The sequence below is a fragment of the Amycolatopsis sp. VC5-11 genome, assembly GCF_037034185.1.
Taxonomy (GTDB): domain Bacteria; phylum Actinomycetota; class Actinomycetes; order Mycobacteriales; family Pseudonocardiaceae; genus Amycolatopsis; species Amycolatopsis nivea.
Map to the genome: position 1 here is coordinate 1 of NZ_JBAGKF010000005.1, position 56,511 is coordinate 56,511.

Sequence of the window (56,511 nt, forward strand, 5' to 3'; positions counted from 1 at the left end):
CGGGCGGTGCTGTGCTGGCACAGTTGCGCTTCTGGTTTGTCGCGGCGGGCGGTGCTGTGCTGGTTCGGTGGGGCTTCCGGTTCGTCGCGGCCACGGTGCTCGGCGCTTCGGGTTTGTCGCAGCGGCGGTGTCCTGTTGGCCCGGCTGGGCTTCGGGTTTGCCGCGGAGGCACCGCTCCGCCAGCTCAGCTCCGGCCCCAATCCGTCGCAAGGCCGCTGCTCCGCCAGCTCAGCCCCAGTCCGTCGCAGCGGCCCTGCCCGTCCAGCTCAGATCCGCTCCAAAATCGTCGCCGTAGCCATCGCCCCGCCCGCGCACATCGACACCAGCGCCGTCGTCGCGTCGCGGCGTTCCAGTTCGTGCAGGGCGGTCGTCAGCAGTCGCGCGCCGGTGCTGCCGACCGGGTGTCCCAGTGCGATCGCTCCGCCGTTGACGTTCACCCGCGTCTCGTCCGGATTGTGCATGCGCTGCCACGAAAGCACGACCGACGCGAAGGCCTCGTTCACCTCGAACAGGTCCACGTCGCCGATCTTCATCCCGGCCGCTTCGAGGACCCGCGTCGTCGCTTGCACCGGGCCGTCGAGGTGGTAGTACGGTTCCGCGCCGACCAATGCTTGCCGCCGGATCCGGGCGCGTGGGCGCAGGCCCAGCGAGCGCGCCAGCGACGCGTCCATGATCAGCACCGCGGCGGCGCCGTCGGAGATTTGGGACGACGAGCCCGCCGTGTGGATTCCGTCCGGCACCACGGGCTTCAACCGCGCCAGACCCTCCATTGTGGTCTCTCGCAGGCCCTGATCCCGGTCCACCACACCGGCTTCCGTCGTGACCGGCACGATTTCCCGCGAGAAATGCCCGGCCGACCACGCGGCGGCGGCGTTGGCCTGCGACCGCACTCCGAACGCGTCGACGTCCTCGCGCGTGATGCCGCGCCGGATCGCGATCCGTTCCGCCGCACCGTATTGGTCCGGCATGTCGATCGACCACGCGTCCGGTTTGGGGGAGCCGACGCCCTCGCCGCGGTTCGCGCCGAGCGGCACCCGGCTCATCGCTTCCGCGCCGCACGCCACGCCGACGCTGATCGCGTCCGCCGCGATCAAGCCGGCGACCAGATGCGCGGCCTGCTGCGCCGAACCGCATTGCGCGTCGATCGTCGTGGCCCCGGTCGATTCCGGCAGGCCCGCGTGCAGCCACGCGGTGCGGGTCAGGTTGCCGCACTGCTCGCCCGCCTGCGTGACCGCTCCGCCGATCACCTGCTCCACCTCGGCCGGATCGATGCCCGCCCGTTCGACCACCCCGCGCACCGCCGCGCCCAGCAGTTCGGCCGCGTGCAGGCCGGACAGCCAGCCGCCGCGCTTGCCGATCGGCGTGCGTGCCGCGGCCACGATCACCGGTTCGCCCACGAGTGTCCCCTTCCGGAAGCTCCGTACCTCGCAAAACTAGAACACGTTCCTGTTAATGACAAGCGAGCGCACGACAGCGCGGAAGTCGATCACGAACCGATGAGCGAGCGATCACCTGCACCAACAGCTTCTGGAACGGTAAAGTAAACAGGTTTCACTCAAGCGGGTTCCGTTGGTTAACACCGTATGCTCTACTGGGGTCATAGAACGCGTTGCAGTTGGGTATCACCGCCGATCCCGCGCAGGAGGCCAAGCCGTGGCAGCCCCGCTTTTGCCCGCCGGTTTCGACTTCACCGATCCGGACCTCTACGCCAGCCGGCTGCCCCTGGAGGAGTTCGCCGAACTCCGCCGCACGGCGCCCGTCTGGTGGAATCCGCAGCCGCACAACACCGCCGGATTCGGCGACGACGGCTACTGGGTCGTCACGCGACACGCCGACGTCAAGGCGGTCTCGCGTGACAGCGAGCTCTACTCGTCGAGGGAAAAGACCGCGATCATCCGGTTCGACGACCAGATGACCGCCGAGGGCCTCGACGCCAACCGGCTCGTCCTGCTGAACATGGACGCGCCGCAGCACACCAAGCTCCGCCGCATCGTGTCGAAGGGGTTCACCCCGCGCTCGATCGCGAAGCTCGAGGACACCCTGCGCGACCGCGCCGAGCGGATCGTGCACGAGGCCAAGAAGAAGGGCTCCGGCGACTTCGTCACTGACGTCGCGTGCGAGCTGCCGCTGCAGGCGATCGCCGAGCTGATCGGCGTGCCGCAGGAGGACCGGCTCAAGATCTTCGACTGGTCCAACCAGATGATCGCCTACGACGACCCGGAATACGACCTCGAGCCGATCGCCGCGTCGGCGGAACTCGTCGGCTACGCCTGGAACATGGCCGAGGACCGCCGCCGCTGCCCGATGGACGACATCGTCACGAAGCTCGTCCAGGCCGACGTCGACGGCGAATCGCTCGGCTCCGACGAGTTCGGCTTCTTCGTGATCCTGCTGGCCGTCGCGGGCAACGAGACCACCCGCAACGCGATCACGCACGGCATGAAGGCGTTCCTGGACCACCCGGACCAGTGGGACGTCTTCAAGGAACAGCGCCCGAAGACCGCGCCGGACGAGATCGTCCGCTGGGCGACGCCGGTCGTCGCGTTCCAGCGCACCGCGACCCGCGACACCGAACTGGGCGGCGCGCAGATCCGCAAGGGCGACCGCGTCGGGATGTTCTACAGCTCGGCCAACTTCGACCCCGAGGTCTTCGACGAGCCCGGCAAGTTCGACATCCTGCGCGAGGACAACCAGCACGTAGGCTTTGGCGGCACCGGATCGCACTACTGCATCGGCGCGAACCTGGCCCGGCTCGAGATCGACCTGATCTTCAACGCGATCGCCGAGGTCATGCCGAACATCGCCGAGGTGTCCGCTCCCGAGCGGCTGCGTTCCAGCTGGCTCAACGGGATCAAGCACTACCAGGTCCGCTACGCCTGAGCAGGCGAAACGCCCGGGGACACGACCTGACCGGCGAGGAGCGCGGCGCACCGGCATGATGGCCCCGTGCGCACGACGGTAGACGCGGAATTCGGCGTCCGGGTGACGAAACCCGGCCTCGCCGCGATCTCGGTCGCCGCCGTGCGCGCGGACGCCGGCGAACTCACCGTTTCCGACGCCGGTTCTGCGCGCACCGCCGAATTCGAACACGGCACGCGCGCGGAGGTGTACGACCTCGCCGAGGGCGAGCATCGCGTCGCCTATCACGGCGAACGCGTGCTGCACCGCGGCAACGCCGAACCCGTCACGCTCGCCGACATCGCGCGGTACACCCGGCCCAGCCGGTACTGCCCGTCCGACCGGATGGGCGGTCTGCTGCCGCCGGGTATCGGAGAACTGGACGGCGCGCGGGCACGAGTGCAGGCGATCGTCGACCACGTACACCGCAGGCTCGTGTATGCAGTCGGTTCCGGCGGTCCCACCCACGACGCCATCGACACGCTCCTCGCCGGCGAAGGCGTCTGTCGCGACTTCGCGCACGTATGCGTCGCACTGTGCCGACTCGTCGACGTACCCGCGCGCTACACGTCGGTCTACGCGCCTGGTTTGCAGCCGATGGACTTCCACGCAGTCTTCGAAGCAGGCATCGACGGCCGCTGGTACGTCTTCGACGCCACCCGGTTGGCCCCGCGCCAGACCATGCTCCGCATCGCGACCGGACGCGACGCCGCCGACACCCCGTTCCTCGCGACGCTGGGCTGCGAACTCGACTTCCTCGGCGCGACCGTCTTCGCCACGACCGACGAGCCGCTGCCGCGTGACGACGGGCACGCCCCGGTCGTACTGGCCTGAATGCGTGTCTTTTGCGACAAACAGCGCGTCCGCTGGGTAAACAGTGACGGTGAAGCGTTCCCGCAGGACCCCCGGGCCGAGCAAGTGGGCCCGCGCGCGTGCCCGGTACCGATGGCTGGACCACATCGCGCGCGCCACCAACCGGTACATCGACTACGGCGGCTACCACTACGTCGCGTCGATCACCTACTTCAGCCTGCTCTCGCTGGTGCCGATCCTCATGCTGTCCTCGTCGGCGGCCGGGTTCGTGCTCGCGACGCAGCCGCATCTGCTGGACGCGCTGGTGCGCGGCATTTCCGGATCGCTGCCCGGCCCGATCGGCACCCAGGTGTCGTCGATCCTGACCGGGTTCGTGGAGCAGCGCACCGGCGTCGGGGTCGCCGGTCTCGTGGTCGGGCTGTACTCCGGCTGGAACTGGATGAACGCGCTGCGGGACGCGCTCACCGCGATGTACGGCCAGAACCGGTCCGACGGGCCGCTGCTGCGCACGATCCTCATGGACATCCTGGCGTTGCTCGGGCTCGCCGCGGCGCTGCTGGTGTCGTTCGGGATCTCGGTGTCCGGCACCGCGGTCGGCCGTTCCCTGCTCGGACTCGTCGGCGTCGAGGACACGAGCTGGGGGCACAACCTGCTGTCGTTCGTCTCGGTGCCGCTGGCGTTGCTCGCGGACTGGATGGTGTTCCTGTGGGTGCTCACCCGGTTGCCGCGCGAGCGGGTCGGATGGCGCAGCGCGATGCGCGGCGCGGTCGCCGCGGCGATCGGATTCGAGCTGCTCAAACTGGCCGGCGGGTTCTACCTGAACTTGATCAGCAAGTCGCCGTCCGGCGTGGCGTTCGGTTCGGTGATCGGTCTGCTGTTCTTCATCTCGCTGATCGCGCGGATGCTCGTCTACATCACCGCCTGGACCGCCACCGCCCGCGACGCTCCCCGCAAGCCGATCCAGCCCCCGGCGGCGACGCAGCTGCGCCCGATCATCGCGCCCAAGCAGGACAGCGCGAAGGCGGCCGTGCTGGGCGCGGTGGTCGGGGCGCTGGGGACGTTGTTCGCCTTGCGGGGGCGGCGGAGAGACTAGGGCTTTTCCGAGCCGACGACCCACATGCTGAAGTACTGCGAGCCGCCGCCGTAGGCGTGCCCCATCGCGATCCGGGCGTCGTCCACCTGGTAGTCGCCAGCGCGGCCCATCACCTGCTTGGCCGCCTCGGAGAACCGCAGCATCCCGGACGCGCCAATGGGATTCGACGACAGCACGCCGCCGGACGGGTTCACCGGCAGCCGTCCGCCGATCGCGGTGTCGCCGGCTTCGGTGATCTTCCAGCCCTCGCCCTCGGCGGCGAAGCCGAGGTTTTCCAGCCACATCGGCTCGAACCAGGAGAACGGCACGTAGATCTCCGCGACGTCCACTTCGGACAGTGGGTCCTTGATGCCCGCGTCGCGCCACAACGCGGCGGCCGCGTCGCGACCGGCTTGCGGGCTGACCTGGTCGCGTCCGGCGAACGTCGTCGGCTCGGTCCGCATCGCCGTCGAATGGATCCACGCCGCGCCGCCCGGCACCGCGTCGCCGGCGGCTTCGTCGCCGAGCACCATCGCACAGGCGCCGTCGGAGGACGGACACGTTTCGTCGTACCGGATCGGGTCCCACAGCATCTGCGACGCCTGCACCGACTCGACCGTGATGTCGGACTGTTGCAAGTGTGCGAACGGATTCAGCGCGCCATTTCGCCGATCCTTCGCCGCCACGATCGCCCCGATGTGTTCGGGCGCACCAGAACGGCGAATATACGACCGCACGTGCGGCGCGAAATAGCCACCGGCGCCAGCGCCGACCGGCATCTGGAACGGCGGCAGGATCGACAGGCCCCACATCGCGTTCGATTCGGACTGCTTCTCGAACGCCACCGTCAGCACGCGCCGGTGCACGCCGGACTGGATCAGCGAAGTGGCGACCAGCGCCGTAGACCCGCCGACCGAACCCGCGGTGTGCACCCGGATCAACGGTTTCCCGTTCGCGCCCAACGCGTCCGCGAGGAACAGTTCGGGCATCATGACGCCCTCGAACAGGTCCGGCGCCTTGCCGATCACGACGGCCTCGATGTCGTCCCAGCCGACCTGGGCGTCCGCCATCGCGCGGTCGATCGCTTCGCGGAGCAGACCGGCCATCGACACGTCGGTGCGCTTCGCGCGGTGGTGCGTCTGCCCGGTCCCGAGCACCGCGGCGAGCTGTTTCGTCATCGTGCCTCCAGCACGGCGAGGAGGTTCTGCTGCAGGGCAGGTCCGCTGGTCGCGTGGGCGAGCGTCTTCGCCGCCTCGCCGCGGTGGATGCGCGCGGCGGCCTCGCCGATGCGCGCGAGCCCGGCGGAGAACATGGGATTGCCGGTGAGCGCGCCGCCGGACGGGTTGATCCGGACGCTGTCATCGAGACTCAGTTCGCGGCGCAGGATGAGTTCCTGGTGCGTGAACGGCGCGTGCAGTTCGGCCAGCTCGACCCCGTCGAGATCCAGCCGGGCCGCGGCAGCGGCGGTCGACGGTGACCGCGTGAGGTCGCGTGCGCCGAGAACGGGGGAGTCGATGCGGTGGTCCAGCCCGGAGATGATCGCGGGCCGCTCCACGAGGTCGCGGGCTCGTTCTTCCGAAGCCAGGATGATCACCGATGCGCCATCTGTCACCGGCGCGATGTCATGTGCGCGAAGGGGATCGGCGACGTACGGGGTGTCGAGCAGTTCGGCGACGTCCACCGTTCCGGACAGCTGCGCGGCCGGGTTGTTCGCCGCGTCCGCCCGCGAGCGGGCAGCGACTTCGGCCAAGTCCTTTTCGGACCACAGGCCGCCTTCGAGACCCAACCGGGCTTGCAATCCAGCGATCGCCAGCGAATCCGGCCACAGCGGAGTGACGAGGTACGGGTCCAGCTGCATCGCCATGACCCGGCGGAGCTGTCCGGCGCTGGCTTTGCCGAATCCGTACACCAGCGCGGTGTCGACCTCGCCGGTGCGGATCTTCAGCCAGGCTTCGTACAGCGCCCAGGCGGCGTCCATTTCCACATGGGACTCGTTGATCGGCGGGAACGCGCCCAGCGCGTCGACCGCGGCGATGAACGAAAACGCGCGCCCGGCAAGGTAATCCGACGAGCCGGAGCACCAGAATCCGATGTCTTGTTTGGACAGTCCGGTCGCGGCGAAGGCCTCGGCGAGGATCGGCACGAGCATTTCCACGCCGTTGGTGGTGCCCTCGGTCTTGCGGACGTTGGGCGCCTGCGCGAAACCGGCTACGGCTACTTCAGGCATGGTTCCTCACAGGTGGTGGGCGAAGGTCTCGTACGCGGCGTCCGGCTCGCCGGTGGGTTCGAAGTGGCTGATGTTCTCCAGCGACGTCCACCATTCCTCGCGCGGCCGCCAGTTGGCGCGCACGCGCATGCCCATCCGGACCTCCTCGGCGGCGCAGCCGAGCACCAGGTGCAGGAAGGCGATGTCGGCCCCGTCCAGCAGGATGTAGGCCGCGACGTACGGCGGTTTGATGCGCTGGCCGAGGAACGGCACGTTGACGATGCAGAACGTCGTGACGATGCCGGTGTCGGGCAGTTCCACCTCGTCGGTGGTCGGCACGCCGTCGACCGGGCACGCGCCGCGCGGCGGGATGTAGACCTTGCCGCATTCGGGGCAGCGCTGGCCGAGCATCCGGCCTTCGGCGAGACCGCGCAGGTACCGGCTTTCCTCCGGCGACGCGGAATGCTGGTATTTCAGGTGCACCGGCGTGATGATCACGCTGATCGGTGCGCCTTCCTCGCGTTCGGCCACCGGCGGGGGAGCCTCGGTGGGCGCGGTGTCCGGCGCGTCCGCAGGCAGGAAATACGCGATGTCGCGGATGTGGCCGACGGTTTCGTCCGCCCACCGCACGCGCACCCGCTGTCCGATGTGGACATTGTCCGGAGAGCCGGCGTCGAGTGCATGGAGCAGGCTGGTGTCCGCGCCGTCGAGTTTCACCAGCACCCAGGCGAACGGACGCGACAGCGGCTGGCCGTCGAGCGGATCCGCGCACCAGGACCAGGAAACAACGGTGCCTTCGTCGGCGACCGGGACGAACTCCGTCAACGGGTCCGCGGTGGCCGGGTCGTACTCGACCGGCGGCACGTGCACGCGACCGTCGCTGCCGCGCACGCCTTCGATCCGGCGTTCGCGAAGCGCGTTGACGAACCGGCCGAGCACCGGGCCGGTCGAACGGGTGTAGTCGAAGCCGACGTTGAGCGGCGCCGACAGAGGGGCATCCGAAACCGTCACGGCTCCGAGTGAAACACGTTCTCGAATCCGAGGCAAGGAACCTGTTGTGTCTATGTGGAACGCGTTCTAGATTTGGGAGCTATGGACCTGGGACTGTGGACCATCGCCGCGGCCGAGCCCGCCCGGGTGGCGCTGGTGGATCCGGACGGGCGGGAAATTTCCTACGGCGATCTGACGGCGAAAGCCAACCGGTACGCCTCGGGGCTGCGCGAACTCGGCCTCGGCGTCGGCGACGCGGTAGTGCTGCTGCTGCCGAACGGCGACGACCTGGTCGCGGCGTACTTCGCGGCGATCCAGACCGGGCTGTACGTGGTGGTGGTGAACTGGCATCTCGTCGGACCGGAAGTCGCGTACATCCTCTCCGACAGCGGAGCCAAGGCGTTTCTGGCGCACGAGCGATTCGCCGACGTCGCGGTGGCTGCGGCTGACGAGGCTGAGTTGCCTGCTTCGGCGCGGTTCGCCGTCGGTTCGGTGCCGGGCTTCCGTCGGGTCGAGGAATTGGGTGCCGGGCTCGGGGACGGGCGGCCGGACAATCGGACCGCCGGTTCGCCGATGCTCTACACCTCGGGCACGACCGGACGGCCCAAGGGAGTCAAGCGGCCGTTGACCGGGGCGGATCCGGATCAGGTGCCTGCCGCGTCGACGTGGTTCTTCGGGGTGTTCGGGCTGCAGCCGTTCGACGACCACGTGCATCTGTGCGGGTCGCCGCTATATCACACGGCGGTGCTGAATTTTGTGGCTATTTCGCTGCAGCTGGGGCATACCGCGGTGCTGATGGACCGTTGGGACGCCGAGGAAATGCTGCGGCTGATCGAGCGGCATCGGGTCACGCACAGCCATATGGTGCCGACTCAGTTCCGGCGGTTGCTTGCCCTGCCGGACGACGTGCGCACGAAATACGATCTCAGTTCGCTGCGCGTGATGATTCACGGGGCCGCGCCTTGCCCGCTTGAGGTGAAGCGGCAGATGCTCGAGTGGTGGGGCCCTGTCGTTACTGAGTATTACGCGGCGACTGAAGGCGGCGGGACGGTGATTTCCGGCGAGGACTGGTTGCGGAAGCCTGGGTCGGTCGGGTTGCCGTGGCCGGGGTCGACGATCCGGATTCTCGATGACGCCGGGGAAGAAGTGCCGGTCGGCGAGACCGGTGCGGTGTACATGAAGATGGGCGACTCGAAGTTCGAGTATCACCGGGACAAGGCCAAGACGGAGAAGGCCAGGGTCGGGGATTTGTTCACGTTGGGTGACGTCGGGCATCTCGACGAGGACGGGTATTTGTTCCTGCATGACCGCAAGGCCGACATGATCATTTCCGGCGGGGTGAATATTTATCCCGCGGAGATCGAGGGGGAGTTGGTGATGCATCCGAAGATCGCCGACGTCGCGGTGTTCGGGGTGCCGCATGAGGATTGGGGGGAGGAGATCAAGGCGGTGGTGCAGCCCGCGGAGGGGGTTGAGGGGTCGGACGAGTTGACGGCTGAGCTGCTGGCTTATGCGGAGACTCGGCTGGCTCGGTTCAAGTTGCCTCGGTCGGTGGATTATTTGCCGGAATTGCCTCGGGATCCGAATGGGAAGTTGTATAAGCGGAAGTTGCGGGAGTTGTACGTTTCTTGAGGTGAGTTGTTGCGGCTGGGCCTGGTGTCTCGCACGCGGAGCGTGCGGTGGGTCCGCTGCGCTTCGGCGGGGGCTCGCCGCCCCTCGACTGGTCGTTGGGTCGGGCTCACCGCCCCTCGGCCCGGCCGTGGGATGGGCCCATCGACCCTCGGCCTGGTGGCTGTGTGGGTCGCTGGCCTTCGGCCTGGTCGTGGGGTGGGGCTCACCGTCCCTCGACTGGTCGTGGGGTGGGGGCTCGCCGTCCCTCGGCTTGGTCGTGGGATGGGCCCATCACCCCTGAGGCTGGTCGTTGGGTGGGCCGCTGGCCTTCGGCCCTGTCGTGGGATGGGGGCTCACCGCCCGTCAGCTGGTCGCTAGGTGGGGCCCACCACCCCTCAGCCTGATTGTGACTACGGCGCGGGGGTGCTTGTCAAGGCGGGAAAGATGCCTTGACAAGCACCCCCGCGCCGTGTTTTTGGCTGTGTATCGGGGTTGCGGGGGTGTGGGTGCCTTGATTGGTTGGGTGCGTCGGCTGCGGTTGGTGCGCGGCTTGGGTGGTTGGTTGCGGTGGGGTTCGCGGGTGGCGGTTTAGCGCCCCAATGTGGCATTGGGTGCATGTGACGCACCGAATGTGGCATTGGGTGCATCCTGCGCACCCAATGTGGCGTTCGGTGCATCTGACGCACCCAATGCCGCGTTGGGGCGCATCGCGGGCGTCCGGCGTACGGGGGCGGGCGGTCCGTGAAGGGGTCCCTCACGGCGTGCGGGAGGTGCGGGAGGCGAGTGAGGGGAACCCTGGGGGAATCAGAGTCAATGAGGGGTCCCCTCACGTACCTTCGTCAGCGGCCTTGGAAGTCGGGCTTGCGTTTTTCCGTGAAGGCCCTCGGGCCTTCCTTCGCGTCGGCGGAGGCGAAGACTTCGATGCCGTATTTGGCGTCCAGTTTGAAGGCTTCTTCCTCGTGCATGCCCTCGGTGTCGCGGATGGTCTTGAGGATCGCGCGTATCGCGAGGGGGCCGTTGTCGTTGATCAGTTCAGCGAGTTCCAGCGCGCGAGCCAGCGCTTGACCGTCGGGGACGACGTGGCCTACCAGGCCTATGTCGCGTGCCTCCGCGGCGGTGATGTGCCTGCCGGTGAGGAGGAGGTCGGCGGCGACGGTGTACGGGATCTGCCTGGGCAGCCGCACGGCTGAGCCGCCCATCGGGAACAGGCCCCAGCGGGGTTCGGAGACGCCGAATTTCGCGCTCTCCGCGGCTACCCGGATGTCCGTGCCCTGCAGGATTTCCGTGCCGCCCGCGATGGCCGGGCCTTCGACTGCGGCGATGAGCGGTTTGGTGAGGCGGCGGCCCTTCAGCAGGCCCTCGATGCGGCTCGGGTCGAAGGAGCCGTTCGAGAAGGACTTGTCGGGGGCGTTGCGGGACATGGATTTCAGGTCCGCGCCCGCGCAGAACGCGCCGCCGGCGCCGGTGAGGACGCAGCTGCGCACCTGGTCGTCCGAATCCACCCGGTCCCAGGCCTCGACCATGATCGAAAGCATTTCGCCGGTGAGGGCGTTGCGGGCTTCCGGGCGGTTCATCGTCACCACGAGCGTGTGGCCTTCGAGGCTGACGAGTGCGTGGGGTTCGGCCACCGGGGCCTCCTTCTCAGCTGGCCGGGGTCATTGCCCAGAACGATAACATGTTCTACTTTGGGTGCGTGGCACTCAACATCGCGGATCTACTCGAGCACGCCGTCGACGCCGTGCCGGAACGCGTCGCGGTCGTGTGCGGCGGACGCCAGGTCACCTTCGCGCAGCTGGAGAAACGCGCGAACCGGCTGGCGCACCATCTGTCCGCGCACGGCGTGGGACCCGGTTCCCACATCGGTGTCTATTCCCGGAACTCCATCGAGGCGCTGGAAGTCATGTTCGCCGCGTACAAACTGCGCGCGATCGCGGTGAACGTGAACTACCGCTACGTCCACGGAGAACTCCGCTATCTGTTCACCAATGCCGACCTGGTGGCGCTGGTGCACGAGCGGCGCTACTCCGACCGGGTGGCGGCGGTGCTGCCGGAAACGCCAAAACTGAAACACGTTGTAGTCGTCGAGGACGGGTCGGACACGCCGTACGAGACGGGCGTCGAGTACGAGTCGGCGCTCGAGGGCGAGTCGGACGAACGCGACTTCGGCGAGCGCAGCGCCGACGACCTGTACATCCTCTACACCGGCGGCACCACCGGTTACCCCAAGGGCGTGCTGTGGCGGCACGAGGACATCTGGCGCGCGCTTGGCGGCGGCATCAACTTCGTCACCGGCGAGTACGTCCCGGACGAATGGACGCTCAGCGAACAAGGCAAATCCGGTTCGCTCGTGCGCCTGCCCGCCGCGCCGCTGATCCACGGGGCCGCGCAGTGGGCCGCGTTCGGTGCGCTGTTCACCGGCAGCCCGGTGGTGTTCGTCCCGCAGTTCGACGCGCACGACGTGTGGCGCGCGGTGCAGGAACACAAGGTGCAGGTGCTGACGATCGTCGGCGACGCGATGGCGCGGCCGCTTGTGGACGCGTACCGCTCCGGCGAATACGACGCGTCGTCGCTGGTCGCGGTGTCGAGCCACGCGGCGCTGTTCTCGCATTCGGTGAAGCAGGAATTCCTCGAGATGCTGCCGAACGTCGTGATCACCGACGCGATCGGTTCGTCGGAGAGCGGGTTCACCGGAATCGGCATGGTGGGCAAGGATTCCGACCATTCCGCCGGGCCGCGGGTGAACTTCGGCAAGGACGCCATCCTGCTCGACGACGACGGCAACCTGGTCGAACCGAAGCCCGGCGCGATCGGGCTGATCGGCCGCCGCGGGCACGTCCCGCTCGGCTATTACGGCGACCCGGAGAAAAGCCGCACCATCTTCACCGAGATCGACGGCGTCCGCTACGTCGTGCCCGGCGACTACGCGCGCTACGAGGAAGACGGCACGGTCACGTTGCTGGGCCGGGGATCGCAGTGCGTGAACACCGGCGGCGAAAAGGTGTATCCCGAAGAAGTCGAGGGCGCGCTGAAATCGCATCCGGACGTTTTCGACGCGCTGGTCATCGGCATCCCGGACGACCGGCTCGGCCAGCGCGTCGCCGCCGTCGTCCAGCCGCGGCCCGGCGTGCGGCCTGATCTGGCGGCGCTGGAAGCGCACGTGCGGACCGAGGTCGCCGGATACAAGGTGCCGCGAACGGTGTGGCTGGCCGAGGAAATCGGCCGTTCGCCGAGCGGGAAACCGGATTATCCGTGGGCCCAGCGGTACGCCGCCGAACACGAACCCGCCTAGGAGGGCGCATGCGCACATCGTTGTGCGACCGGTTCGGCATCGAGGTGCCGATTTTCGGATTCACCCCGTCGGAACACGTCGCGGCCGCGATCAGCCGCGCGGGCGGCATGGGCGTGCTGGGCTGCGTCCGGTTCAACGACGCCGCCGAACTCGACGCGGTGCTGTCCTGGATGGACGAGAACACCGACGGAAAGCCTTACGGCGTCGACATCGTGATGCCGGCGAAGATCCCGTCCGAAGGCACCCAGACCGACCTGAACGAGCTGATCCCGCCGGGACACCGGGAATTTGTCGATAAAGTGCTGAAGGACCTCGCGGTCCCGCCGCTGCCCGACGACACCGACGAACGCGCCGGGGTGCTGGGCTGGCTGCACTCGGTCGCCCGGTCCCATGTGGACGTCGCGCTGAACCACCGGATCAGCCTGATCGCCAACGCACTGGGCTCGCCCCCGGTCGACGTGATCACCCGAGCCCACGACGCGGGCGTCCCGGTGGCAGCGCTGGCGGGCAAGGGCTCGCACGCGGCTCGGCACGTCGACAACGGCGTGGATCTCGTTGTCGCACAAGGACACGAGGCAGGCGGCCACACCGGCGAGATCGCGACCATGGTGCTGGTGCCGGAAATCGCGGACGCCGTGGGCGATCGCGCCCCGGTCCTGGCAGCCGGAGGAATCGGCTCCGGCCGCCAGGTCGCCGCCGCGCTGGCACTGGGCGCTTCGGGTGCGTGGATGGGCTCGTACTGGCTCGCGACGCAGGAGTACCTCCAGACCATGCCCGAATCGGAGGCGATGCAGGACGCACTGGTCGCGGCGACCTCCGCGGACACCGTCCGGACGCGGATCTACACCGGCAAGCCAGCCCGCCTGCTGAAGACCCGCTGGACGGAGGCCTGGGCGGCGCCGGGTGCGCCGGAACCGCTGCCGATGCCGTTGCAGAACCTGCTGGTTTCCCACGCGCACAACCGGATCCACGCCGCCGCGGACCCGTCGGTGGTGTCGATGCCGGTGGGCCAGATCGTCGGCAGGATGGACCGGGTCCGCCCGGTGGCCGACGTGATGGCGGATCTGGTGCAGGGGTTCGACGAGACGGTGTCCCGGCTGGACAAGCTCCGCTGAGCTTCAGGCGAGGCGCTGCTTGACGAAGAGGGCGGCCCGGTCGAGGGCTTGCCCTGCTTCGTCGAGGGTGTCGGTGAAGGTTTGGAAGACGTGCGGGACGTCGGCGGTGATGTCGAGGATCACGTCGACGTCCGCCTCGCGGGCGCGTTTTGCCAGCCGGACCGAGTCGTCCAGCAGGACCTCGTTCGTGCCGACCTGCAGCAGGATCGGCGGGAAGCCGGTCAGGTCGGCGTGGACCGCCGGGGCGAGGAGCGGCTGGGCCGGGTCCGCGCCTGCCAGGTACAACTTGCCGGTCTTGCGCAAGCTTTCCCCGGTGAAGAAGGGGTCGGCGGCTTCCTTGTCCGCCACGGACGCTCCGGAATGCGTGTGGTCGAGTCCCGCCGAGAACGCGACGATCCCCGCAGGCATCGGCAGTCCCGCGTCGCGCGCGGCGAGGGTGGTGGTGACGGAGAGACCGCCGCCCGCGGAGTCGCCGGCGAAGACGATCGAGGACGGGTCGTTGTCTTCCAGGAGGCTGCGGTAGGCGGCGAGGCAGTCCTCGATCCCGGCCGGGAACGGGTGCTCGGGCGCGAGCCGGTAATCCAGCGAGAGCGCGCGGATTCCGGTGCGCAGGACCAGGTTCGCGGTCAGCCCCATCGCGGTGTGCGGCGAACCCAGCGCGAACGATCCGCCGTGGAAGTACAGGATCGTGCCCGGCCGCGGCGTGCCCGGAGGTTCGACGAGGACGGCCGGTCTCCCGGCGAGCGTGGTCGGAGTCTCGCGATGTTCGGCCGGCACGGGGTACTGGCTCATGAACGCGGCGAACCCGGCCCGCATCTGATCGATCGAAGTCGCTTCGGGCCGCTCCGGTGCGTTTCGCAGTTTTTCGTCCACCGCGCGGCGCTGTTCCCTGCTCATGGGGTCCCCTCAGGATTCCGTGGAAGTATATGCCGAGGCATCTAATGCTAGACTATATGCCATGGCAGGTACTTCGGCAAACGAGCAGTTCTTCGACCATCTCGTGCGCTGCGAGACCCGGATCTACAACGCGCTGACGGACGGTCTCAAGGCCGAGCACGGCATCGGCGCGTCGCAGTTCGAATTCCTGCAGTACCTGGGACGGCATCCGCAGTCGCGGGTCGCGGACCTCGCGGTGAACTTCGCCGTCGGGATCGGGGCGACCAGCAAGAGCGTCGACCGGCTCGAAGCACGCGGATGGGTGCGCCGGGTGCCGAACCCGGAGGACCGCCGGTCGTCGCTGCTCGAGCTGACTCCCGCCGGACGCGAGCTGGCCGAGGCGATGGAGAAGACGTTCCAGGACCAGCTCGAGCTGCTGATCGGCTCGGTGGTGGGGGAGGACCGGGTCGCGGAGGTCGTCGCCGTGCTCGCCGAGCTGCGGGGAGTGCTGGAGGAGCGGGGAGCGGGGCTTCCTGCGGGCTAGGTTTCGCGGGTTCTGGTGGCGGGGTTGGTTCCGACGCGGCGGCGCGGAACTCGGCGACTCCGGGCGGGTTGCCAGCGTGGCATCGCAGGCTTTGTCTCAGACGGAGGTTCGCGAGCTGTGCCTTCCAGCAGCAGTCCAGGCCTCTCCGCTTCTGCGGCGTGCCTGGCACAACGCCGCGCAAGCCGGGTGCGGAACCCCGGCGGAGTCCGTGCCCGGCTCGTCACTGCAGGGGTCAGATTCTGCGGCGTGCCTGGCACAACGCCGCGCAAGCCGGGTGCGGAACCCCGGCGGAGTTCCGTGCCCGGCTCGTCACTGCAGGGGTCAGATTCTGCGGCGTGCCCGGGACAACGCCGCGCAAGCCAGGCGCGGAACCCCGGCGGAGTTCCGTGCCCGGCTCGTCACTGCAGGGGCCAGATTCTGCGACGTGCCCGGCACAACGCCGCACAAACCGGGTGCGGAACCCCAGCGGAGTTCCGCACCCGGCTCGTCGGCGCAGGGGTCAGATCTTCCCGGCCGCCGCGGCGATGTCGGAGGCGAACGTGCTCACCTCGGTGTACACGCCGGGTGCGTGGGCCCTGGCGCAGCCGTCGCCCCAGCTGACGATGCCCACCTGGATCCATTCGCCCGCTCCGTCGCGGCGGAACATCGGGCCGCCGGAGTCGCCCTGGCAGGTGTCGACTCCGCCGGTGTCCAGCTTGCCCGCGCACAGTTCCGCGTCCGGCTTCAGGTCGGCGTAGTCGCCGCCCTGGGACTGGCACGTCGAGTCGTCCACGAAGGGGACCTCGGCCTTCAGCAGGTAGCGCTGCTGCGCGCCGCCTTCCTGGGCCGCGCCCCAGCCGGCGATGGTGAAGGTGCCGGAGTTGTTGTCGGCGTTCTTCGCGATCGGCAGCGTCGGGATTCCGCTCACCGGGCTCGCCAGCTTGATCAGCGCCCAGTCGCCGCCGGTGGAGTCGTACGTCGGGGAGCGGTAGACGTAGGTCGAGCGCACCTTTTTCGCGCTCGAGCTCTGCAGATCGACCACGCCGAGCGTCGCGGTGATCGACGAGTCCGCTCCGGTGCGGTCGACGCAGTGCGCGGCGGTCAGCACGATCTGGTCGGTGTACAGCGCGCCGCCGCAGCCCATCGAAAGCCGGACCATCCACGGGAATTCCCCTTGGTCGGCGCGGGTCCCGCCGACGACCTGAGGCTCCGCACCCGGCGACGGCGGCGTCGACGCGACGGCGGGTGTCGCCAGTCCGGCGGCGGCCGCGAGTGCTGCCGCGCCTGCCAGTACTCGCGTGAGCATGCTGAAGTTTCGCTTGTCGGCCAAGGGGATTGTCCTTCCGGTGTCCACAGTGGAGCTTCCGCTCCCGGGGGCGGGGAGGTGTCGTGCGTGACGAATCGACTACACCAGAGCGGCGGTAAGTGGACAACCAACTTTCTTCGGATCTTTCGGATTCTTCACCGGATCCGGCAGATTTCGCCGCCGCAGACGACGCGAAAAAGCAGCCTTGACCTGGGGATGTAGGAGAATCGGAGTAACCCGCCGGAGACGGCGCGAGGGGGACTTTCGCGCACCGCCTGCTGCGCACGAGCCGGAATCCCGTGCGAGAAAGCCAAAACTCAGCGCGCAACCCCTCGGCGGCGCACCAAGTACGCCACCACTCCGAGCCCCAGCACCAAACACCCGCTGATCACCGAGGCGACCGGCAAACTGAACGCCAGCACCGCGCACCCCGCCAGCCCACCGGCCGCGACCACCTTCGGCGCTGCTCCCTCGTCCCGGCGCAGCGTCAACGCCGAAGCGTTCGCCACGGCGTAATAAGCCAGCACCGCGAACGACGAAAACCCAATCGCACCACGCAAATCCGTCGTCGTCGCCAATACCGCCACCACCACGCCCACCGCCAGTTCAGCCCGATGCGGCACCGAAAACCGAGGATGCACCGCGGCCAAGAACCGAGGCAGATGCCCGTCCCGCGCCATCGCGAGCGTCGTCCGCGAAACGCCCAGCACCAGCGCCAGCAACGATCCCAACGCGGCCACCACGGCACCGACACGAACCACGAGCGACAGCGACGGCACGGCCGAAGCGAGCGGATCGGGACTCGCGCCGATCCCGTCCGGCCCCAACGACACCAGCAGCACCACCGCCACCACGGCGTACACCACGAGCGTCAGTCCCAAAGCGAGCGGAATGGCGCGCGGAATCGTGCGGGCTGGATCGCGGACTTCCTCGCCCAGCGTGGCCAGCCGGGCGTAACCGGCGAATGCGAAGAACAGCAATCCGGCGGCCTCGAGCACGCCGCCGCCGTGAAACGGAGTCCACGGCGAAACGTGCGGGCCGGAAAATCCGAAAACCGCGACCAAGGTAAGCACGAGGAGAGTGATGCAAACGATCACCCGGGTAGCCAAAGCGGACCGGTGCACGCCGAGATAGTTCACGCCAGTGACCAATCCGATCACGCCCACCGCGAGAATGCTCCGCCAAGGCTGGCCGAGCCCGGGCGCGGCGTAAGCGACGACGGTCAAGGTCATGGCCGCGCAGCTCGCCGTTTTCCCAGCGACGAAGCCCCAACCCGCTAAGTATCCCCAAAATTCACCCAGGCGAGCGCGTCCGTACACATACGTGCCACCGGATTCCGGGTACAGCGCGGCAAGCCGGGCGGAAGAAGTCGCGTTGCAGTAGGCGACCAGCGCGGCCACGGCGAGCGCGGGCAGCAATCCCGCACCCGCGGCGCGCGCGGCCGGGGCGAACGCGGCGAAAACGCCCGCGCCGATCATCGAACCGAGTCCGATGAATACGGCGTCGGCGAGGCCTAACCGGCGGGCCAAAGGCATTGCGGGGTCCTCCCGTGGGGTCAGTTCGCGAGACAGCGAACCACGCGCCGCGCGACTGGCATAGGCTCGGGTCTCGTGCCCACGTCTTCGCCGCTGTCCCGCCTGTCCGCCGACGGACCGGTCCGCGACGGCATCCCGGATCACGGCCGCGTGCCGCGCTACTACGCGGTGAAGGTCGAACTGCTGGCCGTCATCGCTGAACTGGGCGAGGGGAGCGCGCTGCCCACGGAACGCGAACTGTGCGAACGGTTCGAGGTATCCCGTGCGACGGTCCGGCAGGCGGTCGGCGAGCTGGTCCTCGAAGGCCGGCTGTCGCGACGGCAGGGGAGCGGCACGTACGTCGCCGCGCCGAAGCTGGTCCAGCCGCTCGCGCTTGTCAGCTACACCGAAGGCCTGCGCCGCCAAGGAATCCGGCCGGGGCGCACGGTGATCACGCTCGAACGCCGCGCCGCGGGCACCGGACTGGCCGCCGACCTGCGGATCGAACCGGCCGCCGAGGTGATCCACCTGGAACGCGTCCTGCTCGCCGACGACGAACGCGTCGGCCTCGAATCGACCTTCCTCCGCGCCGACAGGTTCCCCACGCTGCCGGAGGATTTCGACCCGGAGCAGTCGCTGTATGCGTATCTGCGCGACGAACTGGGTGTCGTCTTCGACGGGGCCGAGGAACGCGTGGAGACCGTCCTCGCGACGCCCCGCGAGGCGCTGCTCATCGGCACGAACCCGGCGCTGCCGATGCTGCTGATGCACCGCGTGTCGTGGGGCCCGGACGGCGAGCCGTTCGAGCGGGTCCGGTCGCTTTACCGCGGGGACCGGCTGAGTTTCGTCACGCGACTGAGCCGCGTCGAGTAGCTGTCACAGTCCGTTCCGCCGGTTCGTTCCCTCTGCATCGAACGGAGGGACAACCATGGACATCGCATTGTGGACCGCGCAGGCGGCTCTCGCCTTGCTCTTCGCTTTGTCCGGCGTGCTGAAGTCGGCGATGTCGCGCGAGCGGCTGCTCGAAACGGGGCAAACCGGGGTGGCGGCCTATCCGATGCCGGTCGTGCGCTTCACCGCGATCTGCGAACTCCTCGCGGCGGCCGGTCTGATCCTGCCCCGGCTGACCGGGATCGCCCCGGTGCTCACCGGGTGGGCGGCGGTCGGCCTGGCCGTGGTGATGATCGGGGCGATGGCGGGGCACGCGCGGCTGGCGGTCACGGAACACCGCCCGAAGGAGTACCGCAACGTCGCGGCGAATGTCGTGATCCTGGCGGTCTGCGTGTTCGTCGCAGTCGGCCGGCTCTGAAGATAACGGAACGGTAACTCATCTGGTCCAATATTCGAGGCTGCTTCACCTGGCGTTCCCCGTGCCGACAGGCTCCGTTGAGCGCGGGCGGCGACTGTTGCGGCCGTGCGAATCCTCATCGTTGGCGGCGGCGTGCTCGGCACCCAGCACGCCTGGCAGGCCGTGGAACGCGGCCACGAAGTCCTTCAGCTCGAACGCGAGCCGGAGGCGCGCGGAGCGTCGGTCCGCAACTTCGGGCTGGTCTGGGTCGGCGGGCGGGCTGCCGGTCCGGAGCTGGAGACGGCGGTGCGCGCCCGGGAACTGTGGGAGCGGATCGGCGAACGCGTGCCCGCGCTGGGTTTCCGGCCCAACGGCTCACTGACGGTCGTCCGGACCGACGCTGAGCTGGCTGTCGCGCAGGAGGTCGTCGCCGGGCCGGAGGCGGCGGAGCGCGGCTTCAAGCTCCTCGACGCGAAGGAAACCCGGGCGCTGAACCCGGCTTTGCGCGGCAACTTCACCGGCGCGCTGTGGTGCGAGCGCGACGCGGCGGTCGAACCGCGGACCGCGCAGCCTGCGCTCCGTGAAGCGCTCAAAGCGAGCGGGCGTTACGAGTGGCTGCCGGGCCGCGAGGTGCGGAACCTGACCGAAAACGGCGTCGTGGACGATCACGGTGAGCGCCACGAAGGCGACGTCGTGGTGTTCTGCACCGGCGCGTGGCTCGGCGGGCTGGTCCGCGAGATCGCGGGCGAGATCCCGGTGCGGCGGGTCCGGTTGCAGATGGCGCAGACCGAACCTCTCGACGAGCCGTTGCCCACCAGCGTCGCGGACGGCGACAGCTTCCGGTACTACCCGGCCTACCGCGGCGCCGCGCTCGACGTGATGAACGAAGGCCAGCCACAGGGCGAAATCGCCGCGCAGAACGCGATGCAGCTGCTCATGGTGCAGCGCCGCGACGGCTCGCTCACCATCGGCGACACGCACGAGTACGCGCAGCCGTTCTCCTTCGACGTCACCGAAGACCCGTACGAACACCTCGCCGAAGTGGCGGGTGCCCTGCTCGGCCGTCCGCTGCCGCGAATCCGCCGCCGTTGGGCAGGCGTCTACGCCCAGGCAACCGACTCGGCCGCGGTGGTGCACCGGGAACGGTTGTCCGGCAACGCTTTCCTCGTCACCGGTCCTGGCGGCCGGGGAATGACCTGCTCGCCCGCAATCGCCGAAGACACCGCAAAGGAGCTGGGCTGGTGACCACCGAACTCGTCGTGCTCGACATGGCCGGAACCACCGTCGCGGACGACGGACTGGTCGAACGCGCCTTCACCGCGGCGATCGCCGCCGCCGGAGTGTCCGAAGAGGACGAACAGTACGCCGGAATGCTCGACTACGTTCGGGAAACCATGGGTCAGTCGAAGATCACCGTGTTCCGCGCGCTGCTCGGCGACGAAGACCTCGCCCAGCGCGCGAACGCCGAATTCGAGGGCTCGTACGGACGGCTGGTCGCGGCCGGGGAGTGCAAGCCGATCCCCGGTGCCGAGGAAACCATCCGCGGCCTGCGGGAGAACGGCATCCGGGTCGCGTTGACCACCGGATTCGCGCCCACGACGCAGCGCGCGCTGCTGGACGCGCTCGGCTGGCACGACCTCGCCGACCTCGCGCTCGCTCCCGGCGACGGCGTGCGCGGCCGGCCGTATCCCGACCTGATCCTCGCCGTCGCGCTGAAACTGCAGGTCACCGACGTCCGCAACATCGCGGTGGTCGGCGACACCCCCACCGATGTCCGCACCGGTCTCGCCGCCGCCGCCGGAATCGCCGCCGGAGTGCTCACCGGCGCCAGCAACCGCGCCGACCTGGAAGCAGCAGGCGCGACCCACGTTCTCGACTCCGTCTCCGCCCTCCCCGCCGTACTCGAAGGAGCCACCCAGCCATGAGAATCCGGAAAGCGACCGTCGTCGCTCTCGTCGCGGCCCTCGCCGGCCTGCTGTCCGCGTGCGGCGGCACGGCGGGCGGCGCGTCCGGCGACCAGACCGTCACCGTGTACACCGCGGACGGGCTCGAGGACTGGTACAACGCCCGGTTCGCCGAGTTCAAGCAGCAGACCGGGATCACCGTCCAGGCCGTCACCGCCGGTTCCGCCGAGGTCGTTTCGCGTGTGGGCAAGGAAAAGGCCAACACCCAGGCCGACGTCCTCGTGACGCTCCCGCCGTTCGTCCAGCAGGCGGCGAAGGAAGGCCTGCTCGCGGCGTCCGCGCCGAAGGGCGTCGACCAGGTTCCGGCCGCGCAGAAGGACCCGCAGGGCCGCTACTACGCGATGATGAACAACTACCTGAGCTTCATCTACAATCCGCAGCAGGCAAACCCCGCCCCGAAGACCTGGAACGACCTTCTCGACCCGAAGTACAAGGGCAAGCTCCAGTACTCGACGCCGGGCGAAGCGGGCGACGGCACCGCGGTGCTGCTGCAGGCCCAGCACGTGTTCGGCGAGCAGGGCGCGCTCGACTACCTCGGTCGGCTGCAGGCGAACAATGTCGGGCCGTCGTCGTCCACCGGCAAGCTGCAGCCGAAGGTCGCGAAGGGCGAGATCCTGGTCGCCAACGGAGACCTGCAGATGAACCTCGCCGAGATCGACAAGAGCGGCGGGTTCTCGGTGTTCTTCCCGGCCGATGCGCAGGGCAAGCGGTCCACCTTCGCGCTGCCGTACTTCGCCGGTCTGGTCAACAACGCTCCGCACGCGGACAACGCGCGCAAGCTGCTCGACTTCCTGTTCTCGCCGGAAACCCAGGTGAAGGCCAGCGACGCGTACGGCATCCCGGCCCGCTCCGACGTCAAGCCGCAGGGCCCGAAGGCAGAGAAGATCACCGCCGCGATGTCCGGAGTGGACATTTGGACCCCGGACTGGAACTCCGTCCTCGGCCGTCTCGACGCCGACCTCACCGCGTACCGGAAGGCCACCGGACTGTGACTCCGGCAGTAGAGTTCCGCGGCGTATCCGTCCACTTCGGAGCGACGCAAGCGCTTGCCCCGCTGGATCTCTCGGTAGCGCGCGGCGAAACCCTCGCGCTGCTGGGGCCGTCCGGTTCCGGCAAGTCGACCGCGCTCAAGGCGCTCGCCGGGTTCCTTCGGCCGAGCGCCGGACGGGTGCTGCTCGACGGCCAGGACGTCACCGATCTGCCGCCGCATCGGCGCGGTCTCGGCGTGGTGGTGCAGAGCTACGCGCTGTTCCCGCACCAGCGGGTCGCCGACAATGTCGCGTTTGGACTGAAGGCGCGGAAGATGCGCCGGGGGGACGTGGTGAAGCGCGTCGGCGAGGTGCTGGAACTGGTCGGGATGAGCGAGTACGCGCGCCGGTATCCCCGTGAGCTGTCCGGCGGGCAGCAGCAGCGGGTCGCGCTGGCGCGGGCGCTCGCGATCCGGCCCAACGTGCTGTTGCTCGACGAGCCACTGTCCGCATTGGACGCCGCGCTGCGTGAGGACATGGTCGCGGAACTGCTGCGGCTGCGGGCCGAATTGCCGGACACGACGCTGATCTACGTCACTCACGACCAAAGCGAAGCGCTCGCGCTCGCCGACCGGATCGCGGTGCTGCGCGACTCCCGGCTGGTCGAACTCGGTCCGTGCGAACAGCTTTACCGCCGTCCGGCCACCGAGTTCACCGCGAGCTTCCTCGGCGCGGCGAACCTGATCCCGGTCGAACTGGTGCGTGCGGACGGGACTGTCGCGACGGTCCGGCTGGCCGGGCGCGAGCTGTCCGCCGAACCGTCCGGCACGCTTCAACCGGAGCGGCCGGTGGCGCTCGGCGTGCGTCCGCACCGGATTTCGGTCGGCGAACTCGGACCGGGCACCTTCCCGGCGCTGGTGCGCGGCGTGCAGTGGCGCGGTTCCGGATACCGGCTCGACCTGCGGCTTACCGACGAGGTGTGCGACATTCGCGCCGAGGTGCCGGACAGTCCGGTGCTGCCCGCGGTCGGCGACCGGGTCGGAGTGTCCATTCCGGACGGTTGCCCGTTGGTGGGGGTGGGCGGATGACCGGCCTCGCCCTCGGCACCGCCGCGGTCGCCCCGGCCCGCCGCAGCACGCGGCCCCGCCGGTACCGGATCGGCTGGCTGCTCCCGCCCGCGATCGTGGTCGCCGGGTTCTTCGGCTATCCGCTGGTGCTGGTGATCCTGCAGTCGTTCACCGCGCAGGACGGCAGTTTCGGGCTTTCGGTGTGGGCGCAAGTGCTGTCGTCGCCGGAATTCGGCCGCGCGGTGTGGCAGACAGTGTTGCTGGCCTTGGGTTCCACCGTCGGTTGCGTGCTGCTCGGCGGATTTCTCGCGCTGGTTGTCGCGTTCGTCCCGTTTCCCGGGGCGACGCTGCTCGCCCGCCTCGTGGACACGGTGCTGGCGTTCCCGTCGTTCCTGATCGCGCTGGCCTTCACCTTCCTTTACGGCGGCGCGGGAGTCTTCGGCACCGCCGGGTTTCTGTACTCGCCGTGGGGCGTCCTGCTCGCCGAGATCACCTTCTACACGCCGTTCGTGATGCGGCCCGCTCTTGCGGCGTTCAACCAGGTTCCGTCGGCTCAACTGGATGTCGCGGCGAGCCTCGGCGCGCGGCCGGGCCGGGTGCTGTGGCGCGTGGTGCTGCCGGAAGCGTTGCCGTCGCTCGCGTCCGGTGCGTGTCTGGTGCTGCTGTTGACGATGAACGAGTTCGGCATAGTGCTGTTCCTCGGCGCCAAGGGCGTCTCGACGTTGCCGATGCTGGTGTACGGCAAGGGAATCGTCACGTTCGACTTCCCGGCCGCATCCGTGGTCGCGGTGGTGAACGTGGTGCTGTCGCTGGTGCTCTACACGGTTTACCGGCGAGTCGTCAGGGGAGGAGGCCGTCGTGCTGCTGTGGACGCGGCGTAGCCGGTTGCTGGTGTGGCTGGTGTTCGGCGTGGTTTTCCTCGGGGTGGTGGCCGCGCCGCTGGTGATGATCGTGCTGGCGTCGTTCGCCGGAAGTTGGACGGGCGTGCTGCCCAGCGGACTCACCGGAGCGCATTACGCCGACGCGCTGTCCGGCGAGACGTTCGCGAGCTTGTCGGTGAGCGTGCAGACCGGGGTGATCACGTCACTGGTCTCGGTGGTGCTCGGCACCTGGGCCGCGCTGGCCGTCGACCACGCGCCGCCGCGGCTGCGCCGGATCGCGGATTCGCTGTTCCACCTCCCGATCGCGGTGCCGTCGGTGGTGCTGGGGCTCGCGTTGCTGGTGGCGTTCAGCCGTCCGCCGGTGGCGTTCAACGGCACGCGCTGGATCGTCCTCGCCGGACACTTGATGATCCTGCTGCCCTTCGCGTACAGCACGGTTTCGGCCGCGCTGCAACGTGTTGATCCGCTGCTCGCGCAGGCCGCGGCGAGTCTCGGCGCGCGTCCGTTGCGAGTGCTGGTGCGCGTGCGGTTGCCAGTGCTGCTGCCCGCGATGTCGGCTTCGGCCGGTTTGGCGCTGGCGATGTCGATGGGCGAATTGGGCGCGACGATGATGCTGTACCCGCCCGACTGGCGGACGCTCCCGGCGACCATTTTCTCCCTCACTGACCGGGGACAGGTGTTTCTCGCGTCCGCGAGCACGGCGCTGTTGCTGGTGGTGACACTGGCCGGGGTGGTGCTGCTGGGGCTGGTGCGGGGGAAGGCTGCGGCCCGGTGAAATAGTTTCCCGCCCGGATGCAACCTTCCGGGGCGCGATTCCGTCCGCGTTGCATGCGGACTACAGGGAAAATCGTGGGAGCGAGCGCGCTGCTGCTGACGGTCGCGGCGTGCGGGGGCAACGGAACCGTGGCTGCGCCGGTTTCCTCGGGACCGCCAGCTAGTTCGACGTCGGTTTCCTCGCCGCCGTCTTCTTCGCCGTCGGTCTCCCCGCCGCCGGCTTCAGCGCCGCCGAAGAGCCGTCCGACGCAGGGCGTGCCGCCGGGGGACACTGCGCCTGCTGCCGGGCAGATCAACGCCTCGGCCCTTCCGGCTGGCTATCCGCACGATGTCACGCTCGCTGAGGGCGGCTCGGTCGTGGTGATCCACGCCGAGGAAGGCGGATGCGACAAGCTCAGCGCGAAGGCGGGGGAGCAGACGGCGACTCAGGTTGTCGTGCTGGTGACGCTCACCAAGGCGCCGCACGGGCAGATGTGTCCGATGCACATCCGGGAGATTTCGTTGCCGGTACGGCTCGCCGCGCCGCTGGGCGGGCGGGAATTGGTATTGAAGCCCGGTCCGTGAAGATCGGGTGCAACCCGGCGGGGCGGTCGGTCCGTCCAGGGATCATGAGGTACTCGACGAAGCTGATCGGAACGACACGACTGGCGGGCGCGGCACTGGTGCTCACGATGGCAGCCGCGTGCGGCAGTCCGACGAGCATGGCGAACGCACCAGCGTCCGGGACCGAGACTGCGCCGCCGAGCGGCAGTGCTTCGGCGCCGCCGTCGTCGCCGGGCAAGCCCCAGTTCAACCCGCCCGCGGGGGCGGTGCGGGTTCCGGACAAACAGGTGGACGGGGCTGCGTTGCCTAAGACGTTTCCCAAGGAGGTTTATTCGGACAGCGGGGGGAAGGTGCTCGTGGTGCGGGCTGAGGAAGGCGGGTGCGGGCATGCGCTTGGGTCCGCTGTGGAGCAGTCTGCGCAGCGGGTGGTGGTGGATTTGAGCGAGACCAAGGCGCAGACCGGGCAGATGTGCACGATGGATTTGCGGCATCCGGTGATTTCGGTGCCGTTGGGGGCGCCGTTGGGGGAGAGGACTGTGGTGTTGAAGCAGTCTCCGCCTCGGTGAGGTCGTGGGGTGAGGGGTCGGACGGCTTCGTCGGGGGGTCGTTCGGCTCGTCGCCTGGCGGCGACATTGCGCCTTGAGGTTGGCCACCACCCCTCAGCCTGATTGTGACTACGGCGCGGAGGTGCTTGTCAAGGCGGGAAAGATGCCTTGACAAGCACCTCCGCGCCGTGTTTTTGGCTGTGTATCGGGGTTGGGGGGGTGTGGCTGCCTTGATCGTTGGGGTGCATCGGGTGCGGGAGGGGGTGGACTTCCTTCGGAAGTCCACAGTGGACTTGTTTGTGTGCGTCGATGGCAGGGGGAGGGGTGCGGCCTTAGGCTGCGTGAATGGGTACTCGCCAGGTTTCGCGCAGTGCTGTTGTTGCTGCGGCGCCGGAACGGATTTTCGCGTTGCTCGTCGATCCGGCGCAGCATCCGCTCATTGACGGGTCGGGCACGGTGCGGGCCAGTCAGGGGTCGGCGCCGGCGCGGTTGTCGTTGGGGGCGCGGTTCGGCATGGAGATGCGGATGGGGGCGCCGTACCGGATTCAGAACACCGTGGTCGAGTTCGAGGAGAATCGGCTGATTGCTTGGCGGCACTTCTCCGGGCATCGGTGGCGTTGGCTGCTCGAGCCGACCGAGGACGGGCGCACCGAGGTCACCGAGACCTTCGACTGGTCTACTGCTCGGTCGCCGCTGGCTATTCGGTTGCTCGGGTTTCCCAAGCGCAACGCCGAGGCCATCGAGAAAACTCTCGCCCGGTTGGGCGGGATGTTTCCCGGATGACCTCGGCGTCGGCCGGAATCAGCGGAAGCTGATCTGCAGGACCGGTTCGCTGGTTTCGGAGAAGAAGTCGTTGCCCTTGTCGTCGATGACGATGAACGCGGGGAACTCTTCGACCTCGATTTTCCAGACCGCTTCCATGCCGAGTTCGGCGTACTCGAGCACGTCGACCTTCTTGATGCAGTCCTTCGCCAGCCGCGCGGCCGGGCCGCCGATCGAGCCGAGGTAGAAGCCGCCGTGTTCCTTGCAGGCCGCGGTGACCTGCTTCGAGCGGTTGCCCTTCGCCAGCATCACGAGCGAACCGCCCGCGGCCTGGAACTGGGCGACGTACGAGTCCATCCGGCCCGCGGTCGTCGGGCCGAACGAGCCGGACGCGTAGCCGTCGGGGGTCTTCGCCGGGCCCGCGTAGTAGACCGGGTGGTCGCGGAGGTACTGCGGCATCTCCTCGCCGGCGTCGAGGCGCTCGGCGATCTTCGCGTGGGCGATGTCGCGCGCCACGACCAGCGGGCCGGTCAGCGACAGGCGCGTCTTCACCGGCAGTTGCGCCAGCTGGGCGCGGATCTGGTCCATCGGCTGGTTCAGATCGACCGACACGACCTCGTCGGACAGGTCTTCCTCGGTGACGTCCGGCAGGAAGCGGGCCGGATCGCGCTCGAGCTGTTCGATGAACACGCCCTCGCTCGTGATCTTCGCCTTCGCCTGGCGGTCGGCCGAGCAGGACACCGCGACGCCGACCGGGCAGCTCGCGCCGTGCCGGGGCAGGCGGATCACGCGGACGTCGTGGCAGAAGTACTTCCCGCCGAACTGGGCGCCGATGCCGAACTGGCGCGTCATCTCCAGCACCTGCTGCTCGAGGTCGCGGTCGCGGAACGCGTGGCCCAGCTCGGAACCCTCGGCGGGAAGGTTGTCCAGGTAGCGCGCGGAAGCCAGCTTCGCGACCTTGAGGTTGAACTCGGCCGACATGCCGCCGACGACGATCGCCAGGTGGTACGGCGGGCACGCGGCGGTGCCCAGGCTGCGCAGCTTCTCGTCCAGGAACCGGGCGAGCCGCTTCGGGTTCAGAACCGCCTTCGTTTCCTGGTACAGGAACGTTTTGTTGGCGCTGCCGCCGCCCTTGGCCATGAACAGGAACTCGTACGACGGGTCCGTCGCGTCGGTGTCCTTGTGGTACAGCTCGATCTGCGCCGGGAGGTTCGTGCCGGTGTTGCGCTCTTCCCAGAAGTTAATCGGGGCCATCTGCGAGTAGCGCAGGTTCAGCTGCTGGTAGGCGTCGAAAATGCCCTGAGACAGCGCGCGCTCGTCGTCGCCGCCGGACAGCACGCCCTCGGTGCGCTTGCCGATGACGATCGCGGTGCCGGTGTCCTGGCACATCGGCAGCACGCCGCCTGCCGAGATGGCCGCGTTGCGGAGCAGGTCCATCGCGACGAACCGGTCGTTGCCGCTGGCTTCGGGGTCGTCGACGATCGCGCGCAGCTGCTGCAAGTGTGACGTACGCAACAGGTGCTGGATGTCGGTGATCGCCGTGCGCGCGAGCGTCGTCAGCGCTTCCGGATCGACCTTCAGAAACTTCCGCCCGGCGGCTTCGACGGTCTCGACGCCGTCGGCGGTGACCAGCCGGTATTCGGTGGTGGTGTCCTTGCCGAGCGGCAGGACTTCGGTGTGCTGGAACGTGGTGGGCGGCACAGCGAGGCTCCTTTGCCCTGATCGGGATTGGCTCACGGTACTCAGCGGGTTCCGCCCGGTCGCACGGGCGCGGGGACGCTGTGGGATAGCGCACGCCAGCGGTGCTTCCCGCGGGTTTCGGGCAGGCATGGTCGGGAGGCCGGGCCCACCCCGACGGACCCGACCTCCCGGGGAAAGCGGACCGGATGCGCACACACCCGCCCCGCGTGACCAACGGGACCCCCGCCGGCGCGTTGACCGGACGCCGCACAGCGGGGGTCGCGAACGCTTGCTACCCACTGCCCAGAACCGCCAAACGCGAACGAGACGCGAATTCCACGAACGGGTGCGCGGAGTGGTGACGGGGTTGCGGTGGGTGTCAGGACGAATCGGGTCAAGGGGAGGAAACGGGGCACGGAAGGTGGAGGGTGCGCTCAGAAGGGGCTTAAGTGGCTGGTGAGGCTCAAGTGGCTGGTGGGGCTGGTGGTGTTGATGAGGCGATTTGTCGGCAATTCGACGTTGCCCTCGGCGGGGCAGCGGTCAGGGCGGCAGGCGGGGGAAATCGGGGCTGGGCACGACAAAACCCCCGGTCCGAAAGCCGAACCGAGGGTCTTGCGCAACCAGCGGCACGAACCGCTGCCCATCGAAACAATCTGTGGTCGAAGAGTCCCCGTCCCGCCTGACCGGGCCCCACCCGGTCCCCACGGAAAACCCTGACCGTGCCTGTCCGCGTGCTTGCCGCGGCCGGGCTCACCGGACCCCGCGCCCGGTCAGTCCGCCGCGCCAGCCCGAATGCTCGCTGACCGGCTTCTCCGCCCTCCCCGGAACCCGGAACCCGAGCCCGAAACCCCGGGTCCGGAGAGGGAAGAAAACTCAGCTGGCGTACGCCCGCAGCCGGTCGGCGCGCTCGCCCTGGCGCAGCTTCGCCATGACCTCGCGTTCGATCTGCCGCACGCGTTCGCGCGACAGGCCGAAGTGCTTGCCGATCTGGTCGAGCGTGCGCGGCTGGCCGTCGTCGAGGCCGTAGCGCAGGCGGATGACGTGCTGTTCGCGGTCGTCCAGCGTGGCCAAAACCCGACGGAGGTCGTCTTGCAGCAGGCCGGAGATCACGGCGCTCTCGGCGTCGGTCGCCTCCGAGTCTTCGATGAAGTCGCCCAGCGGGGCGTCTTCCTCGGTGCCCACCGGCATGTCGAGGCTCACCGGGTCGCGCGACTGGTCGAGCAGGTCCGAGATCTTGTGCACCGGAATGCCCGATTCGGCGCTCAGTTCCTCGTGCGTCGCGTCGCGGCCCAGCTGCTGGTGCAGGTCGCGGCGGATCCGGGCCAGCTTGTTCACCTGTTCGACCAGGTGGACCGGCAGCCGGATGGTGCGGCCCTGGTCCGCCATGCCTCGGGTGATGGCCTGGCGGATCCACCACGTGGCGTACGTGGAGAACTTGAACCCCTTGGAGTAGTCGAACTTCTCCACCGCGCGGATCAGGCCCAGGTTCCCCTCCTGGATCAGGTCGAGCAGCGGCATGCCCCGTCCGGTGTAGCGCTTCGCGAGCGACACCACGAGCCGGAGGTTGGCCTCCAGCAGGTGGTTCTTCGCGACGTGGCCGTCGCGGACCAGCGCGCGCAGTTCCTTGCGGCGCTGCGGCGTGAGGCCCTCGGCGGTGTCGAGCATGTGCTGGGCGAAGACCCCGGCTTCGATCCGCTTCGCCAGCTCGACCTCGTCGGCCGCGGTGAGCAGCGCGGTCTTGCCGATGCCGTTCAGGTACACGCGCACCAGGTCGGCGGCGGGGCTCTGGGCGTCGAGGTCGGCGTCGGTGAGCGCCCCCACGCTCACCCGCTCCTCGGTCTGCTGTGCTGGAATCCCGCGCTCGCGAATCCCGCGCGCTTCGCGTTCGAGAGTCTGGACTGACATTCTGCCTCCCCGGTCACGGGCTGAACGTGTCTCGCCGGCGCCTGCGGGACGGGGCCTGTGGAATCCCGTGTCCGCGGGCCCAGCCGGCTTGGCTGGACACTGGTCTCAACGCTCCGGGTAGGTGAAACGTTCCCGGCTCGCTGAAATGAGGACGGGCGTACCCGCCTCGCGGTTGCTCCACCAAAACTGAGGTTTTGCTGAGAACCGCTGCGCTCCGGGGAATGCGCTCGAATCGCGCTCCGTGCCTTCGATGTTACGCGGCCTTCTCCAATGTGGTCTAGACCTCAACGAGAACGGTGAACGGGCCGTCGTTCACGCTTTCCACCGCCATCTCCGCGCCGAACCGTCCGGTCGAGACGGTCGCGCCGCGGCCGCGCAGTTCCGCGACCACGGCGTCCACCAGGGGTTCGGCGATTTCCGGCCGGGCGGCGGCGGTCCACGACGGGCGGCGGCCCTTGCGGGTGTCGCCGTAGAGCGTGAACTGCGACACCACGAGCAGCGGCGCGCCGGTCGTCGCGCACGATTCCTCGTCGCGCAGCAACCGGAGCTCGTGCAGTTTGCGGGCCATCGTTTCGGCTTTCCCGGGATCGTCGTCCCGGTGCACGCCCAGCAGCACGAGCAGTCCGGGTTCCTTGATCTCTCCGGCAATCTCCCCCGCGACGGTCACGCTCGCGCGGGTGACCCGCGCCGCCACCGCCCTCACCGCGGCGAACCCGGCACGAGCATGCCGTGCCGCACAAGTTCGCGGACGATCGGCAAAGCGGCGGCGGTCAGTTCGGCCGAATCGAGGCCCTGCGCGGCGGACAGCAGGTCCAGCAGATCCGACAGCGGCAACGCGCCGCGGCAACCCGCGAGAAGGCGCGTGGTGAGTTCGTCGACCTCGTGCTGCCAACCGGGTCCGTCGGTGCGATGCAACCGCCGCACGGTTGTTTCCCAGCCCTCATCTCCGGGAGAGTCGACGCGTTCGAGCAGCACTGTCTCGGGTACCCGAAACGCTACGTCCAACACATTGTCGCCGTGCGTACGCAGCCACTCGACGCGGTCGAGCCAGTTCGCTGCTTCGGGGCCCAGCGGGTCGTCGTAAGCCTGTCGCAGATCTTCGCAGACAACAGTCGGCGTCTGACCGTTCGCGCGCCGCAGCGTCACAAAGCCGAATCCGATGCCCTGTACGTCGTTTTCGGTGAACCAGTCGAGCCACGCGGCGGCTTTCGCGCGGCCTTCGGGTGAGCGTGGGTCGATGCCTTCGTCGCGAAGCCAGGTGCCGACGTACAGCCCGGGGTCGGCGACGTCGCGCTGTACGAACCAGGCGTCGGTCTCAGGCGGCAGCCAGCGCGCGACGCGGTCGCCCCAGTCTTCGCCGCGACGGTGCAGCCACGACGCGAGGAGCTGACCCGTGCCGCCGTCGTTGAGGAAGCTCGGCAGCTGACGGACGACCAGCGCGCTCGCGTCGTCGCCGGCCAAGCCGGAGTCGCGGTACGTGTAGTCGACGCGCGGCGGACCGACCACGAATGGCGGATTGCACACGATCTGGTCGAAGCGGCGGCGCGCGACGGGCGCGAACCATTCGCCGCGCAGCAGTTCGACGTCAAGCTCGTTCAGCCGGAACGTGCCCGCGGCCAGCGCGAGCGCGCGGGCCGACACGTCGGTCGCGGTGACTCGCTGCGCGTGCCGGGTCGCGTGCAGCGCTTGGACGCCGTTGCCGGTGCCCAGGTCGAGCAGGGTGCCGACGGGGCGGCGGCTGGTCGCGCGGATCAGGCTCAGCGACGCGTGCCCGACGCCGAGCACGTGGTCCTCGGGCACGACGTGGCCGAGCATGTCGGCGTCGAGGTCGGAGACGACCCACCACGAACCGTCCTCGTCGCCGTGCGGGCGGATGTCGAGCGCGGCGCGGAACTCGTCCCCGGCCGTCCGCAGGATGCCCGCGGCCACCGCCTCGTCCGCGCTGAGCGGGGCGAACGCCGACGAGACGGCCTTCTCCGGCTCGGCGAGCCCGAGCAGGAACAGCCGGATGAAGACGCCGAGGTCGCCGGCGTCGAGGCTCGCGCGGCGGGCTGGTTCGGGCTCGCCGCGGCCGAGCGCCGTGTGCGCTGCGCCGCCGAGCGCGTCGACGACGCCGTCAGCGTCGTAGCCGGTGCGTCGGAACGCTTCGCGCAGCCGCGCGCAGACGTCGTCGGAAAGGTCAGGAAGAGGCGTGTTCGTGCTCACGGTGGGTAAGCCTGCCACGATGAGCATCGTGACCACCGAGACCACCGAGCGTGTCCTGGCTCCGCTTGAAGCGGCACTGCCGGAGCTTGAAGCGCTGTACGTCGATCTGCACCGTCATCCCGAGCTGGCGTTCACCGAAACCCGCACGGCAGCCGAGCTGGCCCGACGGCTGACTGAAGACGGCTTCGAGGTGCACACCGGCATCGGTCGCACCGGTGTAGTCGGCGTCCTGCGCAACGGCGAAGGACCGACTGTGCTGCTTCGTGCGGACATCGACGCGTTGCCGGTCGAGGAGCAGACGGGGCTCTCGTACGCGAGCACTGCGCGCGGCGTCGACTCCGAGGGTCGCGAAGTGCCGCTGATGCACGCCTGCGGGCACGACATGCACGCGACGTGGCTCTCCGGTGCCGCGCATCTTCTCGCGGCTTCGCGGGACGAGTGGTCCGGCACGCTGCTCGCGCTGTTCCAGCCTGGGGAAGAGGCCGGGGACGGGGCTGCCGGAATGGTCCGCGACGGTCTCTTCGACCGGGTCGGCCGTCCCGACGTGGTCTTCGGGCAGCACATCGTGCCTGGTCCGGCCGGGTGGGTGCTGACCCGGCCGGGCGTGATCATGGCGGCGACCGACACCTTGCGGATCACCCTGCACGGTCGCGGCGGGCACGGGTCGCGGCCGGAAACCACAGTCGATCCGGCGGTGCTGGCGGCGTCCGTGGTGCTCAAGCTGCAGACGATCGTGTCGCGCGAGATCGCGGCGACTGAGCCTGCCGTGGTGACTGTCGGCTCGATGCATGTCGGGACCGCAGCGAACGTGATTGCTGACCATGCCGTGCTCGAGGTCAATACCCGTGCCTTCGACGACGCCGTGTTGGTGCGGCTGCGCAAGGCGATCGAGCGGATCGTGAACGGTGAAGCCGCGGCCGCGGGGGCCCCTCAGCCGCCGACGGTGGAGGTCGTCGCGTCCTATCCGGTCACGGCGAACGACACTGCCGCGTCGGACGAGTTGACTGAGGTGTTTCGCGGGCACTTCGGTGCGGAGGCGACGATGCCCGCGCCGCTGGTCACCGGCAGTGAGGACTTCAGCGAATTCGGCCGGGCGGCCGGGGTGCCGTCGGTGTTCTGGCTGGTCGGAGGGTTCGACGCGCAGCAGGTGATCACGGCGATGACCGAGGGGCGGTTCGAGACCGACGTGCCCTCGAATCACTCGTCCAAGTTCGCCCCGGTGCTGCACCCGACACTGCGGACCGGGGTCGAGACGCTGGTCGTCGCCGCGTTGTCCCGGTTTGCCCGCCCGGGTGTCGCGGAAGGCCGGTGAGTGAGACGATGGAACACGGAGGTGGTGCTGTGAACGCACCCCACGGAGCCGATCCCCGCCCCGAACCTGTGTTGATCACCGAGGCCGAGCCGTCGCTGGACGATCAGCTGGCGGCGCGGAAGCGGAAGTACGTCATCATGATGGTGTGCCGGATTCCCTGTCTTATTTTGGCCGGGCTGACTTATCACACGTGGTGGCTGGCTATTTTGTTTTTGGTGATTTCCGTGCCGTTGCCTTGGATCGCTGTGCTGATCGCTAATGACCGGCCGCCTAAGAAGTCGGAGAAGGTCAATCGGTATGCGCGGGATGCTCGGCAGATCGAGGGGCGGAAGCATCGGGTGATTGACGGGTAGCGTCCGTCTGTTTCGGCTCGTCGCCTGGCGGCGACATTGCCGTGGGGGTTGCGTGGGGCACCCCGAAGCTTGATTGTGCTGACGGTCTGAGGGTGCTTGTCAAGGCGGGAAAGATGCCTTGACAAGCACCCTCAGACCGCAGATGAGCTTCGTATCGGGGTGCGGGGGTGGTGTGGGTGCCTCGCTGGTTTGGGTGCGTCGGCTGCCGGTTCTCAGGTGGGGCTAGCGCCCCAATGTGGCATTGGGCGCATGTGACGCACCCAATGTGGCGTTCGGTGCGTTTGACGCACCCAATGCCACATTGGGGCGCATCCCGGGCGGCGAGGGTGGGGCCGTGAGGGGGCCCTGACGGAATCTGGGGCTGTCAGGGGTCCCCTCGCGGGCCTTTGTTTTAGGGTTGCGGGCCGATTCGGCTTACTGCCAGTGCGCCTAGTTGGGTGCCTGTGCGTAGTACGTCCACTGTGGACTTTCCGGCTAGCCAGGTGGTGAGGACGCCTGCGTCGAAGGCGTCGCCTGCGCCGGTGGAGTCCACGCAGGTTGTTTCTACTGCTGGGACTGAGGAGACGCCGGTTGCGTCGATCCAGCTTGCGCCGTCCAGGCCTGCGGTTACTACTACTGCGCCTACGGTGTTCAGCAGTTCGGTGGCCGAGGAGGGGTCTGCGGAGCCGGTCAGGGCGACTAGTTCTTCGGTGTTCGGCATGAGCAGGTCGGTGCCGCGTACGTCGTCCAGGAAGGCTGACGGGTCGTGGATGTGGGCGGCTGCTTGGGGGTCCACGGAGGTGGTCAGCCCGGCTTTCTTCGCGGCGGCCAGTGCGGCTAGGCCTGCGGGGCGGGAAGACGGGTCCAGCAGGACATAGCCGGACAGGTGCAGGTGGGTGGAGCCGGCCAGGGCCTCGGGCGTGACGTCTTCGGGGGCGAAGCGTTTGTTCGCGCCTCGGTCGGCGAGCATGCTGCGTTGGCCTTCGCCGTCTACTAGGACTACTACGCAGCACGTCGGGGCTTCCGGATCGGTCGCGAAGGCGCAGCGGACTCCTGCGGCTTCCAGCTCGGCTCGGATCAGGCGGCCGCCCGAGTCGTTGCCGATTCGGGCGATCAGGGTGGTTTCTGCGCCCAGGGAGCGCAGCCACAGGGCGGTGTTCGCTCCGGCACCGCCGCCGGTGAAGCGGATTGCTGCTCGGGCGTCGCCGCCGTGGGGGAGGGGCTGGTCGTGTCGCGCGACGACGTCTAGGCCCGCGTCGCCGACTACTACGATTCCGGTCACGACAGCGCCACCGCCACCTCGGTCGCGAGTTTGGCGTTGGACAGCACCAAAGCCTCGTTCGCGTCGATGCTGACGCCTTCGCTGGCGGTGTGGAAGTGTTCGAGCAGCACGGGGGTCACGTCCGCGCCGTGTACGTCGCCGTCGGCCAGTTTTGCCAGGCCCTCGCGCAGCAGGCGGTCGTGCAGTGCACGGTCCATTTCGGACTCTTCCGGGATCGGATTTGTCAACAGTACGCCCGAATTCGCGTACCGGCGGTGCGCGGAGATGACCGCGGCGGCCTGCTTCGGGTCGTCCACGCGCCAGCCGACGGGGTGGCCGGACGAGCGGAGGTAGAACGCGGGGAAGTCGTCGGTGCGGTAGCCGAGGACGGGCACCGAGTTCGTTTCCAGCACTTCCAGGGTGGCGGGGATGTCCAGGACGGACTTCACGCCGGAGCACACGACCACGGTCGGCACCTTGGCGAGGACGCCGAGGTCGGCCGAGACGTCCCAGCTCTGTGCCGCGCCCAGGTGCACGCCGCCGAGGCCGCCGGTCGCGAAGACGCCGATCCCGGCTGCCGCGGCGAGCGCCGAGGTTCCGGCGACGGTCGTGGCGCCGGAGCGGCCGAGGCCGACTGCGGGGCCGAGGTCGCGCAGGGACAGCTTGTCCAGGCCGGCGTCGGGGGCGCAGACGCGCTCCAGTTCGGCGGGGGACAGGCCGATGACCGGCCGTCCGTCCAGTACGGCGATGGTGGCCGGGACGGCGCCGCCGTCTCGTACGGTTTGCTCGATACGGCGGCCGACGTCGAGGTTCCGTCCGTACGGGAGGCCGTGCGAAAGGATCGTGCTCTCGAGCGCGACGACGGGGTGACCGTCACGCAACGCCGAGGCGACTTCCTCGTGGACGAACAGGGGAGTGGTCTGGGTGGTCACGAACGGACATCATCTGTGATCGCCGCGCACGCTGCGGCATCGGGTCAGCTCTGCCTGCAGATTCTGCCGCGCGGCGGCTTCCCAGCGTGAGCGCGCGCTTTCGGTGAGGTACAGCGCGGGTCGCGCGAGGAGGCTTTCCAGCACCGCGGCGCGGCCGGTCGCCCAGGCGTCGTCGGGATAGCGCGCGTACTCCTGGCGCACGTTGTCCACGTACGCGGCGTACACGGCGGGCGGTGCGCCGAGGATGGCTAGGTCGGCGTCGAGGAGGGCTGCTGCGGCTAAGTCGCCTTCAGGGGCTTCGTGGGCGGCGGTGGCGAGTACGAGGGCTTCGGCCTGGTCGATGTGCGCAGCGGCAATCCCTGCGCGCGTGAGCCAGCGGCGAAGCCACTCCGCGCTGCGCTGCTCGTCTTCGCCGGGTACGGCGTCGTAGACCACGTCGTGTGCCCACGCGGCGAGTACGACGACAGCGCGTTCGTGGAAGGGCAGGTCGGCCGCTAGCTGCTCCGCGTCGTGTGCGACGGCGGTGGCGTGGGCGAGGTCGTGGTAGCGGCGGTGCGGTTCGGTGTAGCGCGTTTCGAGGTCGGCCCAGGCGTCGTGGCCGACGCGGTGGTCGCCGCCGAGGCGGGCGAGGCAGCTGTGCCAGCGGGGTGCGGACTCGTGCGGCATCCGGGCTCCTGAGGGGTCCCTTGGCAGGTCAGGCGAGCCTAGCCGGGCATTACCGCGGGCGCGGCGCTGAGGCATGATGGTGGGGTGAGCACCGAAACGCTGACCAAGCCGGAGACCGACAGCACCGAGTCGACCGACGACGACTCGCCGAAGATGTTCCACTACGTGCGCAAGAACAAGATCGCCGAGAGCGCGGTCATGGGCACGCACGTCGTGGCGCTCTGCGGCGAGGTCTTCCCGGTCACGAAGTCGCCCAAGCCGGGGTCCCCGGTCTGCCCCAAGTGCAAGAAGATCTACGAGGGCCTCCGTCCCGGCGGCGACGACTGAGCGCGCTTCCCGCGCGTCCCGGTGCGCGGGAACAAAGGTGAAAATCCTTCACTCGGTGGCTGTGCACCCGGGGAGGAACTGGTAGACCTGCAGTCCGGCCAGTCGCCTCCCCGCAGGAGTGTCCCCGCATGCGCGCAACCGGGATCGTGCTTTCCCTCGTCGTCCTGATGTCCGCCTTCAGCGCCGTCGCGGCGGGCGCCGCGGACGCGGTGACCGGATGGACCACCCTCGGCTCGGACCGGGCCCGTCCGCTCGACGAGAGCCAGGGCCTCGCCACTGTCGAGCGCTCGTCCGGCACCAGCATCCGCTACACCGGCATCGGCACCGTCGACCCGGGTCTGGCCTCGAAGGGCTGGAACCACATCGGCGACCCGGGGTCGGCGAAGGGCTGGTACGTCGAGCCCTACCAGCGCGACGACCGCGGCGCGAAGCTCTTCCGCGTCGAAGCCCCGGACGGCTCCCGCGCCGACTACCAGCACGCGCTGGAATCGTGGGAGGCCAACAACAACTCGTTCGCCGCGGTGTCGCCCGACGCGCGCTGGCTCGTGTCCGGCGAATGGGGCACGATGGACCGCCTGCTCGTCTACCCGATGCCCGGCGTCGCGGCCACCGACCCCGGCCAGAACCTGCCGTACGCCTCGGCGATCCGGCTCGACCACCAGGTACGCGACGTCCAGGGCTGCGATTTCGTCTCCGCGACCCGGCTCATGTGCTCCTCCGACGACCCGGACGGCAGCCTCTTCGGCACCACCAAACCGCTGCTGCAGGTCGATCTCTCCGGTTCGGTCTCCGGCTCCGATGTCACCGGGCACGTCACCTCGCTCGGCCAGCTGCCGCTGGAAAGCGGCTGCGGCGGCAACTTCGAGGTCGAGGGCATCGACTACGACGAACGCGACGGCGGCACCCTGCGCGTGGTCGTGATGTCGCCGAGCGTCTGCATCGCCTTCGACAGCAAAACGTGGCGGTTCCGCCAGGGCTGACCTCAGCCCTGCTGCGAGCGCGGTTCCGAGCCGGAAGACGGCTCGGAGCCGCGCTGGTCCGGGGCACGCTCAGGCCGCGCGAGCTGCACGGTCTCGGATTCGGGGCGCTGCACCTCGGTGCCGTTCGGCTCGTCGTGGCCGGTCTCGGACTCGGCGGTGTCGTCTTCGGGGTGCCGTTTCGGCCGGCGCAACGGCATCGTCGTGCGGTCCCACAGACGGCGGCCCTCCTCGGCCCGCATCCGCTCGTTCGCGCGTTCCATCTCCAGCCGCCGCCACTTGCGCCGCTGCCGCCGGGTCGCCTTCGCGGGCCACAGCTCCTGGATCGCGCTGTTGAAATACGCGCCGCCGACCACCGCGAGGCCGATGAAGAACATCAGCAGCAGGAACGCGATCGGCGCGGCGAGCGCGCCGTAGGTGTAGCCGGTCTTGGTGATCCAGTTCAGGTAGATCCGCAGCCCGATGCTCGACACCAGGAACACCACGCCGGCCAGCATCGCGCCCGGCAGCCCGCGGTGCCAGGGCAGCCGGCGCGGCAGCGCGAGCTTGTACAGCGTCGTCAGCGCGAGCGCGATCATCACGCCCAGCACCGGGTAGTAGAGCGTGCCGACCCAGGACGAGACCGTCGGCCGCCAGTCGACCGGGAAGAACTCCGGCAGCAGGTCCGGCCCGATCGCCAGCAGCGGAAGCCCGATCACGAGCCCGATCAGCGCGCACAGGTACAGCAGCAGCGCGAAAATCCGCTGCCACACCTCGTTGCGGACGCCGTACTGGTCGTGCGCGACGGTGATCGCGTCGACGAACGACGACATCGCCGACGAACCCGCCCACAGCGAGATGACGAAGCCCACGGACACGATCTCGCCCTTGCCGACGGTGAGGATGCTGTTCACCGTCGGTTCGATGATCTCCTGCACGGCGTTGGCGCTGAAGATGGTGTGGCTGAAGGTGATGATCCGGTCGTGCACCGCGGTGACCACGTTCTGGCCGAACCACTCGCCGATGAACCCGACGCTGCCCAGCAGCCCGAGCAGCAGCGGCGGGAGCGACAGCGTCTGCCAGAACGCCGCCTCGGCGGCCTCGGAGAAGATGTTGCCGTCCCACGCTTTCGCGAGCGTGCGGGTGAGCAGCCGCCACGGCCCCCTGCGCACGGTCTTCTCCGGCACGCTCTTCTTCGGCACTGCCTTGCCGTCCGGCTCTGCCTCGCCGGCGTCCGGTGTCACCTCGCCCATGGTGTGTCCCAGCATGGTCCATGCGCGCGGTTTTGGCTCGTCACCCCCGCCGAGAGGGGGCGTGTCGGAGGACACCACCCGTGGCGGTGGCGGGCGCCCGGGGACTCGGAAGGTAAGCTGGCCGACGTGCCCTCATCGCGGCGCCCGGCGGCGAAGCCGGTGCCACAGTGGGGGTTTTCGCACGTCACGGCCGCGCGGAGCGGCCCGAGGAGGGGGTGAACCGAGTTTTGTCCGAGACGACCCAGCCGGTCCTCGGGGCGCCGCCCGCAGCGACGGACTCCACCGCGCGCCCGCTGCGCGCCTGGCAGCGCCGAGCGCTCACGAAGTACCTGTCGAGCAAGCCGAAGGACTTCCTCGCGGTCGCGACGCCGGGCGCGGGCAAGACCGTCTTCGGCCTCCGGATCGCCGCCGAACTGCTGTCGGACCGCACGGTCGAGGCGGTCACGATCGTCACCCCGACCGAGCACCTGAAGCACCAGTGGGCGGCCTCGGCCGCGGCGGCGGGCATCCCGATCGACTCGAACTTCCGCAACACCACCGGCGTCACGTCGTCGGACTACCGCGGCGTCGCGGTCACCTACGCGCAGGTCGCCGCGCACCCCACGCTGCACCGGGTGCGCACGGAGAACCGCAAGACCCTGGTGATCCTCGACGAGATCCACCACGCGGGCGACGCGAAGTCCTGGGGCGACGCGACCAGCGAGGCGTTCACGCCCGCGGTGCGCAGGCTCGCGCTCACCGGGACGCCGTTCCGCAGCGACGACTCGCCGATCCCGTTCGTCACCTACGAACCGGACGGCGGCGGGTTCCAGCGCAGCAAGGCCGACCACTCCTACGGCTACTCCGACGCCCTCGCCGACGGCGTGGTCCGGCCGGTCGTCTTCCTCGCCTACTCCGGCGAGGCGTCGTGGCGCACCAGCGCGGGCGAGGAGTTCACCGCGCGGCTCGGCGAGCCGCTCACCGCGGAGCAGAACGCGCGCGCTTGGCGCACGGCGCTCGATCCGGCGGGCGAGTGGATCCCGGCGGTGCTGCAGGCCGCCGACACGCGGCTCAGCCAGGTACGGCAAGGAATCCCGGACGCGGGCGGCCTGGTGATCGCCACCGACCAGGAAACCGCGCGCGCCTACGCCAAGATCCTGGAGCGGATCTGCGGCGAAACGCCGACGCTGGTCCTGTCCGACGACCCGAAGGCGTCCGGGCGGATCAAGGAGTTCTCCGAGACCAAGGAACGCTGGATCGTCGCGGTCCGGATGGTGTCCGAAGGCGTCGACGTCCCGCGGCTGGCCGTCGGCGTGTACGCGACCAGCGCGTCCACCCCGCTGTTCTTCGCGCAGGCCATCGGCCGCTACGTGCGGGCCCGGAAAAAGGGCGAGACGGCGAGCATCTTCCTGCCGAGCGTGCCGGTGCTGCTGGAACTGGCCAGCGAGCTGGAAGCGCAGCGCGACCACGTGCTCGGCAAACCGCACCGGGAGAAGGAAGGCTGGGACGACGAACTGCTCGCCCAGGCCAACCGCACCGAGGACGAACCGGGCGAGGAGGAGAAGGCGTTCACCTCGCTGCACGCCTCCGCCGAGCTCGACCAGGTCATCTACGACGGCAACTCGTTCGGCACCGCGGTCTTCTCCGGGTCCGACGAGGAGCAGGAGTACCTCGGCCTCCCCGGGCTGCTGGAGCCGGACCAGGTCCGCGCGCTGCTGCGCAAGCGGCAGGAAGAGCAGATCTCCGACGAGAAGCGGCGCAAGCCGAAGGGCGAGCAGCCGGCCGCGCCGCCGGTCCGGTCGCAGTCGGTGAGCGAACGGCTCGGCGCGCTGCGCAAGGAGCTCAACGCGCTGGTCGGCGTGTACCACCACCGCACGAAGAAACCGCACGGCGCGATCCACAACGAACTGCGCCGCCAGTGCGGCGGCCCGCCCACCGCGATGGCGACGGTGGAGCAGCTCGAAGAGCGCATCGTCACGCTGCGCTCCTGGTAGTTCTCCGGGCACCGCGGCGGGGCGCACGGCGGGTCCGTGCGCCCCTTCCCCAGGTAGAACGGTTCGTCCGGTTCGATCCGGGCGCCTGAACGGGCACCCCTGCCCTGCGGACCGGACAAGACCGGACAAGTTCTCGTTACGCTCGGTGCGTGGCAGGGATCACTCAGTCAGCGCAAGCCCCTGATGAGGGCTGCGTTGCCGAACCGTGTCCATTTGGTGTCGGTTACTCGATCCCGCCATCTTCCGCAGAGCCGCTCCGCGGCATATGTTGTCGGCCACAACATATCTGCGACGGTGCACGGGGACCCCTCCCGATCACCCCGCGAGCATGATCGGAGAAGGAACGAGGATGCGCACCAGAACCCTTACCCTCCTCGCCGCGACGGTGAGCGCCGGCCTGGCGCTTTCGGCGTGCGGCGCCAACAGCGCGGGCTCCGGCAACTCGGGGGACAGCAAGAGCTCCGCCTCCGCCCCGGCAGGCGGCGGCGCCAACGGCAAGGTCGGCGTGATCCTGCCGGAGACCGCCACTTCGGCCCGCTGGGAAGCCTTCGACAAGCCGATGCTGCAGGCCGCGCTCTCCGCGCAGGGCTTCAGCGCCGACATCCAGAACGCCCAGGGCGACAACCAGAAGTTCTCCACCCTGGCCGACGGCTTCATCAGCTCGGGCGTCAAGGTGCTGGTCATCGCCCCGTCCGACCCCGCGGTCGGCGCGGCGATCGAGGCCAAGGCCAAGAACGCCGGCATCCCGGTCATCGACTACGACCGCCCGAGTCTCGGCGGTTCGGCCGACTACTACGTCTCGTTCGACAACGAGAAGGTCGGCGAAATCCAGGCGCAGGGCCTCGCGGACGCGCTGAAGAGCAAGCCGGGAGCCAACGTCGTCCAGATCGAGGGCGCGCCGACGGACAACAACGCGACCCTGTTCGCCAACGGCCACGACAAGGTCCTCAAGCCGCTGTACGAGTCCAAGGCGCTGAACCTCGTGCAGAAGCAGCCCATCGACAACTGGGACGCCCAGGTCGGCGGCACGACGTTCGAGCAGATCTTCACCCGCGTCGGCGGCAAGGTCGACGGCGTCGTCGCGGCGAACGACGAGCTGGCGGGCGCGGTGATCACCGTGCTGAAGAAGAACGGCCTCAACGGGAAGGTCCCGGTCACCGGCCAGGACGCGACCGCGGCCGGGCTGCAGGCGATCCTGCGCGGCGACCAGACGCTGACGATCTTCAAGCCGATCAAGGAAGAGGCCGAGAACACCGCGAAGCTGGCCGCCGCGCTGGCCAAGGGCGACAAGGCCGCCGCCGACGCGATCGCCACCGGCAAGCTGCACGACCCGAAGAACAACCGCGACCTGAAGTCGGTGCTGCTGCAGCCGCAGCTGATCACGATCAAGGACATCAAGACCGTCGTCCAGCAGGGCTACGTCAAGGCGTCCGACATCTGCACCGGCGACCTCGCCGCCAAGTGCACCGAAAACGGCATCTCCTGACGCAGCAGTAACTCCCCGCCAGAGCAGCCGGGCCGGGACGCGTTCCCCCGACGCGCGTCCCGGCTCGGTATCCACGCGAGAGACAAGCGAATCCCATGAGCGAGCCCATTCTCGACATCACCGGCCTGAACAAGAGCTTCGGCCCGGTCCACGTCCTGCACGACGTGGACTTCGCCGTGCGGGCGGGCGAAGTGACCGCGCTCGTCGGCGACAACGGGGCCGGCAAGTCCACTTTGGTCAAATGCATCGCGGGCATCCACCCGTACGACACCGGAGCCGTGCGGTTCAACGGCGCGGACGCGCACATCCGCGGCCCCAAGGACGCCGCCGAACTCGGCATCGAGGTCGTCTACCAGGACCTCGCCCTCGCCGACAACCTCGACATCGTGCAGAACATGTTCCTCGGCCGCGAGCGCGGCAGCAGCTGGCTGCTCGACGAGGCCAGCATGGAGAAGGCCGCGCGCGAGACGCTGGCGTCGCTCGGCGTGCGCACGGTGAAATCCGTCCGCACCCCGGTTTCCTCGCTGTCGGGCGGTCAGCGCCAGACGGTCGCGATCGCGAAATCCGTGCTGTGGAACAGCAAAGTCGTCATCCTCGACGAACCGACCGCGGCGCTCGGCGTCGCGCAGACCAAGCAGGTGCTCGATCTGGTGCGCCGGTTGGCCGAACAGGGCCTCGGCGTGGTGCTGATCAGCCACAACATGGCCGACGTGTTCGAGGTCGCGGACCGGATCGCGGTGCTGTACCTCGGCCGGCTGGTCGCGGAGGTGCAGACCGGCGACGTGACGCACAGCCAGGTCGTCGAACTCATCACCGCGGGCCGATCGGGCGATCTCGGCCTGGCCCGTCCCGAAGCTGTCGCGCTGTGAGCGAGAAAGAACCCGCCATGACCGAAACTTCCGAGAAGCCGCAGACGCCGGACGCGCCCTCCGGGGCGATCGCCGACTTCGGCATCGACACGACCTCGCTGTCCACCGGCGAGGCGATCAAGGACTACTTCGCGCGGATGAAGGACGGGCAGCTCGGCTCGATTCCCGCCGTGCTCGGCGTGATCGTGCTCGCCGTCCTGTTCAGCGCGCTGTCCGGCGACTTCTTCACCCTGCAGAACATCGCCAACCTGCTCGAGCAGGGCGCGGGCCAGACCATCATCGCGATGGGCATCGTGTTCGTGCTGCTGCTGGGCGAGATCGACCTGTCCGCGGGCACCGCGTCCGGCGTCTGCGCGTCGCTGATGGCGCTGCACTATGTCCACAATGGAAACCTGCTGGGCTCCATGGGAACCGGCGTCTTCATCACGTTCATCGCGGTGCTCGTGCTCGCGGTGGTGCTGGCGCTGCTGCAGAAGATCTGGGCCGGGGCGGCGGTTTCGCTGATCGGCATCGTGGTGATCATGGTCGGCGCGCCGGTCAACGCGTGGGTCGAAATGCTCATCGCGGTCTGCACCGGCACCGCGATCGGCTGCATCACCGGTTTCCTGGTGTCGAAGATCGGCATGCCGTCCTTCGTCGTCACGCTGGCGCTGTTCATCGTCTGGCAGGGCGTGATCCTGCAGTTCGTCGGCGAAGGCGGCACGCTGCCGATCAGCACGAGCGACACGCTCAACGCGGTCGCCAACGGCAACCTCTCGATCGTCGGCAGCTGGGTGCTTTTCGTCGTCGCGGCAGGCGGATACGCGGTTCTCGCGCTCGGACAGCACTTCTCGCGGCTGAAGCGCGGGCTGGTGGTCCAGCCGACGCCGATCGTGCTGGCGAAGGTCGGCGCCATCGCGGTCGTCGCCGCGGTCGCGACCTATCTGCTCACCATCAACCGCGCGTCGAATGACCTCGTCGTGATCGCGGGCGTGCCGTACGTGGTGCCGATCGTCCTGGTCCTGCTGGTGGCGGGCACCTACGTGCTCAACCGCACCAAGTACGGGCGGCACCTGTACGCGGTGGGCGGCAACAAGGAAGCCGCGCGCCGCGCCGGCATCAACGTGCCGAAGCTGCGCACCAGCGTGTTCGTGATCAGCTCGTCGTTCGCGGCGATCGGCGCGATCGTGTACTCGTCGAAGGTCGGTTCGGTCAGCGGCCAGTCCGGCGGTCTCAACACCCTGCTGTTCGCGGTCGGCGCGGCGGTCATCGGCGGCACCTCGCTGTTCGGCGGCAAGGGCCGGATCATGGACGCGGTGATCGGCGGCGCGGTGCTGGCGATCGTGAACAACGGTCTCGGCCTGCTTCAGCAGAAGGCCGCGGTGGTCAACATCATCACCGGCCTGGTGCTGCTGCTGGCCGCTTCGGTGGACGCGTTGTCGCGACGGCGGGCTGAGGCGTCAGCACGCTGAGGGCAGATGGGAAGATGATCCGGTGAGCAGCCCGCCCGTCGCCCGCCCGGACGAGGTGCGCCGGCACAACCGCACGACTCTGTTGCGCCTGCTGCACGTCGGCGGGCCCAGTACGCGGGCTGCCCTGGCCACCGAACTGGGGCTCAACCGGAGCACCATCAAGACCCTCGTCGACGGTCTCGCCGAGGCAGGCGTGGTCGAGGAAAAAGTGCCGAGGCCAGGGCGAGGGGCGGGCCGCCCCTCGCTCCTGGTCCTGCCGCAGCCGCACGCCGCGGTGGTGCTCGCGGTCGATTTGCAGGTCGAACACGTGGCGATCGCGCTGGTCGGGCTCGGCGGGCAGATCCTCGGGCGCAACAGCTGGAACCTGCACACCCGGACGCGGACCGCGGACGAGGTGATCACGCACGTGATCGAGTCGACCCGGGTCCTGGCGAGCGACCTGGGCGTGGAACCGATCGCGGTCGGCGTGTCGGTGCCCGGGGTGGTGCGACGGGCCGACGGGCTGGTGCACGAAGCGCCCAACCTGCGGTGGACCGATGTGGCGCTCGGGGACCGGCTGTCGGCGGTGCTGCGGATTCCGGTGCTGGTGGCCAATGACGCCGAACTGGGCGCGGTTGCCGAGCATTTGCGCGGGGCGGCTCGGGGGTCTTCGGACTCGGTGTACGTGTCCGCGGACGTCGGCGTCGGCGGCGGGGTGATTTCGCAGGGGTCTTCGCTGCGCGGCGGCGCTGGGTATGTCGGCGAGATCGGGCACATGGCGATCCGGCCTGGCGGGCGGGCTTGTTACTGCGGCAGCCGCGGATGCTGGGAGACCGAGATCGGCGAGGCCGCGCTGTGCCGGGCCCTGGGGTTGCCGGAGGACACGCCGCGCGGGGTGATTCTCGTTGAGCTGCGGGAGCTGGGGCTGGATGCTGTCGCGGCTTCTTCCCGGTTGGCTGAGTATGCGGAATGGCTGACGTTGGGGCTGGTCAACGTGGTCAACCTGCTGGGGCCGGAGCTGGTGGTGCTGGGGGATTTGCTGACTGTGCTGCCGGAATCGGTGATGCGGGCGGTTGCCGAGGAGGTTCGGGGGCGGAGTTTGGTGTCTCGGGCTGTTGGGGGGACGCGGATCGTGAGTTCGGCTTTGGGGGCGGATGTGAAGCTGCTGGGGGCTGCTGAGGTGGCTTTTGAGGTGGTTCTGGATACGGTTTGAGTCGTTCCCTTCGGCTCGTCGCCTGGCGGCGACATCGGCCCTTGGTTGCGTGGGGCACCCCGAAGTTTGATTGTGCTGACGGTTCGGGGGTGCTTGTCAAGGCGGGAAAGATGCCTTGACAAGCACCCCCGAACCGCAGGGGAGCTTCGTATCGGGGTGCGGGGGAGGGGCTGGGTGCCTCGCTCGTTGGGTGCACTGGCTGCGGTTTGGGCTGGGTGCCGCGATGCTTTGGGTGCATCGGCTGCGGGAGCGGCTTGGTGCCTTGATCGTTCCGTATGTCGGCTGCGGCGAGCGGCTTGGTGGCTCGATCGTTGGGTGCATCGGCTGCGGTCTGGTGGGTGGCGGTTTAGCGCCCCAATGTGGCATTGGGTGCATCCCACGCACCGAACGCCACATTGGGTGCAGCTGACGCACCCAATGCCGCATTGGGGCGCATCCCGGCGGCGGTGGGTGTGGGGCGAGCGAGGCAGGGTCGTGAGGGGAACCCTGCGGGAATCAGCGGCCGTGAGGGTTCCCCTCACGGCATGCCAGCTGGCCAGCCTGCGCAAACATGGTTGCTCGAGGTCTGTGAAGGGCTCCTTGAGGGAATCCAATTCCCTCAAGGAGCCCTTCACAGACCTCGGGGAAGCGTCTCGCGCTCGGAGCGTGCTCTTGCTCGGTTAACGGGGCAGGAACGCGGCGAGGCGGCGCCCATGGGTTGTGCCCCCGGAGGTCAGCACTTGCCTAGGTGGCGGGTGTGAGGGAAGTCGGCATTCGCCGAGGCGGTCGGGGCGAGGGGGTCAGCACTTGCCGCCGTGGCGGGCGTGCGGGGCCAGTGCGGAGGCCCAGGACCGCTCAGGCAGCCGGGTGGAGCCGGTTCGCGCTCAAGTGCCTGACGCGGCCACAGCAAACCGAGTGCGTAACTCGGCCCGAAAAACGCCGGAGGCGGCAAGCGCGCTGCGCCTGCCGCCTCCGGGTAGCTGTTGTCGGGTGAGCGAACTTACTTCTGGATCTCCGCGGCCAGTTCCTTGAGCTTGGCCTCGTGCTCGCGGGCGTGGTGCCCGCAGAAGAGCAGCTCGCCTCCGGAGCTGAGGACAGCGCGTACCTGAGCTGCTGCTCCGCACCGGTCGCATCGGTCGGCTGCGGTCAATTCGGGGCGGGTGAGCGTCGGCGTTGTCATGGGGGTCTCCCTCCGTCCCGGCACCGGTCGCCCGGTGCCTCGATCCAGCTACGCCCACTTCGGTGTCGATGCCTTCGGCGGGGATCGCTTCCGGCTCCGCTGTGTTCGTGCTTCCACTCTTGCAGACGTTTGGCGGCCCGCAAGTGTTCCCGCGCCGGTGGGAGGTGCGTCACGCCGAATTAGCCCGGTTGCCGCAGCGGCGTCCCAACCCGTAGGACCAGACCACCCGCCGCTTGGCGTTTTCCGTGGTCAGGCACCATGCGGGAGTGGGCATTGCACTCTCCTGGAAACGCGTGAACGCGATTCCGGCACCGGTCTTGTTCGTTCTCAGCGGAATTTCCATGTATGCCGGTGCGGCCATCGCGGTCGACCTCTTCGGGCACGCCACGCCCTCCGGGGTTGCGTGGCTGCGCTGTCTCGGTGCGGCCGTCGTGCTGCTGCTGTGGCGGCGGCCACCGAAAGCAGCCTGGCGGGGCAAGCGGCTGCTGCTCGCGGGCGCTTTCGGCGTCGTCACGGCGGGGATGAACGTGGTCTTTTACGAGGCCATCGCGCGATTGCCGCTGGGCACGGTCGTCGCGCTGGAGTTTGCCGGTCCGGTGGTCGTAGCGGCGATTGGGTCACGGACCCGGCGCGATTTGATCGCGCTGGTCCTGGTGGCGCTCGGGGTGGTCGCGATCGCGGACGTGCGGATCGCGGGCAGTCCCCTCGGCGTCGTGTTCGCGCTGGCCGCGGCGGCTGCTTGGGCTGGGTACATCGTGCTGGGCAAGCGGGTCGCGATCGGCGGGGACGGGCTGGATTCGCTCGCGGTCGGGTTCGTGGTGGCGACCGTCGTGCTGTCGCCGCTCGCGCTGGGCACCGGCGAAGTGTGGGGTTCGCCACGCATGCTGCTGCTCGGGATCGGCGTCGGCGTGTTGTCCACCGTTGTGCCGTACGCGCTCGACCAAGTGGTCCTGCGCCGTCTCGGGCAGGCGCGGTTCGCGGTGCTGCTGGCATTGCTGCCGGTGACGGCGGGGGTCGTCGGGTTCGTGGTGCTCGCGCAGGTGCCGAGCGTCGTCGAAGCGATCGGGACGCTCGCCGTCGTCGCGGGAGTGGCGTTGCGCAGCCGTGACGACTCCGGGCCGGTCACTGAGCCGCCCGGGTGAACATTCGCGGATGGCCCGGACGGCGTGGGCCCGCGATACTGATCCCGAGGAGGTTGCCATGACCAAGGCGGCGTCGGCGGCGGCGAAAGACCTGGCCGCGGCGGGGGTCGGTGGCGTCCACCTGGCCTGGGCGGACAACAACGGCATCCCGCGCTCGCGGGTGGTCCCGGTCGGCGGGCTGGCCGACGCGGCGGTCCGCGGCGTGGGCGCGACCTCGCTGTTCGCGGTCTTCGACAGCCACGACGCCATCACGTACGCCCATTCCGGCCTCGGCACTCCGTCGGGCGACATCCGGCTGGTACCGGTCGTGGAACGCCTCCGCCGGCTCGCCGGGCAGCCTGCGCTGGCTTGGGCACCGGTGCGGCAGATCGCGGCGGACGGTTCGCCGTGGCCGTACTGCCAGCGTTCCGTGCTGGAGCGGCAGGTCGCCGAGGCAGCACAACGTGGTCTCGAATTCCGGGCGGGGTACGAGCTGGAGTTTTCCGTAGCGCCAGCGGGCAGCGAGGACGTCGCGTCCGCGCCGGGACACCGCGGTCCGGCCTACAGTCCGCACGCGCTGATCGGCCTGGACGACTTCATCGCCGCGCTGCTGCACGATTTCTCCGCGAACGGCCTGCAGATCGGCCAGCTGCACGCGGAATACGGCGTGGCGCAGCTGGAATTGTCGCTTGCCGCCACGGATCCGGTCTCCGCGGCGGACGACCAGCTTCTGGCGCGCCAGACCATCCACGCGGCCGCGCACGCACACGGGCTGGTGGCGACTTTCGCGCCGATGATCGGCCTCGGAGCCGCGGGAAACGGCTGGCACTTGCACACTTCGGTCCGTCGCAAGGGGCGCAACCTCCTGGCTGGCGACGGGGTGCCGCAAGGCGAAGGCGCGGCGTACCTCGGCGGGCTGCTGCGGGATTTGCCCGCGCTGACGGCGATCACCGCGCCGAGCGTGCCGTCGACGATGCGGTTGCGGCCAGGGTTTTTCGCTGGTGCGTATGCGTTTTGGGGCGTCGAGAACCGCGAAGCGCCGCTGCGGTACGTCCCGGGCACGGCGCTGCTCGGGACGGAGCACGCGAATGTCGAGCTGAAGACGTCGGACGCGTCGGCCAATCCGTATCTCGCGCTGGCGGTAGTGCTCGCTGCCGGAATGGCCGGGATCGAGGATTCGGCGGTGCTGCCGGAGCCGATCGCGGAGGACCCGGGCGGCTGGAGCGAAGGGGAACGGAACACCGCGGGCGTGCTGCCGCTGCCGGCGAGTCCGTCCGAACAGGACACTGCGCTGCTGGCGAATCCGCGCGTGTCCGGGGCGCTGGGGGACGAGCTGCTCGGCGCGTTCCGCGCGGTGCGCGCCTCGGACGCGGCGTGGGCCGCCGAGCGGGCGCCTGAGGAGATCGTGGCGGCGCATCTGTGGCGGTACTGAACACGGGGCTTTCCGACGTCCACTGGCTTCCCGGCGGTGCGCGCCTGGTCGCCGAGGCCCGGGCGGAACTGCCGCAGAAAGACGGGTTGGCGGCGGCCTTCACCGGGCTCGTGACGCTGCGCGCGGCGGACATCGCGGTGCCGGACCAGGACGAGGTCGCGATCGCTGCCGGGACCGTGCGCGCATCGCCCAGTCGTCCGGCAGGTGCGTTGTCCCGCAACGACTTCCGCCTTCCGGTGCCGTTCGACGAGACAGCTGCGGGCACCTCGCTGGACGGCTTGGCCGCAGCTATCCGGACGCTGTCGGAAGAGAAGCTGGCGGTGGTTCCGGCGCTGGGGGCGTGGAGCGCGTCGACGGTCTCGGATTTGCTGCTGGGCCTGTGGGAATTGCCGCGAGTGGCGGTGCTGGCGCGGGTCGACCCGGCGGAACTGGGATCTCCGGACACGCCGGAACGAGCGCTGCTGGACTACCTCGACACCGGCATCCCTCCACTGTGGACGAACCGGTGGCGGCCGCCCGCGCCGCATCACGTGCTGATCGCCGGAGTCCGGCTCGGCGCGGAGGGAACGCTGCTGTCCGTTGTGGACACTTACCGCGAACTGGGCGACGACGGCGTGCACGACCAGCCGGTGGAATGGATCGCGGCGGGGCTCGAATCGGTGCTGCTGGTCGCGGATTCCCGGTACGCGGAGGCGTTGGCGCAGGCGGTTTCCTACGCCGGGTTGCGCACCGGCGCGGCGTAGTGTTCCTGCGCGTCCAGCAGTTCTTCCCAGTGCTCGGCGACCCAGCCGTACACCGTCTTCATCGGCTCCAGCAGGCTGCGGCCCAGCGGCGTCAGCGCGTATTCGACGCCTGATGCCGGGTCGGCGTGCGCCGTGCGGGAGACGAGGCCGGTGCGTTCGAGGCCGCGCAAAGTCTGGGTCAGCACCTTCGGCGTGACGCGATGCAGCGGCACCCGCAGTTCGGAGAACCGGCGCGGCCCGTCCTCCAGGCAGCGGATGACCAGCGCGGACCACTTGTCCCCGAACCGGAACGGCACCAGCGCGGACGGGCACAGCTCCTCGAACAGGTCGGGAGGCAAGGGCTGCCGAACGGTCATCGCGGTCTCCTCTCGAAGTATCCCGGAGGGAACCGGCCCCCTGGCTACCTTCCAGAGCATCGACACCTCAGGAGGTATTCCCACGATGAGCAAGATCGTTGTTTTCGGGGCGGGCGGCCGGGCCGGACGGCAGGCGGTCGCGGAGGCACGGCGGCGCGGGCACGACGTCACCGCGGTGGTCCGCGATCCCGCGCGCTACCGAGACTTGGCCGACGTCGTCGCAGGCGATGTCACCAGCGCGGACGATGTCGCAGCCCTCGCCGCCGGGCACGACGCGGTCATCAACGCGGCCGCTGTTTACGGCGAGGGCACCGACCCGCACGCGTTCTTCACCAACGCCGCACACGCTCTCGTTGCCGGATTAGCGCAGGCTCGGCTGGTCGCGGTCGGGCTGTCCGTGCTGCTGCCCACCGCTGACGGAACCCGGGCGCTGGACTCGGGTCCGGCGGAGTTCCGGCCCTTCTGCCTGGCACACGCGGCGGGGCTCGAGGTGTTGCGCGCCGAAGGCACCGGGCTGGACTGGGTGTACGTCAGCCCGGTCGGCGACTTCGACCACGACGGCGAGCGCACCGGCCGCTACGAAATCGGCGACCAGTTCGACTTCTCCGCCAAGATTTCGTACGCCGACTTCGCCGTGGCGCTGCTCGACGAGGTCGAGAACCCGCGGCACCACCGTGTGCACCTGGCAGTGGCCTGAACCTACTTGGCGAAGCGGGAGTGCTTACGGCCGTAGAAGAAGTAGATCAGCAGGCCGATCACGAGCCACGCGGCGAACCGGATCCAGGTCATCACGTCGAGGTTCAGCATCAGGTAGAAGCACGCCACCGCGGCGATGATCGGCACCACCGGCGAGAACGGCACGGTGAACGGGCGCTTCAGGTCCGGCCGGCGCTTGCGCAGCACCGGCACCGCGACCGCGACGATGATCATCGCCGACAGCGCCCCGATGCTGACCATGTCGGCCAGCGCCGAGATCGGCACGAACGCCGCCAGCACGGCGATCAGCGCGGCCCCGCCGATGGTCATCCGGTGCGGCGTGCCCCAGCGCGGGTGCGCCGTGCCGATCGCCTTGGGCAGCAGGCCGTCGCGGCCCATCGCGAAGCCGATCCGGCCGATCGTGACCAGTTCGACCATCATCACCGACGTCAGCCCGGTGACCGCGCCCAGCGAGATCAGCGCGCCGACCCAGTGCTGGCCGACCCGGTCGAACGCGTCCGCGAGCGGCGCGCCGGAGTCGATGTCGGTGTAGTGGACCATGCCGGTCAGCACGATCGAGACCCCGATGTAGAGCACCGCGCACACGGCCAGCGCGCCGAGGATGCCGACGCGGAGGTCCTTGCGCGGGTTGATGGTCTCCTCGCCGAGGTTGGCGAGCGCCTCGAAGCCGGTGTAGGCGAAGAACACGACCGCCGCGGCGGTGACCATGCCGGCGATGCCGTACACCGACTGCTCGAGCCCGAGGACGGCCTGGACCACCGGCTGGTGCAACGCGTTCGCACTGCTCGACGGCGGCTGCGCGGGCGGGACGAACGGGGTGAGGTTCGCACCCTTCACGAAGAACACGCCGACGGCGAGGATGAGCACGCAGACCGCGACCTTGACGAGCACCAGCAGGTTCGTGAGCCACGAGGACTCCTTGATGCCGACCACGGCCACGACCGTCAGCACCGCGATGATCAGCACCGCGCCGACGTTGACCGTCGCGCTCTCGCCGAACCAGTCCGGCGACAGCCCGAGCAGGTTCGCGAGATAGCCGGACCAGCTGCGCGACACCACGGCCGCGCCGAGCGCGAACTCCAGCAGCAGGTCCCAGCCGATGATCCAGGCGAAGACCTCGCCGAGGGTGGCGAAGGCGTAGGTGTAGGCGCTGCCCGCGGTCGGCACGCTGGAGGCCAGCTCGGCGTAGCAGAGCGCGGCGAGGCCGGCGACCACCGCGCCGATCACGAACGAGAGCGTCACCGACGGCCCGGCGTGCGTTTTCGCCTCGACCCCGGCAAGGGTGAAGATCCCGGTGCCGATGATGATGCCGACGCCGAACCCGATCAGGTCGCGTCCCCTGAGCCGCCGCTTCAGCTCGCCGGATTCCTGTCGCTTGAGGACTTCGTCGACGTCGAGAGTTCTCCGCTCACCCATGGGGGAACGTTAGAAGGTGACGGCCCGACGCGCAGATCGGCTATCCGGGTGGAGTGAGGCCGTGGTCCTGGGCGAGCATCGTCGCCTGGACGCGCGAGCGCGGGCTGAGCTTGGCGAGCGCCCGGGAATCGTGGGTTTTCGCGGTGGCTTCGCCGGAGGCGCGGGTCCGCTATCCGGGCGGCTCGATGCCGTGGTCCTGGGCCAGGATCGCCGCCTGCACCCGGGATCGCAGGCCGAGCTTGGCCAGCACCCGCGAAACATGCGTCTTCACCGTCGCCTCGCCGATGTACAGCCGGGCGCCGATCTCGGCGTTCGAGAGCCCTGCGCCGAGGCAGCCGAGCACCTCGCGTTCGCGTTCGGTGAGGTCGGCGAGACCGGTCGGCGCGGGCGACAGCCCGGCAGGGGTGCTGGCGAACGCGGTGATCAGCCGTTTCGTGACCTGCGGGGCGAGCACGCCCTCGCCCGCCGCGACCAGCCGGACTGCCTCGATCAGCCGCGGCGCCTCGACCGACTTCAGCAGGAACCCGGCGGCCCCGGCGCGCAGTGCGGCGTGCACGTACTCGTCGAGGTCGAAGGTGGTGAGGACGAGGACTTCGGCGAGCCCCTCGGCGATCAGCTGGCGGGTGGCGGTGATCCCGTCGGTGCCGGGCATCCGGACGTCCATCAGGACGACGTCCGGCCGCAGCGCGCGGGCCTGGCGCAGGGCTACCTCGCCGTCGGCGGCCTCGCCGACCACCTCGATGCCCTCGGCGTTGCCGAGGATGAGCGCAAGCCCGGCGCGGATGGCTCCGTGGTCGTCGGCGACGAGGACTCGGACGGTCATGACGGCTCTCCGGCAAGGGGAAGTTCGGCGTGGACAAGCCAGCGCGGCCCCGACGGTCCTGCTCGCAGGGTGCCGCCGACGGCGTGCGCGCGCTCGCGCATGCTCAGCAAACCGTGCCCGCCGCTGTCGGACTGGGTCGCCGCGCCGAGCAGTTCGTTGCCGATTTCGACGGTCAGCGTGTTGCCGGCTACGCGAAGCCGCACGGTCACCCGGCCGCCCGGCGCGTGTTTGACCGCGTTCGTCAGCGACTCCTGCGCGATCCGGTACGCGGTGAGGTCGACCGCGGTCGGCAGTTCTTCGTCCACAGTGGAATCCACGGTGACCGTCATGCCGGCCGCGCGTGCCGATTCCACCAGCCTGGCCAGTTCGGCCAGCCGGGCCGGAGCGGTGACCTCGTCCTCGGCGGATTCCGAACGCAGCAGGCCGATCATCGCGCGCATTTCCTCCAGCGCGCGCACGCTGTTCTCCCGCACCGCGACGAGCACGGTCTGCGCGGTCTTCGGATCGTCCGCCATGGACAGTGCCGCCTCCGACTGGATGGCGATCGCCGACAGATGCCCGGCGACGACGTCGTGCAGGTCGCGGGCCATCCGCGCGCGTTCGGCCGCCACCGCTGCCCGCCGGTCCAGCGCGGCGATCGTCGCGAGCTGTTCGGCGTTGGCACGTTCGGACGCCGCGATATCGCTCTGCTGGCGCACATTCGCGCCCCACCACACCGGGACCAGCAGGAACGACAGCATGCTGAACGCGCCCAGCGCCGCCGCCCGCCAGCCCGCCACTGCCAGGAACACGAACAGCACGGTGAGCGTGACGGTGGCGGTCACGCCGACCAGCACCCGGGTCGTCCAGCGTGAACCGTGCAGCATCGCGGAGTACAGGAAATCCGTGTACGCGATGACGATCGGCAGCGACAGGCCCAGCGCGACGTCGACGCCGACGATCCCGGTGGCGGCCAGCAGCCCCCACGGCACTGTCCGGCGCAGGAACGCGGCGAGGCACATCGCGCCCAGTTCGGCGAACCGGACCCAGAGCGGGAACGGGTCGCCGTTCGGCAGCAGCTGGTGGCCGCCGGTGAGGTACAGCATCGTGCCGCCGGCGAACACCGCGAGCGCGACGAGGCCGTTCTGCTGCCACGGCGGCAGTTCGCGCGGCCGGGGGAGGGCCGAGCGCAGGTCTCGCAGGCGCACCCGACCATGACAGCACACCGCGGCGGCCCGGTCGTCCTACGAAATGATGACCCCTCGATCGTGCCGTCCGCTGACGCGCGCGGACGCCCGAGCCCGCGACAGTGAAGCCATGGACGAGTTTCTGAACAGCCCGCTGACCGCCGCCATCGTGGCGTGCGAGATCGGGTTCTGGGTCTTCATCGCGGCCGGGCTGCTGACCCGGTACGCGCTGCGCAAGCAGAAGGCCAGCACCGTGCTGCTCGCGCTGGTGCCCGTGGTGGACCTGGTGCTGCTGGTGATCACGGTGATCGACCTGATGAACGGTGCGACGCCGAACGTGACGCACGGGCTGGCCGCGGTGTATCTGGGCTTCTCGGTGGTGTTCGGCCCGTCGATGGTGGAGTGGGCCGACGTCCGGTTCGCGCACCGCTTCGCCGGCGGTCCGCGGCCGGAGAAGCTGTACGGCCGCGCTAAGGCCCGCAAGGAATGGCGCGAATGGGCCAAATGCGTGCTGGCCTGCGCGATCAGCGCCGGGCTGTTGCTGCTCGCGATCGTGGTGGTCGGCAAGTCGGGCCACGTCGAGCCGCTGTGGGGCTGGCTGCCGCGGCTGGGCACGGTCACCGGTCTGTGGTTCGTGTTCGGACCGCTGTGGCAGGAGATTTTCGGTTCCTCCGCGCCGAAAAAGGAGGCGTCGCGATGATCGAGCTGATCGGCGTTCTCCTGGTGGTGCAGGGCGCGGGCGGGCTGATCAACCGGATCGCCGGATCCGAGCA

54 protein-coding genes (1 of these 54 only partly in view) are annotated in these 56,511 nt (G+C 69.2%); 33 read left to right on the forward strand and 21 right to left on the reverse strand.

Features of this window, described 5'->3' with window-relative positions; all coding sequences use genetic code 11:
* Positions 1 to 266: 266 nt before the first annotated feature.
* Positions 267 to 1,397 (reverse strand): steroid 3-ketoacyl-CoA thiolase, encoded by a 1,131-nt coding sequence (locus WA670_RS17240; protein WP_043829247.1) that lies wholly within the window; start codon positions 1,395 to 1,397, stop codon positions 267 to 269.
* 256 nt (positions 1,398 to 1,653) lie between these two features.
* Between WA670_RS17240 and WA670_RS17245 the strand changes: the two genes are divergently transcribed.
* The 3 genes from WA670_RS17245 (at position 1,654) to WA670_RS17255 (ending at position 4,804) form a co-directional block, all read left to right on the forward strand.
* On the forward strand, positions 1,654 to 2,880 hold the full coding sequence (locus WA670_RS17245; protein WP_037809990.1) for a cytochrome P450: 1,227 nt from the start codon (positions 1,654 to 1,656) through the stop codon (positions 2,878 to 2,880).
* 66 nt (positions 2,881 to 2,946) lie between these two features.
* Positions 2,947 to 3,732 (forward strand): transglutaminase-like domain-containing protein, encoded by a 786-nt coding sequence (locus WA670_RS17250; protein ID WP_037809991.1) that lies wholly within the window; start codon positions 2,947 to 2,949, stop codon positions 3,730 to 3,732.
* A gap of 43 nt (positions 3,733 to 3,775) precedes the next feature.
* Entirely contained in the window at positions 3,776 to 4,804 is a 1,029-nt protein-coding gene (locus WA670_RS17255) for a YhjD/YihY/BrkB family envelope integrity protein (RefSeq protein ID WP_134668190.1), read from the forward strand.
* Here the strand turns inward: WA670_RS17255 and WA670_RS17260 are convergent.
* From WA670_RS17260 to WA670_RS17270, 3 genes are read right to left on the reverse strand one after another with little or no spacing between them, the layout of a single operon-like run.
* On the reverse strand, positions 4,801 to 5,961 hold the full coding sequence (locus WA670_RS17260; protein WP_336158271.1) for a thiolase domain-containing protein: 1,161 nt from the start codon (positions 5,959 to 5,961) through the stop codon (positions 4,801 to 4,803). The two genes, WA670_RS17255 and WA670_RS17260, sit on opposite strands and share 4 nt — an antisense overlap.
* Positions 5,958 to 7,010 carry a thiolase domain-containing protein gene (locus WA670_RS17265; RefSeq protein ID WP_238607543.1) on the reverse strand — a complete coding sequence of 351 codons (1,053 nt, stop codon included), beginning with the start codon at positions 7,008 to 7,010 and terminating at the stop codon, positions 5,958 to 5,960. The genes WA670_RS17260 and WA670_RS17265 overlap by 4 nt, the downstream gene beginning before the upstream one ends.
* Positions 7,011 to 7,016: 6 nt before the next feature.
* Positions 7,017 to 8,000, reverse strand: coding sequence for a Zn-ribbon domain-containing OB-fold protein (locus WA670_RS17270; RefSeq protein ID WP_336158272.1), 984 nt, complete (start codon positions 7,998 to 8,000; stop codon positions 7,017 to 7,019).
* An 81-nt stretch (positions 8,001 to 8,081) separates the two neighbouring features.
* Between WA670_RS17270 and WA670_RS17275 the strand changes: the two genes are divergently transcribed.
* Positions 8,082 to 9,611, forward strand: a complete 1,530-nt coding sequence (locus WA670_RS17275; protein ID WP_336158273.1) for an acyl-CoA synthetase — start codon at positions 8,082 to 8,084, stop codon at positions 9,609 to 9,611.
* An 818-nt stretch (positions 9,612 to 10,429) separates the two neighbouring features.
* Here WA670_RS17275 and WA670_RS17280 read toward each other — a convergent pair.
* Entirely contained in the window at positions 10,430 to 11,218 is a 789-nt protein-coding gene (locus WA670_RS17280) for a crotonase/enoyl-CoA hydratase family protein (RefSeq protein ID WP_238607541.1), read from the reverse strand.
* Between the two features lie 65 nt (positions 11,219 to 11,283).
* On the opposite strand from WA670_RS17280, the gene WA670_RS17285 reads away from it, so the two are divergent.
* Together WA670_RS17285 and WA670_RS17290 are read left to right on the forward strand one after the other, a co-directional pair.
* Positions 11,284 to 12,879, forward strand: a complete 1,596-nt coding sequence (locus WA670_RS17285) for an acyl-CoA synthetase (protein WP_238607540.1) — start codon at positions 11,284 to 11,286, stop codon at positions 12,877 to 12,879.
* Positions 12,880 to 12,887: 8 nt separating this feature from the next.
* A complete protein-coding gene (locus WA670_RS17290; RefSeq protein WP_238607539.1) occupies positions 12,888 to 13,994 on the forward strand; it encodes an NAD(P)H-dependent flavin oxidoreductase in 1,107 nt (368 codons plus the stop codon).
* 3 nt (positions 13,995 to 13,997) lie between these two features.
* Here the strand turns inward: WA670_RS17290 and WA670_RS17295 are convergent, their stop codons facing one another.
* Complete coding sequence (locus tag WA670_RS17295) at positions 13,998 to 14,891, reverse strand: alpha/beta hydrolase (protein ID WP_238607538.1); 894 nt, start codon at positions 14,889 to 14,891, stop codon at positions 13,998 to 14,000.
* A gap of 61 nt (positions 14,892 to 14,952) precedes the next feature.
* Between WA670_RS17295 and WA670_RS17300 the strand changes: the two genes are divergently transcribed.
* Positions 14,953 to 15,414, forward strand: a complete 462-nt coding sequence (locus WA670_RS17300; protein ID WP_134668182.1) for a MarR family winged helix-turn-helix transcriptional regulator — start codon at positions 14,953 to 14,955, stop codon at positions 15,412 to 15,414.
* Positions 15,415 to 15,913: 499 nt separating this feature from the next.
* On the opposite strand, the gene WA670_RS17305 is transcribed toward WA670_RS17300, so the two are convergent.
* Together WA670_RS17305 and WA670_RS17310 are read right to left on the reverse strand one after the other, a co-directional pair.
* Positions 15,914 to 16,723, reverse strand: a complete 810-nt coding sequence (locus tag WA670_RS17305) for a S1 family peptidase (protein WP_043829269.1) — start codon at positions 16,721 to 16,723, stop codon at positions 15,914 to 15,916.
* Between the two features lie 293 nt (positions 16,724 to 17,016).
* Positions 17,017 to 18,234 (reverse strand): APC family permease, encoded by a 1,218-nt coding sequence (locus WA670_RS17310; RefSeq protein WP_336158274.1) that lies wholly within the window; start codon positions 18,232 to 18,234, stop codon positions 17,017 to 17,019.
* A 75-nt stretch (positions 18,235 to 18,309) separates the two neighbouring features.
* On the opposite strand from WA670_RS17310, the gene WA670_RS17315 reads away from it, so the two are divergent.
* From WA670_RS17315 to WA670_RS17365, 11 genes are all read left to right on the forward strand, one after another.
* On the forward strand, positions 18,310 to 19,086 hold the full coding sequence (locus WA670_RS17315) for a GntR family transcriptional regulator (RefSeq protein ID WP_043829271.1): 777 nt from the start codon (positions 18,310 to 18,312) through the stop codon (positions 19,084 to 19,086).
* 55 nt (positions 19,087 to 19,141) lie between these two features.
* Positions 19,142 to 19,522, forward strand: coding sequence for a DoxX family protein (locus WA670_RS17320; RefSeq protein ID WP_037810020.1), 381 nt, complete (start codon positions 19,142 to 19,144; stop codon positions 19,520 to 19,522).
* Positions 19,523 to 19,627: 105 nt separating this feature from the next.
* Positions 19,628 to 20,746, forward strand: coding sequence for a TIGR03364 family FAD-dependent oxidoreductase (locus WA670_RS17325; protein ID WP_134731157.1), 1,119 nt, complete (start codon positions 19,628 to 19,630; stop codon positions 20,744 to 20,746).
* A complete protein-coding gene (locus WA670_RS17330; RefSeq protein ID WP_336158448.1) occupies positions 20,740 to 21,426 on the forward strand; it encodes a phosphonatase-like hydrolase in 687 nt (228 codons plus the stop codon). Before WA670_RS17325 ends, WA670_RS17330 begins: the two co-directional genes overlap by 7 nt.
* Positions 21,423 to 22,457, forward strand: coding sequence for a 2-aminoethylphosphonate ABC transporter substrate-binding protein (locus tag WA670_RS17335; protein ID WP_134731155.1), 1,035 nt, complete (start codon positions 21,423 to 21,425; stop codon positions 22,455 to 22,457). Before WA670_RS17330 ends, WA670_RS17335 begins: the two co-directional genes overlap by 4 nt.
* Positions 22,454 to 23,521, forward strand: a complete 1,068-nt coding sequence (locus WA670_RS17340; RefSeq protein ID WP_037810023.1) for an ABC transporter ATP-binding protein — start codon at positions 22,454 to 22,456, stop codon at positions 23,519 to 23,521. Before WA670_RS17335 ends, WA670_RS17340 begins: the two co-directional genes overlap by 4 nt.
* Complete coding sequence (locus WA670_RS17345; RefSeq protein WP_037810025.1) at positions 23,518 to 24,381, forward strand: 2-aminoethylphosphonate ABC transporter permease subunit; 864 nt, start codon at positions 23,518 to 23,520, stop codon at positions 24,379 to 24,381. The genes WA670_RS17340 and WA670_RS17345 overlap by 4 nt, the downstream gene beginning before the upstream one ends.
* Positions 24,359 to 25,156 carry an ABC transporter permease gene (locus WA670_RS17350; protein WP_134731153.1) on the forward strand — a complete coding sequence of 266 codons (798 nt, stop codon included), beginning with the start codon at positions 24,359 to 24,361 and terminating at the stop codon, positions 25,154 to 25,156. The genes WA670_RS17345 and WA670_RS17350 overlap by 23 nt, the downstream gene beginning before the upstream one ends.
* A 74-nt stretch (positions 25,157 to 25,230) precedes the next feature.
* Positions 25,231 to 25,719: a hypothetical protein gene (locus WA670_RS17355; protein WP_107050943.1), complete on the forward strand. Its 489-nt coding sequence runs from the start codon at positions 25,231 to 25,233 to the stop codon at positions 25,717 to 25,719.
* Between the two features lie 44 nt (positions 25,720 to 25,763).
* Entirely contained in the window at positions 25,764 to 26,264 is a 501-nt protein-coding gene (locus tag WA670_RS17360; protein ID WP_235146630.1) for a hypothetical protein, read from the forward strand.
* A gap of 324 nt (positions 26,265 to 26,588) precedes the next feature.
* On the forward strand, positions 26,589 to 27,026 hold the full coding sequence (locus WA670_RS17365; RefSeq protein WP_037810029.1) for an SRPBCC family protein: 438 nt from the start codon (positions 26,589 to 26,591) through the stop codon (positions 27,024 to 27,026).
* Positions 27,027 to 27,044: 18 nt separating this feature from the next.
* Here WA670_RS17365 and WA670_RS17370 read toward each other — a convergent pair whose 3' ends face one another.
* The 4 genes from WA670_RS17370 to WA670_RS17385 form a co-directional block, all read right to left on the reverse strand.
* Positions 27,045 to 28,706 carry a fumarate hydratase gene (locus WA670_RS17370; RefSeq protein ID WP_037810030.1) on the reverse strand — a complete coding sequence of 554 codons (1,662 nt, stop codon included), beginning with the start codon at positions 28,704 to 28,706 and terminating at the stop codon, positions 27,045 to 27,047.
* Positions 28,707 to 29,558: 852 nt separating this feature from the next.
* Positions 29,559 to 30,590: a sigma-70 family RNA polymerase sigma factor gene (locus WA670_RS17375; RefSeq protein ID WP_037810032.1), complete on the reverse strand. Its 1,032-nt coding sequence runs from the start codon at positions 30,588 to 30,590 to the stop codon at positions 29,559 to 29,561.
* A gap of 277 nt (positions 30,591 to 30,867) precedes the next feature.
* On the reverse strand, positions 30,868 to 31,293 hold the full coding sequence (gene dtd, locus WA670_RS17380) for a D-aminoacyl-tRNA deacylase (protein ID WP_037810034.1): 426 nt from the start codon (positions 31,291 to 31,293) through the stop codon (positions 30,868 to 30,870).
* Positions 31,290 to 32,795: a class I SAM-dependent methyltransferase gene (locus WA670_RS17385; protein WP_336158275.1), complete on the reverse strand. Its 1,506-nt coding sequence runs from the start codon at positions 32,793 to 32,795 to the stop codon at positions 31,290 to 31,292. The genes dtd and WA670_RS17385 overlap by 4 nt, the downstream gene beginning before the upstream one ends.
* Before the next feature lie 19 nt (positions 32,796 to 32,814).
* Between WA670_RS17385 and WA670_RS17390 the strand changes: the two genes are divergently transcribed.
* Together WA670_RS17390 and WA670_RS17395 are read left to right on the forward strand one after the other, a co-directional pair.
* Positions 32,815 to 34,107: an amidohydrolase gene (locus WA670_RS17390; RefSeq protein ID WP_037810035.1), complete on the forward strand. Its 1,293-nt coding sequence runs from the start codon at positions 32,815 to 32,817 to the stop codon at positions 34,105 to 34,107.
* An 8-nt stretch (positions 34,108 to 34,115) separates the two neighbouring features.
* Complete coding sequence (locus WA670_RS17395) at positions 34,116 to 34,460, forward strand: DUF3099 domain-containing protein (protein ID WP_051728718.1); 345 nt, start codon at positions 34,116 to 34,118, stop codon at positions 34,458 to 34,460.
* A 391-nt stretch (positions 34,461 to 34,851) separates the two neighbouring features.
* Here WA670_RS17395 and WA670_RS17400 read toward each other — a convergent pair whose 3' ends face one another.
* From WA670_RS17400 to WA670_RS17410, 3 genes are read right to left on the reverse strand one after another with little or no spacing between them, the layout of a single operon-like run.
* Positions 34,852 to 35,721, reverse strand: a complete 870-nt coding sequence (locus WA670_RS17400) for a carbohydrate kinase family protein (RefSeq protein WP_037819195.1) — start codon at positions 35,719 to 35,721, stop codon at positions 34,852 to 34,854.
* Positions 35,718 to 36,632: a pseudouridine-5'-phosphate glycosidase gene (locus tag WA670_RS17405; RefSeq protein ID WP_037819193.1), complete on the reverse strand. Its 915-nt coding sequence runs from the start codon at positions 36,630 to 36,632 to the stop codon at positions 35,718 to 35,720. The genes WA670_RS17400 and WA670_RS17405 overlap by 4 nt, the downstream gene beginning before the upstream one ends.
* Positions 36,633 to 36,641: 9 nt before the next feature.
* Positions 36,642 to 37,298 carry an HD domain-containing protein gene (locus WA670_RS17410; RefSeq protein WP_336158276.1) on the reverse strand — a complete coding sequence of 219 codons (657 nt, stop codon included), beginning with the start codon at positions 37,296 to 37,298 and terminating at the stop codon, positions 36,642 to 36,644.
* Between the two features lie 84 nt (positions 37,299 to 37,382).
* On the opposite strand from WA670_RS17410, the gene WA670_RS17415 reads away from it, so the two are divergent.
* A complete protein-coding gene (locus tag WA670_RS17415; protein WP_020657970.1) occupies positions 37,383 to 37,625 on the forward strand; it encodes a DUF3039 domain-containing protein in 243 nt (80 codons plus the stop codon).
* 128 nt (positions 37,626 to 37,753) lie between these two features.
* Positions 37,754 to 38,605: a hypothetical protein gene (locus WA670_RS17420; protein ID WP_336158277.1), complete on the forward strand. Its 852-nt coding sequence runs from the start codon at positions 37,754 to 37,756 to the stop codon at positions 38,603 to 38,605.
* A gap of 2 nt (positions 38,606 to 38,607) precedes the next feature.
* Here the strand turns inward: WA670_RS17420 and WA670_RS17425 are convergent, their stop codons facing one another.
* Complete coding sequence (locus WA670_RS17425) at positions 38,608 to 39,834, reverse strand: YihY/virulence factor BrkB family protein (protein ID WP_336158278.1); 1,227 nt, start codon at positions 39,832 to 39,834, stop codon at positions 38,608 to 38,610.
* A gap of 227 nt (positions 39,835 to 40,061) precedes the next feature.
* Between WA670_RS17425 and WA670_RS17430 the strand changes: the two genes are divergently transcribed.
* From WA670_RS17430 to WA670_RS17450, 5 genes are all read left to right on the forward strand, one after another.
* Positions 40,062 to 41,807: a DEAD/DEAH box helicase gene (locus WA670_RS17430; protein ID WP_336158449.1), complete on the forward strand. Its 1,746-nt coding sequence runs from the start codon at positions 40,062 to 40,064 to the stop codon at positions 41,805 to 41,807.
* A gap of 349 nt (positions 41,808 to 42,156) precedes the next feature.
* Positions 42,157 to 43,293: a sugar ABC transporter substrate-binding protein gene (locus tag WA670_RS17435; RefSeq protein ID WP_037819186.1), complete on the forward strand. Its 1,137-nt coding sequence runs from the start codon at positions 42,157 to 42,159 to the stop codon at positions 43,291 to 43,293.
* A gap of 95 nt (positions 43,294 to 43,388) precedes the next feature.
* A complete protein-coding gene (locus WA670_RS17440) occupies positions 43,389 to 44,162 on the forward strand; it encodes an ATP-binding cassette domain-containing protein (protein WP_037819184.1) in 774 nt (257 codons plus the stop codon).
* A 17-nt stretch (positions 44,163 to 44,179) separates the two neighbouring features.
* Positions 44,180 to 45,613 (forward strand): sugar ABC transporter permease, encoded by a 1,434-nt coding sequence (locus tag WA670_RS17445; protein ID WP_134668167.1) that lies wholly within the window; start codon positions 44,180 to 44,182, stop codon positions 45,611 to 45,613.
* 22 nt (positions 45,614 to 45,635) lie between these two features.
* Positions 45,636 to 46,805: an ROK family transcriptional regulator gene (locus WA670_RS17450; protein WP_043829305.1), complete on the forward strand. Its 1,170-nt coding sequence runs from the start codon at positions 45,636 to 45,638 to the stop codon at positions 46,803 to 46,805.
* Positions 46,806 to 47,784: 979 nt separating this feature from the next.
* Here WA670_RS17450 and WA670_RS17455 read toward each other — a convergent pair.
* Entirely contained in the window at positions 47,785 to 47,964 is a 180-nt protein-coding gene (locus WA670_RS17455; protein WP_037358805.1) for a DUF7455 domain-containing protein, read from the reverse strand.
* Positions 47,965 to 48,305: 341 nt separating this feature from the next.
* Between WA670_RS17455 and WA670_RS17460 the strand changes: the two genes are divergently transcribed.
* The 3 genes from WA670_RS17460 to WA670_RS17470 are packed head-to-tail and all read left to right on the forward strand — an operon-like array spanning position 48,306 to position 51,260.
* On the forward strand, positions 48,306 to 49,106 hold the full coding sequence (locus WA670_RS17460; protein ID WP_037819232.1) for an EamA family transporter: 801 nt from the start codon (positions 48,306 to 48,308) through the stop codon (positions 49,104 to 49,106).
* 58 nt (positions 49,107 to 49,164) lie between these two features.
* On the forward strand, positions 49,165 to 50,517 hold the full coding sequence (locus WA670_RS17465) for a glutamine synthetase family protein (protein ID WP_336158279.1): 1,353 nt from the start codon (positions 49,165 to 49,167) through the stop codon (positions 50,515 to 50,517).
* Positions 50,505 to 51,260 (forward strand): DUF6885 family protein, encoded by a 756-nt coding sequence (locus WA670_RS17470; RefSeq protein ID WP_238607525.1) that lies wholly within the window; start codon positions 50,505 to 50,507, stop codon positions 51,258 to 51,260. The genes WA670_RS17465 and WA670_RS17470 overlap by 13 nt, the downstream gene beginning before the upstream one ends.
* On the opposite strand, the gene WA670_RS17475 is transcribed toward WA670_RS17470, so the two are convergent.
* Positions 51,230 to 51,616, reverse strand: coding sequence for a winged helix-turn-helix transcriptional regulator (locus WA670_RS17475; protein WP_336158280.1), 387 nt, complete (start codon positions 51,614 to 51,616; stop codon positions 51,230 to 51,232). The two genes, WA670_RS17470 and WA670_RS17475, sit on opposite strands and share 31 nt — an antisense overlap.
* Between WA670_RS17475 and WA670_RS17480 the strand changes: the two genes are divergently transcribed.
* Entirely contained in the window at positions 51,516 to 52,313 is a 798-nt protein-coding gene (locus tag WA670_RS17480) for an NAD(P)-dependent oxidoreductase (RefSeq protein WP_255807056.1), read from the forward strand. The genes WA670_RS17475 and WA670_RS17480 overlap by 101 nt on opposite strands.
* A 2-nt stretch (positions 52,314 to 52,315) precedes the next feature.
* Here WA670_RS17480 and WA670_RS17485 read toward each other — a convergent pair whose 3' ends face one another.
* The 3 genes from WA670_RS17485 to WA670_RS17500 all read right to left on the reverse strand — a co-directional run bounded on the left by WA670_RS17485 (position 52,316) and on the right by WA670_RS17500 (position 55,744).
* The gene (locus WA670_RS17485) at positions 52,316 to 53,749 is read right to left on the reverse strand and encodes an APC family permease (protein WP_037819174.1); all 1,434 of its coding nucleotides are present in this window, start codon (positions 53,747 to 53,749) and stop codon (positions 52,316 to 52,318) included.
* Positions 53,750 to 53,918: 169 nt separating this feature from the next.
* Complete coding sequence (locus WA670_RS17495) at positions 53,919 to 54,572, reverse strand: response regulator transcription factor (protein ID WP_336158281.1); 654 nt, start codon at positions 54,570 to 54,572, stop codon at positions 53,919 to 53,921.
* Positions 54,569 to 55,744: a sensor histidine kinase gene (locus WA670_RS17500; RefSeq protein ID WP_442893109.1), complete on the reverse strand. Its 1,176-nt coding sequence runs from the start codon at positions 55,742 to 55,744 to the stop codon at positions 54,569 to 54,571. Before WA670_RS17500 ends, WA670_RS17495 begins: the two co-directional genes overlap by 4 nt.
* Before the next feature lie 124 nt (positions 55,745 to 55,868).
* On the opposite strand from WA670_RS17500, the gene WA670_RS17505 reads away from it, so the two are divergent.
* Together WA670_RS17505 and WA670_RS17510 are read left to right on the forward strand one after the other, a co-directional pair.
* A complete protein-coding gene (locus tag WA670_RS17505; RefSeq protein ID WP_336158283.1) occupies positions 55,869 to 56,438 on the forward strand; it encodes a hypothetical protein in 570 nt (189 codons plus the stop codon).
* A protein-coding gene (locus tag WA670_RS17510) for a hypothetical protein (RefSeq protein WP_037819169.1) crosses the window boundary here: on the forward strand, positions 56,435 to 56,511 show its 5' end (the start). It continues 127 nt past the right edge of the window; the window shows 77 of its 204 coding nt (coding positions 1-77); its start codon is at positions 56,435 to 56,437; the stop codon falls past the right edge of the window. Before WA670_RS17505 ends, WA670_RS17510 begins: the two co-directional genes overlap by 4 nt.

Coding starts and splice junctions, on each gene's coding strand:
- WA670_RS17300 (WP_134668182.1), top strand. CDS start 14,953: ATGGCAGGTACTTCGGCAAACGAGCAGTTCTTCGACCATCTCGTGCGC.
- WA670_RS17455 (WP_037358805.1), bottom strand. CDS start 47,964: ATGACAACGCCGACGCTCACCCGCCCCGAATTGACCGCAGCCGACCGA.
- WA670_RS17460 (WP_037819232.1), top strand. CDS start 48,306: ATGTATGCCGGTGCGGCCATCGCGGTCGACCTCTTCGGGCACGCCACG.
- WA670_RS17465 (WP_336158279.1), top strand. CDS start 49,165: ATGACCAAGGCGGCGTCGGCGGCGGCGAAAGACCTGGCCGCGGCGGGG.
- WA670_RS17295 (WP_238607538.1), bottom strand. CDS start 14,891: ATGAGCAGGGAACAGCGCCGCGCGGTGGACGAAAAACTGCGAAACGCA.
- WA670_RS17275 (WP_336158273.1), top strand. CDS start 8,082: ATGGACCTGGGACTGTGGACCATCGCCGCGGCCGAGCCCGCCCGGGTG.
- WA670_RS17475 (WP_336158280.1), bottom strand. CDS start 51,616: ATGACCGTTCGGCAGCCCTTGCCTCCCGACCTGTTCGAGGAGCTGTGC.
- WA670_RS17345 (WP_037810025.1), top strand. CDS start 23,518: ATGACCGGCCTCGCCCTCGGCACCGCCGCGGTCGCCCCGGCCCGCCGC.
- WA670_RS17375 (WP_037810032.1), bottom strand. CDS start 30,590: ATGTCAGTCCAGACTCTCGAACGCGAAGCGCGCGGGATTCGCGAGCGC.
- WA670_RS17425 (WP_336158278.1), bottom strand. CDS start 39,834: ATGGGCGAGGTGACACCGGACGCCGGCGAGGCAGAGCCGGACGGCAAG.
- WA670_RS17495 (WP_336158281.1), bottom strand. CDS start 54,572: ATGACCGTCCGAGTCCTCGTCGCCGACGACCACGGAGCCATCCGCGCC.
- WA670_RS17390 (WP_037810035.1), top strand. CDS start 32,815: ATGAGCATCGTGACCACCGAGACCACCGAGCGTGTCCTGGCTCCGCTT.
- WA670_RS17395 (WP_051728718.1), top strand. CDS start 34,116: ATGGAACACGGAGGTGGTGCTGTGAACGCACCCCACGGAGCCGATCCC.
- WA670_RS17335 (WP_134731155.1), top strand. CDS start 21,423: ATGAGAATCCGGAAAGCGACCGTCGTCGCTCTCGTCGCGGCCCTCGCC.
- WA670_RS17260 (WP_336158271.1), bottom strand. CDS start 5,961: ATGACGAAACAGCTCGCCGCGGTGCTCGGGACCGGGCAGACGCACCAC.
- WA670_RS17410 (WP_336158276.1), bottom strand. CDS start 37,298: ATGCCGCACGAGTCCGCACCCCGCTGGCACAGCTGCCTCGCCCGCCTC.
- WA670_RS17505 (WP_336158283.1), top strand. CDS start 55,869: ATGGACGAGTTTCTGAACAGCCCGCTGACCGCCGCCATCGTGGCGTGC.
- WA670_RS17480 (WP_255807056.1), top strand. CDS start 51,516: ATGACCAGCGCGGACCACTTGTCCCCGAACCGGAACGGCACCAGCGCG.
- WA670_RS17440 (WP_037819184.1), top strand. CDS start 43,389: ATGAGCGAGCCCATTCTCGACATCACCGGCCTGAACAAGAGCTTCGGC.
- WA670_RS17310 (WP_336158274.1), bottom strand. CDS start 18,234: ATGCCTTTGGCCCGCCGGTTAGGCCTCGCCGACGCCGTATTCATCGGA.
- WA670_RS17435 (WP_037819186.1), top strand. CDS start 42,157: ATGCGCACCAGAACCCTTACCCTCCTCGCCGCGACGGTGAGCGCCGGC.
- WA670_RS17365 (WP_037810029.1), top strand. CDS start 26,589: ATGGGTACTCGCCAGGTTTCGCGCAGTGCTGTTGTTGCTGCGGCGCCG.
- WA670_RS17420 (WP_336158277.1), top strand. CDS start 37,754: ATGCGCGCAACCGGGATCGTGCTTTCCCTCGTCGTCCTGATGTCCGCC.
- WA670_RS17265 (WP_238607543.1), bottom strand. CDS start 7,010: ATGCCTGAAGTAGCCGTAGCCGGTTTCGCGCAGGCGCCCAACGTCCGC.
- WA670_RS17445 (WP_134668167.1), top strand. CDS start 44,180: ATGACCGAAACTTCCGAGAAGCCGCAGACGCCGGACGCGCCCTCCGGG.
- WA670_RS17320 (WP_037810020.1), top strand. CDS start 19,142: ATGGACATCGCATTGTGGACCGCGCAGGCGGCTCTCGCCTTGCTCTTC.
- WA670_RS17360 (WP_235146630.1), top strand. CDS start 25,764: ATGAGGTACTCGACGAAGCTGATCGGAACGACACGACTGGCGGGCGCG.
- WA670_RS17290 (WP_238607539.1), top strand. CDS start 12,888: ATGCGCACATCGTTGTGCGACCGGTTCGGCATCGAGGTGCCGATTTTC.
- WA670_RS17485 (WP_037819174.1), bottom strand. CDS start 53,749: ATGGGTGAGCGGAGAACTCTCGACGTCGACGAAGTCCTCAAGCGACAG.